Source organism: Escherichia sp. WS568, from assembly GCF_046486085.1.
Taxonomy (GTDB): domain Bacteria; phylum Pseudomonadota; class Gammaproteobacteria; order Enterobacterales; family Enterobacteriaceae; genus Escherichia; species Escherichia coli.
This window is the reverse complement of record NZ_JBJQMC010000021.1, coordinates 1-57,671: the sequence shown is the minus strand read 5'-3', so window position 1 is coordinate 57,671 and position 57,671 is coordinate 1. Positions and strand designations below refer to the sequence as shown.

Here is a 57,671-nt window from a genome sequence, read left to right as displayed (position 1 = left end):
CATGGTCGCCGTTTGTTGGCTTGTTCCTGGCGCGTATCTCGCGTGGGCGTACCATTCGCCAGTTCGTGCTGGGCACGTTGATTATTCCGTTTACCTTCACGCTGTTATGGCTCTCGGTGTTCGGCAATAGCGCGCTGTATGAAATCATCCACGGCGGCGCGGCATTTGCCGAGGAAGCGATGGTCCATCCGGAGCGCGGCTTCTACAGCCTGCTGGCGCAGTATCCGGCGTTTACCTTTAGCGCCTCCGTCGCCACCATTACTGGCCTGCTGTTTTATGTGACCTCGGCGGACTCCGGGGCGCTGGTGCTGGGGAATTTCACCTCGCAGCTTAAAGATATCAACAGCGACGCCCCCGGCTGGCTGCGCGTCTTCTGGTCGGTGGCGATTGGCCTGCTGACGCTCGGCATGCTGATGACCAACGGGATATCCGCGCTGCAAAACACCACGGTGATTATGGGCCTGCCGTTCAGCTTTGTGATCTTCTTCGTGATGGCGGGGTTGTATAAATCTCTGAAGGTAGAAGATTACCGCCGTGAAAGTGCCAACCGCGATACCGCACCGCGACCGCTGGGGCTTCAGGATCGCCTGAGCTGGAAAAAACGTCTCTCGCGCCTGATGAATTATCCGGGCACGCGTTACACTAAACAGATGATGGAGACGGTCTGTTACCCGGCAATGGAAGAAGTGGCGCAGGAGTTGCGGTTGCGCGGCGCGTACGTGGAGCTAAAAAGCCTGCCGCCGGAAGAGGGACAACAGTTGGGGCATCTGGATTTGTTGGTGCATATGGGCGAAGAGCAAAACTTTGTCTATCAGATTTGGCCGCAGCAATATTCGGTGCCGGGCTTTACCTACCGCGCACGTAGCGGTAAATCGACCTACTACCGGCTGGAAACCTTCCTGTTAGAAGGCAGCCAGGGCAACGACCTGATGGACTACAGCAAAGAGCAGGTGATCACCGATATTCTTGACCAGTACGAGCGGCATCTTAACTTTATCCATCTCCATCGTGAAGCGCCGGGCCATAGCGTGATGTTCCCGGACGCGTGATTGTTTTTGCATAAAACCGCGCCATGTCTGCATATGGCGCGGTTTCTCTTACCTCTTGATACGTTATATCTGTACAGTTAAGCCCTTAGTATCGATTGATGATTGCCAGGCAACAGATAATAAAAAAGAAAAGAACTATTGAAGCCCAAAACCTACGTTTGGACTGTTGTGAATGTTCAATAAGCTTAGTCTTATTTAATGTAAATATTGGTGCTAATTTGAAATGACGCTTTATTCATGGGGAACGCGTAGCGCAAATCAACTAAAATCAATGTAACCGTTTGTTGTTTAAGGTTTAATTGTCTGTGTCTGATATTTTATTGATTGTTTTAAATATTGTTTTTATTGTCATTGTTATAATGTTGGCTATCTATTGCTGAATGGATTCAGTCTTAAAAAGCAGGTTGTTAAGGGATAGGCATAGAGTAATGACGTGTATGCATAACCAACATCTTTACTCATTATGTCATTGAATGTTGACGCTATGTGTTTATGAGGTTGAGGTATTTTCAGTTGATCTGGATTGTTAAATTCATATAATGCGCCTTTACTCATGAATGGGCGTCAATACGTAGTGGGAAATTATAAATATCGAAATAGTCCAACTACTTCTTTATTACCAAAAATGAGTATCTGAATTTTAATATTGCATTCTTGCGTGATTATCTCCTGAGTTTGACTTGTGATTACCTTTTTAAGGTATTTAGCGTAACTGTTTTTGAGCGAGCATCAGAGGTAAAGATAATCTTCTTGATAGTGATGTGGGATGTTATACGTATGGCATCGCTAATGTTTATGGTTACCCCTTATGTGTGCTCAGGAATCCACAGGTAATCACTCATACTGAACAGCGATAAAAGATAAAAGGTGTGTTCATGAATTCATGTGATTTTCGTGTTTTTCTGCAAGAGTTCGGTACAACGGTTCATTTGTCATTGCCTGGTAGCGTATCCGAGAAAGAACGACTGCTACTCAAGCTGCTGATGCAGGGAATGTCTGTAACAGAAATATCACAGTACAGAAATCGCAGTGCAAAGACCATTTCACATCAAAAGAAACAGCTCTTTGAGAAACTGGGGATTCAGAGCGATATTACTTTCTGGCGGGATATTTTCTTTCAGTACAATCCGGAGATCATATCCGCCACGGGTAATAATAGTCACAAATATATTAATGATAATCACTATCACCATATCGTCACGCCTGAAGCCATCAGTCTGGCGTTGGAAAACCATGAATTTAAACCGTGGATCCAACCGGTTTTCTGCGCGCAGACTGGGGTACTGACGGGCTGTGAGGTGCTTGTCCGCTGGGAACATCCACAAACGGGAATTATCCCACCGGATCAGTTTATTCCTCTGGCGGAGTCATCTGGTCTTATCGTCATAATGACTCGCCAGTTGATGAAACAGACTGCGGATATTCTGATGCCGGTAAAACATTTGCTGCCGGACAATTTCCATATTGGCATCAACGTCTCGGCGGGTTGTTTTTTGGCCGCAGGATTTGAAAAAGAGTGTCTGAACCTGGTTAAGAAATTAGGTAACGATAAAATCAAACTGGTTCTTGAGCTGACGGAACGTAACCCTATTCCGGTAACGCCAGAAGCCAGAGCGATATTTGACAGCCTTCATCAGCACAACATTACCTTTGCGCTGGATGACTTTGGTACGGGTTATGCGACCTATCGTTACTTGCAGGCGTTCCCGGTCGATTTTATTAAGATCGATAAGTCATTTGTGCAAATGGCGAGCGTGGACGAAATATCCGGTCATATTGTGGACAATATTGTCGAACTGGCGCGTAAGCCTGGTCTGAGTATCGTGGCGGAAGGGGTAGAAACCCAGGAGCAGGCGGATTTAATGATCGGCAAAGGAGTTCACTTTTTGCAGGGCTATTTGTACTCTCCGCCAGTACCGGGTAATAAATTTATCTCTGAATGGGTAATGAAAGCAGGTGGTTGATGTAAACCGCTATTCACAGCGCATCGGGAGGTTGGCAGCGATTAATTCTCCCGATGCAGTAAATCCTGATAGATCCCCGTTAATATGCCATTTGGCGCAAATTGCTTTTTAATCCACTGCGTCACCTGACCCGTAGCAGAATGCTGAGTTGCGAGTAACATGCGTGAATCCTGGCGCGGATTATGGATTTGTCGGGTAACCAGCAGGGATTGCGCCATCGCCTCACGGACCATGTAATCCGGCAAAAAACCAATTCCTTCACCTAAAATCTGGCACTGACATTTGGTGTTGAAATCTGGCACCAGAATCGACTCCTGCCCATGCAGCAACCAGCCCACTTTTTTATTAATCGTATGCGCGGTGTCTTCCACCATGATATTAGGATAGAGACGCAGCTGGCTTTCGGCGATGGGTTCCGGCACAAAGGCTAACGGGTGATCCGGGGCGATAGCAAAAGCCCAGCGAATCGCGCCAATCTCCGTGTAATCAATGCCGCCGCCGTCCAGCAGTGTGTCGGGCGCGCCGATAGCAATATTCGCCTGATTATTAATAATCGCATCCCAGACGCCGTTATACACTTCGGTCGTCACGGTAATCTGGCAGGTTGGAAACTGCTTTTTCAGTACCTGTAATAAGCGTGCGGTGTGTTTGGGCGTATAAAGCAGTTGGTTAATACAAATGCGCACCCGTGCTTCTATACCCTGCGAAATAGTATCGATGCTGCGTTTGATGGCGTGAAAATCATTCAGCAGGTCGGTAGCTTTGCGGAAAAAATAACGCCCGGACTCCGTTAACTCAATGCTTCGGGTACTGCGAGTGAACAGCACCACATCCAGCCCTGTTTCCATTCGCTTGATGGTGTAGCTAATGGCGGAAGTGGTTAAACCCAACTCTTCTGCTGCTTTACTGAAACTGCCAAAACGCGCAGCGGTAGTAAATGCCAACAGATTCTCTTCGGTAAAAATTGAGTTCATTAAACCATTCCCGCCATTATCGAATATGAATTTCTCCAGCCATGACTGTAGAGGTATCGGTTAAAGATAGATAATCATTTTTGAATAACTTTTAATACCCGTCGCGTTTAGTCGTCGCTTCGCTTAATTTTTGTCCGCCATATTCTGAAATTATCCCCACGCAGTTACCCGCCAGAAAACCCAGTAACGTCACCGTCCAGTTCATCCCGCTGGCAAAAAATAGCGTCATGCCGAGAAAGCCTCCGGGAATAAAAGACAATAAACCGAAACGTCCTTGCCAGACCACCACCGCCGAGAAGGGTACAGTCATAATCACGCTCGCCCAGAACGTGGACAATCCACTCACCGAGGCCAGCCAACCGGCAGCCAGCGCGGCGAAAAACGCCCACACCATCCCGGAATAATTAACCGCCAGGCTTCTGATAAACCCCGATTTACCGCCGCCTGCGGCATAAAAACTGCAAAAGGCGACGAAGCCAATGGTTCCTAATAATTCCCATCCCTGAGAGAGCCCGACATGTGAAGACACTAACTGCCAAAGCCCTGCACAAATACCGACGGTGACACCCGTTGCCGTGAGTCCGTTCATCTTGTTCCCCTCTGGTTAGACATGGACGAAAGCTACTCTTACATGTGCAGACTATAGAGAAATAAAACCTGATTGAGTGAAAGGGTATCGGGTCAAAGAAACAAATATTGCATTACCGCACACTGCGAAAAGATTGTTGAACATCATTCAACAAAAAGGCGAAATACGGCGAATTAAATTTAAGCGGGTTCTTTTATCAGATTATCGTTGCTATTCTCAATTCATCGAAAACAGCCACAAAAACCAGGGGAATGTGAATGACTATAAAAAATCTACCTGCCGACTATTTATTGGCTGCGCAACAGGGTGATATCGATAAAGTAAAAACCTGCCTTGCGCTGGGTGTCGATATTAATACCTGCGATCGTCAGGGGAAAACGGCAATTACGCTGGCAAGTTTATATCAGCAATATGCTTGCGTTCAGGCATTAATTGACGCCGGAGCGGATATTAATAAGCAAGATCAGATATGTTCAAATCCTTTTTTAATTAGCTGCCTGACCGGCGATTTAACCCTGTTACGGATTATTTTACCGGCTAAACCCGATCTTAATTGCGTAACCCGTTTTGGCGGTGTCGGCCTGACGCCTGCCTGTGAAAAAGGCCATTTAAGTATTGTAAAAGAGCTTTTGGCGCATACGGAGATTAACGTTAACCAGACCAACCATGTTGGCTGGACGCCGCTACTGGAAGCAATTGTGCTTAATGATGGCGGGATTAAACAGCAGGCGATTGTCCAGTTATTGCTGGAACACGGTGCCAGCCCGCACATGACGGATAAATATGGCAAAACGCCGCTGGAACTGGCGCGGGAACGAGGCTTTGAAGAGATTGCGCAGTTACTGATTGCCGCAGGCGCATAAACCGGGAGGCTTGCTATCAACACACCAGAAAGACGGTGTGTGTGGGCGCTAACTGCGGATGCGGATTTTCTGGCGCAGCGGGGGCAAGGACAGGTTGAACAGCTCTTTGCCAGAGCGGTAAATATCGCACTCCCGGCTCGCCAGCAGTTGCTAACGCTGCTTTGTGAAGAGTACGACAATGCGCCAAACAGTTGTCGGTTGGCACTCACTCACTTTGATGGTCTGTTCCGGCATGGTGATAAGGTTCAGTTTGACGATCAAGGCATTACGGTTGGTCAACATCTTCATATAGAGATGAGTCGTTGTCGGCTTTGGCTGTCCCCAACCTTGCAAATGACCGCTGTGAATTTTCACTTTATCGCCTGGCAACAGTGGCACGACATAATTCATCAGCACCTGGGGGAAAATGAAACCCTGTTTAATTATCGCGGCGATAGTCCGTTTTATCAGGCGTTAAATAAAGAATTACATATTAAACGACGGGCAGTTATTCAGGCCGTAAACGATAAACAAAATATCGCCTCAGCAGTCGCCAGTATGATGGGCTTAGGGATTGGCCTTACGCCATCAGCCGACGATTATTTAACAGGTCTGGCGCTTGTTTTATTTATTTCCGGACATCCGGCGGAAAAATACAAAGAGGAATTTTATCTCGGTCTGCAACGCGGCAGAAATAATACCACGTTATTAAGTGCCATAACGCTGGAAGCCGCATTACAACAACGCTGCCGGGAAAATATTCATCGTTTTATTCATAACATTATTTATGACATCCCTGGGAACGCAACTCAGGCAATAGAAAAAATTAAACATATTGGCTCCAGTTCCGGCTGCGACATGCTGTATGGCATGGCCGATGGTTGTGCGCTGAGCCAAACCTACGGAGGGAATTATGTCAGTTAAAATAGTCATTAAACCGAATACCTATTTTGATTCTGTCTCGCTGATGTCTATCTCCACACGTGCAAATAAACTCGACGGCGTCGAGCAGGCATTTGTGGCGATGGCGACCGAAATGAACAAAGGCGTGCTGAAGAATTTAGGGCTGCTGACGCCGGAGCTGGAGCAGGCGAAAAACGGCGACCTGATGATTGTCATCAACGGCAAAGCGGGCGCAGACAACGAGCAGTTGCTGGTGGAGATTGAAGAACTGTTCAACACCAAAGCGCAAAGCGGCTCGCACGAGGCGCGTTACGCCACTATTGCCAGCGCCAAAAAGCATATCCCGGAAAGTAACCTGGCAGTGATTTCGGTCAACGGTCTGTTTGCCGCTCGCGAAGCGCGTCAGGCGCTGCAAAATGATCTTAACGTGATGCTGTTTTCCGATAACGTCTCGGTTGAAGATGAACTGGCGCTCAAACAGTTGGCCCATGAAAAAGGGCTGCTGCTGATGGGGCCAGACTGCGGCACGGCGATTATCAACGGCGCGGCGCTCTGCTTTGGTAACGCCGTGCGTCGCGGCAACATCGGTATTGTTGGCGCATCCGGCACCGGTAGCCAGGAACTGAGCGTCCGTATCCATGAATTTGGCGGCGGCGTTTCGCAACTGATTGGCACCGGTGGGCGCGACCTGAGCGAGAAAATCGGCGGCCTGATGATGTTCGACGCCATCGGGATGCTGGAAAACGATCCGCAAACTGAAATCATTGTGCTTATCTCCAAACCGCCTGCGCCTGCGGTGGCCCGCAAAGTGCTGGAACGCGCACGTGCCTGCCGCAAGCCGGTGGTGGTCTGCTTCCTCGGTCGTGGCGAAACGCCAGTGGATGAGCAAGGGCTACAGTTTGCTCGCGGCAGCAAAGAGGCGGCGCTGAAAGCGGTAATGCTCTCCGGCGTGAAACAGGAACATCTCGATCTGCATACCCTGAACCAGCCATTGATTGCTGACGTGCGCGCTCGCCTGAAGCCGCAACAGAAATACATTCGTGGCCTGTTCTGCGGAGGTACGCTGTGTGACGAAACCATGTTCGCGGTGATGGAAAAACACGGCGATGTCTACAGCAACATCCAGCCCGATCCTGAATTCCGCCTGAAAGATATCAACCGCAGCGTCAAACATACCTTCCTCGACTTTGGCGATGACGATTTTACCAACGGCAAGCCGCATCCAATGATTGACCCCACCAACCGTATCAGCCGCTTGATCGAAGAGGCGCGCGATCCAGAAGTGGCGTTGATCGTGATGGATTTTGTGCTCGGGTTTGGATCGCATGAAGATCCGGTCGGTTCCACCATCGAGGCGATCAAAGAGGCGAAAGCGATCGCCGCTGCCGAAGGACGTGAGTTGATCATTCTCGCCTATGTGCTGGGTACCGATCTTGATACGCCATCATTAGAACAACAAAGCCAGATGCTGCTTGATGCCGGAGTGATTCTGGCGAGCAGCAGCACCAATACCGGATTGCTGGCGCGTGAATTTATCTGCAAAGGGGAGGAAGCCTGATGAGCCAGTCACTGTTTAGCCAACCATTGAACGTTATTAACGTCGGCATCGCCATGTTTAGCGATGACCTGAAAAAGCAGCATGTAGAAGTGACTCAACTCGACTGGACGCCGCCGGGGCAGGGCAATATGCAGGTGGTGCAGGCGCTGGATAACATTGCTGATTCGCCGCTGGCAGACAAAATCGCCGCCGCGAATCAGCAGGCGCCGGAGCGCATTATTCAGTCACATCCGGTGCTGATTGGTTTTGATCAGGCGATTAACGTGGTGCCGGGCATGACGCCGAAAACCATTCTTCACGCCGGGCCGCCGGTCACCTGGGAAAAAATGTGCGGCGCGATGAAAGGCGCGGTCACCGGAGCGCTGGTGTTTGAAGGACTGGCGAAAGATCTCGACGAGGCGGCTGAACTGGCGGCTTCCGGTGAGATCACTTTCTCGCCGTGCCACGAACATGACTGTGTGGGATCGATGGCGGGTGTTACCTCGGCCTCGATGTTTATGCACATCGTGAAAAACAAAACCTATGGCAACATCGCTTATACCAACATGAGCGAGCAGATGGCGAAGATTTTGCGTATGGGCGCTAACGACCAGAGCGTGATCGACCGCCTCAACTGGATGCGCGATGTGCAGGGACCCATGCTGCGCGACGCGATGAAAATTATCGGCGAAATCGATCTGCGCTTAATGCTGGCGCAGGCGCTGCATATGGGCGATGAGTGCCATAACCGCAATAACGCCGGGACGACGCTGCTGATTCAGGCGCTGACGCCGGGGATTATTCAGGCGGGCTACTCCGTCGAGCAACAGCGCGAAGTGTTTGAGTTTGTCGCCAGCAGTGACTACTTCTCCGGCCCGACGTGGATGGCGATGTGTAAAGCGGCGATGGATGCGGCGCACGGCATCGAATACAGCACTGTGGTGACCACCATGGCGCGTAACGGCGTCGAGTTCGGTCTGCGGGTCAGCGGATTACCGGGGCAATGGTTTACCGGTCCGGCGCAGCAGGTGATCGGCCCGATGTTTGCCGGTTATAAGCCGGAAGATTCGGGGCTGGATATCGGCGACAGCGCCATCACCGAAACCTACGGCATTGGCGGATTTGCTATGGCGACCGCGCCTGCAATCGTCGCGCTGGTGGGCGGTACGGTGGAAGAGGCTATCGATTTCTCCCGTCAGATGCGCGAAATCACTCTCGGCGAAAACCCCAACGTCACCATTCCGCTGCTCGGTTTTATGGGCGTGCCGTCGGCAATCGACATCACCCGCGTGGGTAGCAGCGGCATTCTGCCGGTGATCAACACCGCCATTGCCCATAAAGATGCGGGCGTCGGCATGATTGGCGCGGGCATTGTGCATCCACCATTCGCCTGCTTCGAAAAAGCCATTCTTGGCTGGTGCGAACGTTACGGCGTCTGACCTGCAAACGCACCTTACGATACCTTCTCCCTTTTGGGGAGAAGGGCAACCTCACTCTCATAACCCCATCACCCTCTGTAGCGGACATAACAACATGAAAGAACTTGTGGTCGTTGCCATTGGTGGCAACAGCATTATCAAAGATAACGCCAGCCAGTCGATTGAGCATCAGGCGGAGGCGGTGAAGGCCGTCGCCGATACGGTGCTGGAAATGCTGGCTTCCGATTACGACATTGTGCTGACCCACGGCAACGGACCGCAGGTCGGTTTAGATTTACGCCGCGCGGAGATTGCCCACGAGTGCGAAGGGCTGCCCTTAACGCCGCTGGCGAACTGTGTGGCGGATACGCAAGGCGGCATTGGCTATCTGATCCAGCAGGCGCTGAATAACCGGCTGGCGCGTCACGGCGAGAAAAAAGCCGTCACCGTGGTGACTCAGGTGGAAGTGGATAAAAACGATCCGGGGTTTGCCCATCCCACCAAGCCCATCGGCGCATTCTTTAGTGAAAGCCAGCGTGACGAACTACAAAAGGCAAACCCTGACTGGCGTTTTGTTGAAGATGCCGGACGGGGCTATCGCCGCGTGGTCGCCTCGCCGGAACCGAAACGTATTGTCGAAGCACCTGCCATTAAGGCGCTGATCCAACAAGGTTTTGTGGTGATTGGCGCGGGCGGCGGTGGAATTCCGGTAGTGCGTACTGAAGCGGGGGATTACCAAAGCGTGGACGCGGTTATCGACAAAGATCTCTCTACCGCGCTATTGGCCCGTGAAATTCACGCCGACATTCTGGTGATCACCACTGGCGTGGAAAAAGTGTGTATTCACTTTGGCAAACCGCAGCAGCAGGTGCTGGATCGGGTGGATATTGCCACCATGACCCGCTATATGCAGGAAGGGCATTTCCCACCCGGCAGCATGTTGCCAAAAATCATCGCCAGCCTGACGTTCCTGGAGCAGGGCGGTAAAGAAGTGATTATCACCACGCCGGAATGCCTGCCTGCGGCGCTACGCGGCGAAACGGGCACCCATATTATTAAAACCTAAGGACGTAAGATGAAAGAAAACAATAGCCGCCGTGAATTTCTGAGCCAGAGCGGTAAGATGGTTACCGCCGCCGCGCTGTTTGGTACCTCAGTGCCGCTCGCCCATGCGGGGGTAGCTGGCACCCTAAACTGCGAAGCGAACAACACCATGAAAATCACTGACCCGCATTACTATCTCGATAACGTGCTGCTGGAAACCGGTTTTGACTACGAAAATGGCGTGGCGGTACAGACCCGCACGGCGCGCCAGACCGTGGAGATTCAGGACGGTAAAATTGTTGCCCTGCGCGAGAACAAGCAGCATCCGGACGCCACGCTACCGCACTATGACGCTGGCGGTAAGCTGATGCTGCCCACCACCCGCGACATGCATATTCATCTCGACAAAACCTTCTACGGCGGGCCGTGGCGCTCGCTCAATCGTCCGGCAGGCACCACTATCCAGGACATGATCAAACTCGAGCAGAAAATGCTGCCGGAACTGCAACCGTACACGCAGGAACGGGTGGAAAAACTGATCGATTTATTGCAGTCGAAAGGCACCACCATTGCCCGCAGCCATTGCAATATCGAACCGGTTTCCGGCCTGAAAAATCTGCAAAATTTGCAGGCGGTGCTGGCGCGACGTCAGGCGGGCTTCGAGTGTGAAATTGTCGCCTTCCCGCAGCACGGTTTGCTGCTGTCGAAATCGGAAGCCTTAATGCGCGAAGCGATGCAGGCGGGGGCGCATTACGTCGGCGGGCTGGACCCGACCAGTGTTGATGGCGCGATGGAAAAATCCCTCGACACCATGTTCCAGATTGCGCTGGACTACGACAAAGGCGTCGATATTCACCTGCACGAAACCACTCCGTCGGGCGTGGCAGCCATCAATTATATGGTTGAAACGGTAGAGAAAACGCCACAGCTGAAGGGCAAGCTGACCATCAGTCACGCCTTTGCGTTGGCAACGCTCAACGAACAACAGGTAGATGAACTGGCGCACCGGATGGCGGCGCAGCAAATTTCTATCGCCTCGACGGTGCCGATTGACACGCTGCATATGCCGCTCAAACAGTTGCACGACAAAGGCGTAAAAGTCATGACCGGCACCGACAGCGTTATCGACCACTGGTCTCCCTACGGCCTGGGCGACATGCTGGAAAAAGCCAATCTCTACGCGCAGCTCTATATTCGTCCTAACGAACAGAATTTGTCCCGTTCGCTGTTTTTAGCCACTGGCGATGTATTGCCGCTCAACGAAAAAGGCGAGCGCGTGTGGCCCAAAGCGCAGGATGACGCCAGCTTTGTGCTGGTGGACGCCTCCTGTTCCGCCGAGGCGGTGGCGCGTATCTCGCCGAGAACCGCAACGTTCCATAAAGGGCAACTGGTGTGGGGGAGTGTGGCAGGTTGATACGAACTTGATATATCTGCAACGGTGAACAGTAAGAGATTTAAGCCCCAGGGAGTGGGGCGGCCTGAGTATGAGTGTGTCGGCAGAAATGGACATTATCTTTGAAGAATATGCCCTTATTGACGTTGTGTAGATAACTATTTGTCTACGTGAAAATATCATCAGTTTTGCCGATTTTTGTCTTTTACGGATAGCAAATATCACACTTATAGGCGCTCGCCTTATGGGGAACGTTGCTGCTCTGTTTCATTCAGGCTCGCGGCATGTTGGGGCTGGATCGGGTGGTTTAAATATTGGCTATATTCAATGGACGCGTTTTGCCGCGATGACATATCAGGCATCGCCAAATACACATAGCTAATCAGGAGTAAACACAATGAAGATCAAAGCTGTTGGTGCATATTCCGCTAAACAACCGCTGGAACCGATGGATATCACCCGGCGTGAACCGGGACCGCATGATGTCAAAATCGAAATCGCTTACTGTGGCGTCTGCCATTCCGATATCCACCAGGTCCGTTCCGAGTGGGCGGGGACGGTTTACCCCTGTGTGCCGGGTCATGAAATTGTGGGGCGTGTGGTAGCCGTTGGTGATCAGGTAGAAAAACATGCGCCGGGCGATCTGGTCGGTGTCGGCTGCATTGTCGACAGTTGTAAACATTGCGAAGAGTGTGAAGACGGGCTGGAAAACTACTGTGATCACATGACCGGCACCTATAACTCGCCGACGCCGGACGAACCGGGCCATACTCTGGGCGGCTACTCACAACAGATCGTCGTTCATGAGCGATATGTTCTGCGTATTCGTCACCCGCAAGAGCAGCTGGCGGCGGTGGCACCTTTGTTGTGTGCAGGGATCACCACGTATTCGCCGCTACGTCACTGGCAGGCCGGGCCGGGAAAAAAAGTGGGCGTGGTCGGCATCGGCGGTCTGGGACATATGGGGATTAAGCTGGCCCACGCGATGGGGGCGCATGTGGTGGCATTTACCACTTCTGAGGCAAAACGCGAAGCGGCAAAAGCCCTGGGGGCCGATGAAGTTGTTAACTCACGCAATGCCGATGAGATGGCGGCTCATCTCAAGAGTTTCGATTTCATTTTGAATACAGTAGCTGCGCCACATAATCTCGACGATTTTACCACCTTGCTGAAGCGTGATGGCACCATGACGCTGGTTGGTGCGCCTGCGACACCGCATAAATCACCGGAAGTTTTCAACCTGATCATGAAACGCCGTGCGATAGCCGGCTCTATGATTGGCGGCATTCCAGAAACACAGGAGATGCTCGATTTTTGCGCCGAACATGACATCGTGGCTGATATAGAGATGATTCGGGCCGATCAAATTAATGAAGCCTATGAGCGAATGCTGCGAGGTGATGTGAAATATCGTTTTGTTATCGATAATCGCACACTAACAGACTGAAACAATTAATAAATATCCTGTGGTTTAACATATTAACTTCGCTCTCCACTTAACTTTTTAGTTAAGGAGAGCGAAATAATATCAAAGTAGCAGTAAAACCTATAACGTAAATTCAAATTGTTAAATTAACTCCCTCCAGTACACAATACTTCACACGTTAGTTATGAGCGATTTCTGATAGTGCCTGGTTTAATCAGGGCTTTATTATCTGCGACGTTTATTTTTATTTAAGAGAGATCGCGATGATATCATTAAAAGCTCCGCACAATAATTTGATGCCATATACGCAACAAAGCATACTTAATACTGTTAAAAACAATCAGTTATCAGAGGATATCAAAAGCTCCCTGGTCTCCTGTGTCGATATATTCAAGGTTTTGATTAAACAATATTATGATTATCCTTATGATTGTCGTGATGATTTAGTCGATGACGACAAACTCATTCATCTCATGGCTGCCGTACGAGACTGTGAGTGGTCAGACGATAACGCACTCACCATAAATGTGCAGTTTAATGATTTCCCTGGGTTTTATGACTGGATGGATTACCCTGATCACCCGGTTAAGTTTGTTTTTCGCATACTTGAAAATCAAAAAGGGACAGTTTGGGTATATGACCAGGATGATGCGTTTCTTGATATTAAAGCAAATGTGCAGGCTGGACGCTTTACCGGGCTTAAGAAATTAGAGCAGTTTATCGATTCAGTGCGAACAGATTGCAAATGTATTCTTCTTGAACACCATATGCCTTTGCTGAGACTTTTCCCTAAAGGGAAAGAGTGTATGCATGTGGAAAAATGGCTTCGCGAAATGTCGTCTATCCCGGAGACCGACGCGCCCATTAAGCAGGCGCTTGCGCATGGATTATTATTACACTTAAAAAATATCTACCCTGTTTTTCCTGAATCACTGGTGAGGTTATTGCTCTCTGTTCTGGACGTAAAAACATACAGAGATGATGCGCGATTAAATGAATGGATATCTAATAGAGTGCAGGAGTTAGGTGACAGATATTATCCTGTAAATAAGCACGTTAAAATCCGCTACACTCTTTAGTTCAGAAAGGGTTCCACCTGCGAGTTGTTATTCCACCAGAGAGTGAATCGCAAAGCAGGTGATCATTTCATCTGTATATCCGTATGCCAAATGGCATTCCACCGCCTTTTTCGCCGATATTTTGTTGTGATCGGCGACGCTTCGCTTAAAAAAGCATCAGCAGTGGTTTCGCAGCTATACGGTGTATAAAAAAATGATCTCATGCAGATGTTTTGTGAATGTGTGGGTTGACATTCATATGAAAAAAATCATAATTCCATCATGTTTGTGTGGGGGCTTTTCTGTATCTTACGCATCGCACTCAAGCCTGACAGAAAATATGCTGTAAGGCTCATATCAAAAACCGCCATTAGCTCATCAGGAAGAGCAGACGACAACCAGGATTGTTGTATGGTACGGGGTTCGAGGCCTCGATGGCGGTCCAACTTTTCATAACTCTTCTGAATCAGATCCCCTTATTATCATCCCTGCAAAGTGAAACATTGCCATTGTTTGGCTATTCAGGACGGGTCAGAGCAATGAAAAAAGCCCACACAGGGGAGAGTGGGCTGAAATGGGAAGCTAAAGACTCAAGTAAACTTATCGGAAATAAGGACCACGCATTACGGGGGCTATCATCGCCGATGGTCGGGATCCGGCAAATCAGGTTGATTACGTAGAGAGTAAATTATCTGCTCACCGCTGCGTCACCCCTTCGTAAATCAGGCGTAGCGCGAATACACCAATAATTGCACCAATAATCCGACTGGCAACGCGTTGCATACGCCCATAAGCACGACGCACTGCGGGCAAAGAAAACGCCTGACTAAGAAAGACTCGCCAGATAATTGATGCGAGCACAATCCCCGCCCAGGCCATTAAACGTGCCCATGTTGGTGTTTCGGCATTTAATGTTACTGAGAAAATACTGATAAAAAATAACACGGTTTGCGGGTTAGAGAGATCGGTAATTAATCCGCGGCGAAAAAAGACATACCAGGGGGCGTTAATCGGTTGTTGTAGTGTGCTCATTTGCGGTGTTGACTGGCGGCGCATGCTGCACCACGCAAACCATAAGAGATAAGCGCCGCCGACGATTCTGATAAGCGAAAAAATCTCCTCACACTGCGTAATTAGCGTTGCAAGACCAAACAAACCCAACCCGGAATAAAATGCATCGCCCAGCGCCACGCCCAGCCCGGTCAGCACCCCTGCGCGTCGACCGGAAGCCAGGCTGGTTTGTACTACCACAAAGAGATTGGCTCCCGGATTAAAAAAAGTAATCACGAACAGTCCTACGGTCAGGTAAACGGCGTGCAAAGGATCCATAGTGATTTCATCCATAAATAAGTGAAGTAACTTCATCATATTTCTACCAAAAATAATCGGGTGCGAGAGAGATCACAAAGTGTCTTATTTCCGGTTACTGGCGTTTATGCCCTGACTGAACTAATTATTAATCAACCCAATAATGTGGGTGGGTGATAGTGTGATAACAACTCTGGAGCCGTAATATGAAAATAATCTCTAAAATGTTAGTCGGTGCGTTAGCGTTTGCCGTTACCAATGTCTATGCCGCAGAATTAATGACCAAAGCGGAATTTGAAAAGGTTGCATCGCAATATGAAAAAATAGGTGATATTTCAACCAGTAATGAAATGTCGACCGCAGATGCGAAAGAAGATTTGATCAAAAAAGCCGATGAAAAAGGGGCTGATGTGTTGGTACTGACCTCCGGTCAAACTGACAATAAGATCCACGGCACGGCAAATATTTATAAGAAGAAGTAATTCTGAATCCTATGTAAACATCCCCGATGCGTAAGTTTATCGGTGATCATCATCTATTGAAATTTATGCCGGATAAAGCGTTCGCGCTGCATTCGGCAGTTCAGCTTTTCAGCCGCCGCCAGAACGTCGTCCGGCTGATACCTAAATAATTCGCCGCTGCTGTTTTATCGCCATTAAATTTCTCCAGTGCCTGTTGTGGTGTCAGTAAGCGTGGAGCGGGAGTTTTCGCCGACTCGCGCGCCAGTTCCGGCAGTAGCAGCTGCAAAAATTGCGGCGTTAAATCCGGCGTCGGTTCCACACTTAAAAACAGCGCCAGTCGCTCCATCATATTGCGCAGTTCACGAATATTGCCCGGCCAGTCGTAGTGCACCAGCACGGTTTCGCTTGCCTGTAACCCCTGGCGTAATGCGGCAGAAAACGGGGCGGAGAGCGCCGCCAGAGACACTTTCAAAAAGCTTTCCGCCAGCGGCAGAATATCCGTCACCCGCTCGCGCAGTGGTGGCAATTGCAGACGCAAAATACTCAGCCGATAAAACAGATCACGGCGAAACTCCCCTTGCCGCATATCTTCTTCCAGATTGCAGTGAGTGGCGCTAATGACTCGCACATCCACCGGAACAGGCTGATGCCCGCCGACGCGGGTGACCTCTTTTTCTTCCAGCACCCGTAACAGGCGAGTCTGCAAAGGTAGCGGCATTTCGCCAATCTCATCCAGAAACAGCGTACCGCCGTGGGCAATTTCGAACAGCCCGGCGCGACCTCCACGTCGCGAGCCGGTAAACGCTCCTTCCTCATAGCCAAACAGCTCCGCTTCCAGCAGAGATTCAGCAATCGCCCCGCAGTTGACGGCAACAAACGGATGCGACTTTTTGCCCTGTCGCGCATCGTGGCGGGCAAAATATTCCCGATGAATCGCCTGGGCCGCCAGCTCTTTGCCCGTCCCCGTTTCCCCCTCAATCAACACCGCCGCACTGGAGCGGGCATACAGCAAAATAGTCTGCCGTACCTGTTCCATCTGTGGTGATTGACCGAGCATATCGCCCAGCACGTAACGAGTACGCAGGGCGTTGCGGGTGGCATCGTGAGTGTTATGGCGTAACGACATGCGCGTCATATCCAGCGCATCGCTGAATGCCTGGCGTACGGTGGCGGCGGAATAGATAAAAATTCCGGTCATTCCGGCTTCTTCTGCCAGATCGGTAATCAGCCCCGCGCCGACCACCGCTTCGGTGCCGTTAGCTTTCAGCTCGTTAATCTGCCCGCGCGCGTCTTCTTCGGTAATGTAGCTACGTTGGTCGAGGCGCAAATTAAAGGTTTTTTGAAACGCCACCAGTGCCGGAATAGTTTCCTGATAAGTGACAACGCCGATAGAAGAGGTGAGTTTTCCGGCTTTTGCCAGTGCCTGTAATACATCGTAGCCGCTCGGTTTAATCAAAATAACTGGCACTGACAGGCGGCTTTTCAGGTACGCGCCGTTAGAGCCAGCAGCGATGATGGCATCGCAGCGTTCGTTTGCCAGTTTCTTGCGGATGTAGGTCACCGCTTTTTCAAAGCCAAGCTGAATAGGGGTGATATTCGCCAGGTGATCAAACTCGAGGCTGATATCGCGAAACAGCTCGAACAGGCGCGTCACCGATACTGTCCAGATAACCGGTTTGTCGTCATTCAGCCGTGGTGGATGTGCCATAGCGCACCGCAAAGTTAAGAAACCGAATATTGGGTTTAGTCTTGTTTCATAATTGTTGCAATGAAACGCGGTGAAACATTGCCTGAAACGTTAACTGAAACGCATATTTGCGGATTACTTCATGACTTTATCTTTAACTCATTGAAATTAAATGTTTAATTTTATTAAGGCAATTGTGGCACACTCATTGCTTTGTCTTTATCAACGCAAATAACAAGTTGATAACAAAGGATGGGCTATGTCTCTACACTCTCCAGGTAAAGCGTTTCGCGCTGCACTTAGCAAAGAAACCCCGTTGCAAATTGTTGGCACCATCAACGCTAACCATGCGCTGCTGGCGCAGCGTGCCGGATATCAGGCGATTTATCTCTCCGGCGGTGGCGTGGCGGCAGGATCGCTGGGGCTGCCCGATCTCGGTATTTCTACTCTTGATGATGTGCTGACTGACATTCGCCGTATTACCGACGTTTGTTCGCTGCCGCTGCTGGTGGATGCGGATATCGGTTTTGGTTCTTCGGCCTTTAACGTGGCGCGCACCGTGAAATCGATGATTAAAGCCGGTGCGGCAGGATTGCATATTGAAGATCAGGTTGGTGCGAAACGCTGCGGTCATCGTCCGAACAAAGCGATCGTCTCGAAAGAGGAGATGGTGGATCGGATCCGCGCGGCGGTGGATGCGAAAACCGATCCTGATTTTGTGATCATGGCGCGCACCGATGCGCTGGCGGTAGAGGGGCTGGACGCCGCGATCGAGCGCGCGCAGGCCTATGTTGAAGCGGGTGCCGAGATGTTGTTCCCGGAGGCGATTACCGAACTCGCCATGTACCGCCAGTTTGCTGATGCGGTGCAGGTGCCAATCCTCGCCAACATTACCGAATTTGGCGCAACACCGCTGTTTACCACCGACGAATTACGCAGCGCCCATGTCGCAATGGCGCTGTACCCACTTTCAGCGTTCCGTGCCATGAACCGCGCCGCCGAACATGTCTACAACGTCCTGCGTCAGGAAGGCACGCAGAAAAGCGTCATCGACACCATGCAGACCCGCAACGAGCTGTACGAAAGCATCAACTACTACCAGTACGAAGAGAAGCTCGACGACCTGTTTGCCCGTAACCAGGCGAAATAAAACACAACGAAAAATATCTCGACCCTACAAATGACGAGGACAACATGAGCGACACAACGATCCTGCAAAACAGTACCCATGTCATTAAACCGAAAAAATCGGTGGCGCTTTCTGGCGTTCCGGCGGGCAATACAGCGCTCTGCACCGTGGGTAAAAGCGGCAATGATTTGCATTACCGCGGCTACGACATTCTTGATCTGGCGGAACATTGCGAATTTGAAGAAGTAGCGCATCTGCTGATCCACGGCAAACTGCCGACCCGTGACGAACTCGCCGCCTACAAAACGAAACTGAAAGCCCTGCGCGGTTTACCGGCTAACGTGCGTACCGTGCTGGAAGCCTTACCGGCGGCGTCACACCCGATGGATGTTATGCGCACCGGCGTTTCCGCGCTCGGCTGCACGCTGCCAGAAAAAGAGGGGCATACCGTCTCCGGCGCGCGTGATATTGCCGACAAACTGTTGGCGTCGCTGAGCTCGATTCTTCTCTACTGGTATCACTACAGCCACAACGGCGAACGCATCCAGCCGGAAACCGATGACGATTCTATAGGCGGTCATTTCCTGCATCTGCTGCATGGTGAAAAGCCGTCGCAAAGCTGGGAAAAGGCGATGCATATTTCGCTGGTGCTGTACGCCGAACACGAGTTTAACGCCTCCACCTTTACCAGCCGGGTGATTGCGGGCACCGGCTCTGACATGTATTCAGCGATTATCGGCGCGATTGGCGCACTGCGCGGGCCGAAACACGGCGGGGCGAATGAAGTGTCGCTGGAGATCCAGCAACGTTACGAAACGCCGGACGAAGCCGAAGCCGATATCCGCAAGCGCGTGGAAAACAAAGAAGTGGTGATTGGTTTTGGACATCCGGTTTATACCATCGCTGACCCGCGTCATCAGGTGATCAAACGCGTGGCGAAGCAGCTCTCGCAGGAAGGCGGCTCGCTGAAGATGTACAACATCGCCGATCGCCTGGAAACGGTGATGTGGGAGAGCAAAAAGATGTTCCCCAATCTCGACTGGTTCTCCGCTGTTTCCTACAAAATGATGGGCGTTCCCACCGAGATGTTCACACCACTGTTTGTTATCGCCCGCGTCACCGGCTGGGCGGCGCACATTATCGAACAACGTCAGGACAACAAAATTATCCGTCCTTCCGCCAATTATGTTGGACCGGAAGACCGCCAGTTTGTCGCGCTGGATAAGCGCCAGTAAACCTCTACGAATAACAATAAGGAAACGTACCCAATGTCAGCTCAAATCAACAACATCCGCCCGGAATTTGATCGTGAAATCGTTGATATCGTCGATTACGTGATGAACTACGAAATCAGCTCCAGAGTAGCCTACGACACTGCACATTACTGCCTGCTCGACACGCTCGGCTGCGGTCTTGAAGCTCTCGAATACCCAGCCTGTAAAAAACTGCTGGGGCCAATTGTCCCCGGCACCGTCGTACCTAACGGCGTGCGCGTCCCCGGAACTCAGTTCCAGCTCGACCCCGTCCAGGCGGCATTTAACATCGGCGCGATGATCCGTTGGCTCGATTTCAACGATACCTGGCTGGCGGCGGAGTGGGGCCATCCTTCCGACAACCTCGGCGGCATTCTGGCAACGGCGGACTGGCTTTCGCGCAACGCGGTCGCCAGCGGCAAAGCGCCGTTGACCATGAAACAGGTGCTGACCGCAATGATTAAAGCCCATGAAATTCAGGGCTGCATCGCGCTGGAAAACTCCTTTAATCGCGTCGGCCTTGACCACGTTCTGTTAGTGAAAGTGGCTTCCACCGCCGTGGTCGCCGAAATGCTTGGCCTGACCCGTGATGAAATCCTCAACGCTGTTTCGCTGGCGTGGGTGGACGGTCAGTCGCTGCGCACCTATCGCCATGCGCCGAACACCGGCACGCGTAAATCCTGGGCGGCGGGCGATGCCACGTCCCGCGCGGTACGTCTGGCACTGATGGCGAAAACGGGCGAAATGGGCTACCCGTCAGCCCTGACTGCGCCTGTGTGGGGTTTCTACGACGTCTCCTTTAAAGGTGAATCGTTCCGCTTCCAGCGCCCGTACGGTTCTTACGTCATGGAGAATGTGCTGTTCAAAATCTCCTTCCCGGCGGAGTTCCACTCCCAGACGGCAGTTGAAGCGGCGATGACGCTCTATGAACAGATGCAGGCAGCAGGCAAAACGGCGGCGGATATCGAAAAAGTGACCATTCGCACCCACGAAGCCTGTATTCGCATCATCGACAAAAAAGGGCCGCTCAATAACCCGGCTGACCGCGACCACTGCATTCAGTACATGGTGGCGATCCCGCTGCTGTTCGGGCGCTTAACGGCGGCAGATTACGAGGACAACGTTGCGCAAGATAAACGCATCGACGCCCTGCGCGAGAAGATCAATTGCTTTGAAGATCCGGCGTTTACCGCTGACTACCACGACCCGGAAAAACGCGCCATCGCCAATGCCATAACCCTTGAGTTCACCGACGGCACGCGCTTTGAAGAAGAGGTGGTGGAGTACCCAATTGGTCATGCTCGCCGCCGTCAGGATGGAATTCCGAAGCTGGTCGATAAATTCAAAATCAATCTCGCGCGCCAGTTCCCGACTCGCCAACAGCAGCGCATTCTGGAGGTTTCTCTCGACAGAGCTCGCCTGGAACAGATGCCGGTCAATGAGTATCTCGACCTGTACGTCATTTAAGCAAACAGCGGTAAGGCGTAAGTTCAACAGGAGAGCATTATGTCTTTTAGCGAATTTTATCAGCGTTCGATTAACGAACCGGAGAAGTTCTGGGCCGAGCAGGCCCGGCGTATTGACTGGCAGACGCCCTTTACGCAAACGCTTGATCACAGCAATCCGCCGTTTGCCCGTTGGTTTTGTGAAGGCCGAACCAACTTGTGTCACAACGCTATCGACCGCTGGCTGGAGAAACAGCCAGAGGCGCTGGCGCTGATTGCCGTCTCTTCGGAAACAGAAGAAGAGCGCACCTTTACCTTTCGTCAGCTGCATGACGAAGTGAACGCAGTGGCGTCAATGCTGCGCTCACTGGGCGTACGGCGTGGCGATCGGGTGCTGGTGTATATGCCGATGATTGCCGAAGCGCATATTACTCTGCTGGCCTGCGCGCGCATTGGCGCTATTCACTCGGTGGTGTTTGGTGGATTTGCCTCGCACAGCGTGGCGGCGCGAATTGATGATGCTAAACCGGTGCTGATTGTCTCGGCTGATGCCGGAGCGCGCGGTGGCAAAATTATTCCGTATAAAAAATTGCTCGACGATGCGATAAGCCAGGCGCATCATCAGCCGCGCCACGTTTTACTGGTGGATCGCGGGCTGGCGAAAATGGCGCGCGTTACCGGACGGGATGTCGATTTCGCGTCATTGCGCCATCAACACATCGGCGCGCGGGTACCGGTGGCGTGGCTGGAATCCAACGAAACCTCCTGCATTCTCTACACCTCCGGCACGACCGGCAAACCTAAAGGCGTGCAACGTGACGTTGGCGGATATGCGGTGGCGCTGGCGACCTCGATGGACACCATTTTTGGCGGCAAAGCGGGCGGTGTGTTCTTCTGTGCGTCGGATATCGGCTGGGTGGTGGGGCATTCGTATATCGTCTACGCGCCGCTGCTGGCGGGGATGGCGACTATCGTTTACGAAGGATTACCGACCTGGCCGGACTGCGGCGTGTGGTGGAAAATCGTCGAGAAATATCAGGTTAGTCGGATGTTCTCAGCGCCGACCGCCATTCGCGTGCTGAAAAAATTCCCTACCGCTGAAATTCGCAAACACGATCTCTCGTCGCTGGAAGTGCTCTATCTGGCTGGAGAACCGCTGGACGAGCCGACCGCCAGTTGGGTGAGCAATACGCTGGATGTGCCGGTCATCGACAACTACTGGCAGACCGAATCCGGCTGGCCGATTATGGCGATTGCTCGCGGTCTGGACGACAGGCCGACGCGTCTGGGAAGCCCCGGCGTGCCGATGTATGGCTATAACGTGCAGTTGCTTAATGAAGTCACCGGCGAACCGTGTGGCGTCAATGAGAAAGGGATGCTGGTGGTGGAGGGGCCATTGCCGCCAGGCTGTATTCAGACCATCTGGGGCGACGACGACCGCTTTGTGAAGACGTACTGGTCGCTGTTTTCCCGTCCGGTGTACGCCACTTTTGACTGGGGCATCCGCGATGCTGACGGCTATCACTTTATCCTGGGGCGTACTGATGATGTGATTAACGTTGCCGGGCATCGGCTGGGGACGCGCGAGATTGAAGAGAGTATCTCCAGTCATCCGGGCGTTGCCGAAGTGGCGGTGGTTGGGGTGAAAGATGCGCTGAAAGGGCAGGTGGCGGTGGCGTTTGTCATTCCGAAAGAGAGCGACAGTCTGGAAGATCGTGAGGTGGCGCATTCGCAAGAGAAGGCGATTATGGCGCTGGTGGACAGCCAGATTGGCAACTTTGGCCGCCCGGCGCACGTCTGGTTTGTCTCGCAATTGCCGAAAACGCGATCCGGAAAAATGCTGCGCCGCACGATCCAGGCGATTTGCGAAGGACGCGATCCTGGGGATCTGACGACCATTGATGATCCTGCGTCGTTGGATCAGATCCGCCAGGCGATGGAAGAGTAGGTTATTGTCGGATGCGTCGCCTGGCGCATCCGACACCATGCGCCGATGCCTGATGCGACGCTTACCGCGTCTTATTATGCCTACCCACTGTTTTTACACCGATAATTTTTCCCCCACCTTTTTGCACTCATTCATATAAAAAATATATTCCCCTACGAAAACGATTGCTTTTTATCTTCAGATGAATAGAATGCGGCGGATTTTTTGGGTTTCAAACAGCAAAAAGGGGGAATTTCGTGTCGCAAGATAACAACTTTAGCCAGGGGCCAGTCCCGCAGTCGGCGCGGAAAGGGGTATTGGCATTGACGTTCGTCATGCTGGGATTAACCTTCTTTTCCGCCAGTATGTGGACCGGCGGCACTCTCGGAACCGGTCTTAGCTATCATGATTTCTTCCTCGCAGTCCTCATCGGTAATCTTCTCCTCGGTATTTACACTTCATTTCTTGGTTACATTGGCGCAAAAACCGGCCTGACCACTCATCTTCTTGCTCGCTTCTCTTTTGGTGTTAAAGGCTCATGGCTGCCTTCACTGCTACTGGGCGGAACTCAGGTTGGCTGGTTTGGCGTTGGCGTGGCGATGTTTGCTATTCCGGTGGGCAAGGCAACTGGGCTGGATATTAATTTGCTGATTGCCGTTTCCGGTTTACTGATGACCGTAACCGTCTTCTTTGGCATTTCGGCGCTGACGGTTCTTTCGGTGATTGCAGTTCCGGCTATCGCCTGTCTTGGCGGTTATTCCGTGTGGTTGGCCGTTAACGGCATGGGCGGCCTGGACGCATTAAAAGCGGTCGTTCCCGCACAACCGTTAGATTTCAATGTCGCGCTGGCGCTGGTTGTGGGGTCATTTATCAGTGCGGGCACGCTCACCGCTGACTTTGTCCGGTTTGGTCGTAATGCCAAACTGGCGGTGCTGGTGGCGATGGTGGCCTTTTTCCTCGGCAACTCGTTGATGTTTATTTTCGGTGCAGCGGGCGCGGCGGCACTGGGGATGGCGGATATCTCTGATGTGATGATTGCTCAGGGTCTGCTGCTGCCTGCGATTGTGGTGCTGGGGCTGAATATCTGGACCACCAACGATAACGCGCTCTATGCGTCGGGCTTAGGTTTCGCCAACATTACCGGGATGTCGAGCAAAACCCTTTCGGTAATCAACGGTATTATCGGTACGGTCTGCGCATTATGGCTGTATAACAATTTTGTCGGCTGGCTGACCTTCCTTTCGGCAGCTATTCCTCCGGTAGGGGGCGTGATCATCGCTGACTATCTGATGAACCGTCGCCGCTATGAGCACTTTGCGACCACGCGTATGATGAGTGTCAATTGGGTGGCGATTCTGGCGGTCGCCTTGGGGATTGCCGCAGGCCACTGGTTACCGGGAATTGTTCCGGTCAACGCGGTATTAGGTGGCGCGCTGAGCTATCTGATCCTTAACCCGATTTTGAATCGTAAAACGACAGCAGCAATGACGCATGTGGAGGCTAACAGTGTCGAATAACGCTTTACAAACAATTATTAACGCCCGGTTACCTGGCAAAGAGGGGCTGTGGCAGATTTATCTGCAGGACGGAAAAATCAGCGCCATTGATGCGCAATCCGGCGTGATGCCCATAACTGAAAACAGCCTGGATGCCGAACAAGGTTTAGTTATACCGCCGTTTGTGGAGCCGCATATTCACCTGGACACCACGCAAACCGCCGGACAACCGAACTGGAATCAGTCCGGCACGCTGTTTGAAGGCATTGAACGCTGGGCCGAGCGCAAAGCGTTATTAACCCATGACGATGTGAAACAACGCGCCTGGCAAACGCTGAAATGGCAGATTGCCAACGGCATTCAGCATGTGCGTACCCATGTCGATGTCTCCGACGCAACGCTGACTGCGTTGAAAGCGATGCTGGAAGTGAAACAGGAAGTTGCGCCGTGGATTGATCTGCAAATCGTCGCCTTCCCGCAGGAAGGGATTTTGTCGTATCCCAACGGTGAAGCGTTGCTGGAAGAGGCGTTACGCTTAGGGGCAGACGTAGTGGGGGCGATTCCGCATTTTGAATTTACCCGTGAATATGGCGTGGAGTCGCTGCATAAAACCTTCGCCCTGGCGCAAAAATACGACCGTCTCATCGATGTTCACTGTGATGAGATTGATGACGAACAGTCGCGCTTTGTTGAAACCGTTGCCGCCCTGGCGCACCGTGAAGGCATGGGCGCGCGAGTCACCGCCAGCCACACTACGGCAATGCACTCCTATAACGGGGCGTATACCTCGCGCCTGTTCCGCTTGCTGAAAATGTCCGGTATTAACTTTGTCGCCAACCCGCTGGTCAATATTCATCTGCAAGGGCGTTTCGATACGTATCCAAAACGTCGCGGCATCACGCGCGTTAAAGAGATGCTGGAGTCCGGCATTAACGTCTGCTTTGGTCACGATGATGTCTTCGATCCGTGGTATCCGCTGGGAACGGCGAATATGCTGCAAGTGCTGCATATGGGGCTGCATGTTTGCCAGCTGATGGGCTACGGGCAGATTAACGATGGCCTGAATTTAATCACCCACCACAGTGCCAGGACGTTGAATTTGCAGGATTACGGCATTGCCGCCGGAAAAAGCGCTAACCTGATTATCCTACCGGCTGAAAATGGGTTTGACGCGCTGCGCCGTCAGGTTCCGGTACGCTATTCGGTACGTGGTGGTAAGGTGATTGCCAGCACGAAACCGGCACAAACCACCGTGTATCTGGAGCAGCCGGAAGCCATCGATTACAAACGGTGATCGGCTGGGCTGTGTGTTGACAAAGCGAGCGTAGTTTATGCCGGATGCGGCGTGAACGCCTTATCCGGCCTACGTAGAGCACTGAACTCGTAGGCCTGATAAGCGTAGCGCATCAGGCAATTGTGTCAGTGGTTACCGCGATTCATTTCCGCCAACAACCGCGCATTTATCCAACGCCATGTGTAAAAATGCCTTCGCGGCGGCTGTCTGCCAGCTATTTTTCCGCCGCAACAAAACCGCCGTTCTCTCCAGTAACGGTGGGGCAAGAGAAATCGCTTTAAGCCCGTCATGTTGTGTGGCAATCGCTGCTGGCAACAATGTGGAAAGGGAAGTGCGGCGAATCAGCTCCAGAACCGCGCTAATTGAGTTCGCCTCAATGACCACCTGTGGATGTAGCCCCGCTTTCTCGCAGTAGTGGTCAATTTGCTCTCTGGTGGCAAATTCCGCGCTGAGCAGGACCAGTTTTTCATCATGCAAGCGACTCAACGCCACCTGTTCACAGGCAGCCAGCGGATGATGTTGCGCCACGACTAACGCTAAACTTTCTGTCAGTAAAGGAATTGCCTCCAGCTCCGGCGAATGCGCAGGCGCGAAGGCAATCCCAACGTCCAGCTCGTCGCGACAAAGCAGATCTTCGATTTTCTCCTGCGACATTTCCTGTAGCTGGAGCGTGATGCCGGGGTAGCGCGCATAGAAATCCGCCATTAAAGGGCCGATAAAGTAGCTTGTAAAGGTGGGAGTGACGGCGATACGCAGCGATCCTCGCGTCAGATCGGCAACATCATGAATCGCCCGTTTACCCGCCCCCAGTTCCTGTAACGCCCGGCTGGCGTACTGTCGCCAGACTTCTCCCGCATCAGTGAGACGAATCGTTCGCCCGCTACGGTCAAACAGCGGCACGCCTAAACTCTCCTCTAACTGGCGAATCTGCTGGGAAAGCGCAGGCTGGGAGACGTGCAACGCACTGGCGGCACGGGTAAAGCTGCCATGTTCAGCCACGGCAAGAAAATAATTGATATGTCGAGAGAGCATTCGCCAACCTATAAGTAAATCCAATAGAACTCATCATAAATGAGACTTTTACCTTATGACAATCGGCGAGTAGTCTGCCTCTCATTCCAGAGACAGACAGAGGTTAACGGTGAAAGAGATTATTGATGGATTCCTTAAATTCCAGCGCGAGGCATTTCCGAAGCGGGAAGCCTTGTTTAAACAGCTGGCGACACAGCAAAGCCCGCGCACACTTTTTATCTCCTGCTCCGACAGCCGTCTGGTCCCTGAGCTGGTGACGCAACGTGAGCCTGGCGATCTGTTCGTTATTCGCAACGCGGGCAATATCGTCCCTTCCTACGGGCCGGAACCCGGTGGCGTTTCTGCTTCGGTGGAGTACGCCGTCGCTGCGCTTCGGGTATCTGACATTGTGATTTGCGGTCATTCCAACTGTGGCGCGATGACCGCCATTGCCAGCTGTCAGTGCATGGACCATATGCCTGCCGTCTCCCACTGGCTGCGTTATGCCGATTCAGCCCGCGTCGTTAATGAGGCGCGCCCGCATCCCGATTTACCGTCAAAAGCTGCGGCGATGGTACGTGAAAACGTCATTGCTCAGTTGGCTAATTTGCAAACTCATCCATCGGTGCGCCTGGCGCTCGAAGAGGGGCGGATCGCCCTGCACGGCTGGGTCTACGACATTGCAAGCGGCAGCATCGCAGCTTTTGACGGCGCAACCCGCCAGTTTGTGCCACTGGCCGCTAATCCTCGCGTTTGTGCCATACCGCTACGCCAACCGACCGCAGCGTAACCTTATTTTTAAACCATCAGGAGATCCACCATGATTCAGTCGCAAATTAACCGCAATATTCGTCTTGATCTTGCCGATGCCATTTTGCTCAGCAAAGCTAAAAAAGATCTCTCATTTGCCGAGATTGCCGACGGCACCGGTCTGGCAGAAGCCTTTGTAACCGCGGCTTTGCTGGGGCAGCAGGCGCTTCCTGCCGACGCCGCCCGCCTGGTCGGGGCGAAGCTGGATCTCGACGAAGACGCCATTCTACTGTTGCAGATGATTCCACTGCGTGGCTGCATTGATGACCGTATTCCAACCGACCCAACGATGTATCGTTTCTATGAAATGTTGCAGGTGTACGGCACAACCCTGAAAGCGTTGGTTCATGAGAAGTTTGGCGATGGCATTATCAGCGCGATTAACTTCAAACTCGACGTTAAGAAAGTGGCGGACCCGGAAGGTGGCGAACGTGCGGTCATCACCTTAGATGGTAAATATCTGCCGACCAAACCGTTCTGACAGCCATGCGTAACCATCAAAAGACGTTCACGATGCTGCTGGTTCTGGTGCTGATTGGTCTTAATATGCGACCACTGCTCACCTCCGTCGGGCCACTGCTACCGCAATTGCGCCAGGCAAGCGGAATGAGCTTTAGCGTGGCTGCCCTGTTGACCGCTCTGCCGGTGGTTACCATGGGCGGGCTGGCGCTGGCCGGAAGCTGGCTTCATCAGCATGTCAGCGAACGTCGCAGCGTCGCCATCAGTTTGTTACTGATTGCCGTCGGTGCATTGATGCGTGAGCTTTACCCCCAAAGTGCGCTGTTGCTTAGCAGCGCACTGCTTGGTGGAGTGGGGATCGGCATCATTCAGGCAGTGATGCCTTCGGTAATTAAGCGGCGGTTTCAGCACCGTACGCCACTGGTGATGGGGCTGTGGTCCGCGGCTCTGATGGGCGGCGGTGGACTTGGTGCCGCCATTACGCCCTGGTTAGTTCAACATAGCGAAACCTGGTATCAAACACTCGCCTGGTGGGCGCTGCCTGCCGTTGTTGCGCTCTTTGCCTGGTGGTGGCAAAGCGCCCGCGAGGTCGCCTCTTCTCACAAGACAACAACCACTCCGGTTCGCGTGGTATTCACTCCCCGCGCGTGGACGCTGGGTGTTTACTTCGGTCTGATTAACGGTGGTTACGCCAGCCTGATTGCCTGGTTACCCGCTTTCTATATTGAGATTGGTGCCAGCGCGCAGTACAGCGGTTCCTTGCTGGCGTTGATGACGCTTGGGCAAGCTGCGGGGGCATTGCTGATGCCTGCTATGGCTCGCCATCAGGATCGGCGCAAACTTTTGATGCTGGCGCTGGCGTTACAACTGGTGGGTTTCTGCGGCTTTATCTGGCTGCCGCTGCAATTGCCGGTCTTCTGGGCGATGGTGTGTGGTTTAGGTCTGGGCGGCGCATTTCCGCTCTGTTTGCTGCTGGCGCTCGATCACTCTGCGCAACCCGCTATTGCTGGCAAACTGGTGGCGTTTATGCAGGGGATCGGTTTTATCATCGCCGGGCTTGCCCCGTGGTTTTCTGGTGTGCTGCGTAGTATCAGCGGCAATTACCTGATGGACTGGGCGTTTCATGTGCTGTGCGTCGTTGGGCTGATGATCATAACCCTGCGTTTTGCACCAGCACGTTTTCCGCAGCTGTGGGTCAAAGAGGCATGATGCGATGCTTGTTTCGCCAGATAATGGAAGAGTGAATTATTGTCGGATGTGCCCAATGGCGCATCCGACATTTATTTCAGTGCTTATTTAAACTGAAGGTTCAACTTTATAATCTTTGTAATAATAGTGCTTATCCCGCTCGTTTATTTCGCGAATAACCCGGCAAGGAACGCCAGCAGCCACGACGTTTGGTGGAATGTCTTTTATGACGACACTACCCGCGCCAATAACAGAATTATCCCCGATGGTGACGCCTGGATTAATGACCACATGACTTCCGATCCAGACGTTATTGCCAATCGTTATCGGAAAAGAGTACATCTCACCGTTTTTTCTCAATTCATGGTGTACAGGGTGTCCCGTAACGGAAAGAGTAACATTGGGTGCAATCAATACGTTATCACCGATCGTTACCGTGTAGTCGTCTACAATGGTTAAATTGAAATTTGCATAAAAATTGCGGCCTATATGGATGTTGGAACCGTAAGAGAAATAGACGGGTGGTTCTATCCAGGCGTTTTCCCCTACCGTGGCAAACATTTCTTTAATCAGGCTTTCTCTTTTTTCAACTTCTGATGGATGCGAGTGATTAAACTCATACATTAACGTTTTCCCACGAAGTCTTTTTTCCGGTAAGCCTTCGCACATATCGGTAAATAGCTTGCCTGCTTTTATTCTTTCGGTCATTGGCATGTTCATTGCGATCATTCCGTCCTGATATGTTGGTCGGATAAGGCGCTCGCGCCGCATCCGACATTGATTGCTTAAGCGACTTCATTCACCTGACGACGCAGTAGAGAAAGCGGACCGGGGCCGCTAAGCGTGAACACGGAAATTAAGGTGAAGCCCAACGCCACCAGACCCAGCACCAGATAAGCGCCCTGGAAACCGATGCTTTCATACATATTGCCCGCCAGTACAGACATAAAAATCATCGCCAGTTGCTTAAAGAAGCAGAAACAGACCAGATAAATCGTCGCTGAAAAACGCACTTCAAACTGGCTGGTAATATATTTAAAGCAGCCCACCAGCAGGAACGGTACTTCAAACATATGCAGCGTTTTCAGAATAACCACTTCCAGCGCTGAGGTGGCGAACGATGAGCCAATAATACGTACAGACATAATAGTGCCAGCCAGCAGTAGGGCGTTTTTCCCACCGATGCGATTAATGATCAGTGGCGCAAAGAACATAATCGAGGCGTTAAGTAATTCGCCCATTGTCGTTACGTAGCCAAATACCCGCGTACCCTGTTCACCGGTAGCAAAGAACGAAGTAAAGAAATTAGCAAACTGTTGGTCAAAAACATCGTAGGTGCAGGAAACGCCAATAACATACAGTGACAAAAACCACAGTTTTGGCTGTCTGAACAGTTCCAGCGCCAGCTTAAGGCTAAATGCCGAATGGTTGGCACCTACCGCATTGGCAACCGTGGCGGAAGAGGGTGCATCCGTTTTGGCGAAAAAGAGTAAAACGGCGAGGATGAGTGCACAGCCAGAACCCAGCCAGAAAACAAACTGATTATTGATGGTGAACATGATACCGACAATCGAGGCACACAGCGCCCAGCCAACACAGCCAAACATCCGCGCGCGACCAAATTCGAAATTACTGCGACGGCTGACTTTCTCGATAAATGCCTCTACTGCTGGCGCACCGGCGTTAAAACAAAAGCCAAGATAAATACCACCAACAATCGATCCTACTAAAATGTTGTATTGTAACAGTGGCCCGAAGATAAAAATAAAGAACGGCGCAAACATCACTAACATGCCGGTAATAATCCACAGCAGGTATTTGCGCAGCCCGAGTTTGTCAGAAAGCAGACCAAACAGCGGTTGGAATAATAGCGAGAACAGAGAAATAGCAGCAAAAATAATACCCGTATCACTTTTGCTGATATGGTTGATGTCATGTAGCCAAATCGGGAAAAATGGGAAGTAGGCTCCCATGATAAAAAAGTAAAAGAAAAAGAATAAACCGAACATCCAAAAGTTTGTGTTTTTTAAATAGTACATAATGGATTTCCTTACGCGAAATACGGGCAGACATGGCCTGCCCGGTTATTATTATTTTTGACACCAGACCAACTGGTAATGGTAGCGACCGGCGCTCAGCTGGAATTCCGCCGACACTGACGGGCTCCAGGAGTCGTCGCCACCAATCCCCATATGGAAACCGTCGATATTCAGCCATGTGCCTTCTTCCGCGTGCAGCAGATGGCGATGGCTGGTTTCCATCAGTTGTTGTTGGCTGTAGCGACTGATATTGAACTGGAAGTCGCCGCGCCACTGGTGTGGGCCATAATTCAATTCGCGCGTCCCGCAGCGCAGACCGTTTTCGCTCGGGAAGACGTAAGGGGTATACATGTCTGACAATGGCAGATCCCAGCGGTCAAAACAGGCCGCAGTAAGGCGGTCGGGATAGTTTTCTTGCGGCCCTAATCCGAGCCAGTTTACCCGCTCTGCGACCTGCGCCAGCTGGCAGGTCAGGCCAATCCGCGCCGGATGCGGTGTATCGCTCGCCACTTCAACATCAACGGTAATCGCCATTTGACCACTACCATCAATCCGGTAGGTTTTCCGGCTGATAAATAAGGTTTTCCCCTGATGCTGCCACGCGTGAGCGGTCGTAATCAGCACCGCGTCGGCAAGTATATCTGCCGTGCACTGCAACAACGCCACTTCGGCCTGGTAATGGCCCGCCGCCTTCCAGCGTTCGACCCAGGCGTTAGGGTCAATGCGGGTCGCTTCACTTACGCCAATGTCGTTATCCAGCGGTGCGCGGATGAACTGATCGCGCAGCGGCGTCAGCAGTTGTTTTTCATCGCCAATCCACATCTGTGAAAGAAAGCCTGACTGGCGGTTAAATTGCCAACGCTTATTACCCAGCTCGATGCAAAAATCCATTTCGCTGGTGGTCAGTTGCGGGATGGCGTGGGGCGCGGAGGGGAGTGCCACACTGAGGTTTTCCGCCAGACGCCACTGCTGCCAGGCGCTAATGTGTCCGGCTTCTGACCATGCGGTCGCGTTCGGTTGCACTACGTGTACCGTAAGCCAGAGTTGTCCGGTGCTTTCCGGCTGCGGTAGTTCAGGCAGTTCAATCAACTGTTTATCTTGTGGAGCAACATCCAGAGGCATTTCACCGCTTGCCAGCGGCTTGCCATCCAGTGCCACCGACCAGTGCAGGAGCTCGTTATCGCTATGACGGAACAGGTATTCGCTGGTCACTTCGATGGTTCGCCCGGATAAACGGAACTGGAAAAACTGCTGCTGGTGTTTTGCTTCCGTCAGCGCCGGATGCGGCGTGCGGTCGGCAAATACCAGACCGTTCATGCAGAACTGGCGATCGTTCGGCGTATCGCCAAAATCACCGCCGTAAGCCGACCACGGGTTGCCGTTTTCATCATATTTAATCAGCGACTGATCCACCCAGTCCCAGACGAAGCCGCCCTGTAAACGGGGGTACTGACGAAATGCCTGCCAGTATTTAGCGAAGCCGCCAAGACTGTTACCCATCGCGTGGGCATATTCGCAAAGGATCAGCGGGCGCAGTTCTCCAGGCAGCGAAAGCCATTTTTTGATGGACCATTTCGGCACAGCCGGGAAGGGCTGGTCTTCATCCACGCGCGCGTACATCGGGCAAATAATATCGGTGGCCGTGGTGTCGGCTCCGCCGCCTTCATACTGCACCGGGCGGGAAGGATCGACAGATTTGATCCAGCGATACAGCGCGTCGTGATTAGCGCCGTGGCCTGATTCATTCCCCAGCGACCAGATGATCACACTCGGGTGATTACGATCGCGCTGCACCATTCGCGTTACGCGTTCGCTCATCGCTGGTAGCCAGCGCGGATCATCGGTCAGACGATTCATTGGCACCATGCCGTGGGTTTCAATATTGGCTTCATCCACCACATACAGGCCGTAGCGGTCGCACAACGTGTACCACAGCGGATGATTCGGATAATGCGAACAGCGCACGGCGTTAAAGTTGTTCTGCTTCATCAGCAGGATATCCTGCACCATCGTCTGCTCATCCATGACCTGACCATGCAGAGGATGATGCTCGTGACGGTTAACGCCGCGAATCAGCACCGGCTTGCCGTTCAGCAGCAGGAGACCATTTTCAATCCGCACTTCGCGGAAACCGACATCGCAGGCTTCTGCTTCAATCAGCGTGCCGTCGGCGGTGTGCAGTTCAACCACCGCACGATAGAGATTCGGGATTTCGGCGCTCCACAGCGCCGGGTTTTCGACGTTCAGACGTAGCGTGACGCGATCGGCATAACCACCACGCTCATCGATAATTTCACCGCCGAAAGGCGTGGTGCCGCTGGCGACCTGCGTTTCACCCTGCCACAAAGAAACCGTCACCCGCAGCTCATCGCGCAGTTCGCCGCACATCTGAACTTCTGCCTCCAGTACCGCGCGGCTGAAATCATCATTAAAGCGAGTGGCAACATGGAAATCGCTGATTTGTGTGGTCGGTTTGTGCAGCAACGAGACGTCACGGAAAATGCCGCTCATCCGCCACATATCCTGATCTTCCAGATAACTGCCGTCACTCCAGCGCAGCACCATCACCGCGAGGCGGTTTTTTCCGGCGCGTAAAAATGCGCTCAGGTCAAATTCAGACGGCAAACGGCTGTCCTGGCCGTAACCGACCCAGCGCCCGTTGCACCACAGATGAAACGCCGAGTTAACACCATCAAAAATAATTCGCGTCTGGCCTTTCTGTAGCCAGCATTCATCAATATTAAATGTGAGCGAGTAACAACCCGTCGGATTCTCCGCGGGAACAAAAGGCGGATTGACCGTAATGGGATAGGTCACGTTGGTGTAGATGGGCGCATCGTAACCGTGCATCTGCCAGTTTGAGGGGACGACGACAGTATCGGCGTCAGGAAGATCGCAATCCAGCCAGCTTTCCGGCACCGCTTCTGGTGCCGGAAACCAGGCAAAGCGCCATTCGCCATTCAGGCTGCGCAACTGTTGGGAAGGGCGATCGGTGCGGGCCTCTTCGCTATTTCGCCAGCTGGCGAAATGGGGATGTGCCGCAAGGCGATTAAGTTGGGTAACGCCAGGGTTTTCCCAGTCACGACGTTGTAATACGACGGCCAGTGAATCCGTAATCATAGTCATAGCTGTATCCTGTGTGAAATTGTTATCCGCTCACAATTTCACACAACATACGAGCCGGACGCATAGAGTGTAAAGCCTGGGGTGCCTAATGAGTGAGCTGACTCACATTAATTGCGTTGCGCTCACTGCCCGCTTTCCAGTCGGGAAACTTGTCGTGCCAGCTGCATTAAAGAATCTGCCAACGCGCGGGGAGAGGCGGTTTGCGTATTGGGCGGAAGGGTGGTTTTTCTTTTCACCAGTGAGACGGGCAACAGCTGATTGCCCTTCACCGCCTGGCCCTGAGAGAGTTGCAGCAAGCGGTCCACGCTGGTTTGCCCCAGCAGGCGAAAATCCTGTTTGATGGTGGTTAACGGCGGGATATAACACGAGCTGTCTTCGGTATCGTCGTATCCCACTACCGAGACATCCGCACCAACGCGCAGCCCGGACTCGGTAATGGCGCGCATTGCGCCCAGCGCCATCTGATCGTTGGCAACCAGCATCGCAGTAGGAACGATGTCCTCATTCAGCATTTGCATGGTTTGTTGAAAACCGGACATGGCACTCCAGTCGCCTTCCCGTTCCGCTATCGGCTGAATTTGATTGCGAGTGAGATATTTATGCCAGCCCGCCAGACGCAGACGTGCCGAGACAGAACTTAATGGACCCGCTAACAGCGCGATTTGCTGGTGACCCAATGCGACCAGATGCTCCACGCCCAGTCGCGTACCGTCTTCATGGGAGAAAATAATACTGTTGATGGGTGTCTGGTCAGAGACATCAAGAAATAAAGCCGGAACATTAGCGCAGGCAGCTTCCACAGCAATGGCATCCTGGTCATCCAGCGGATAGTTAATGATCAGCCCACTGACGCGTTGCGCGAGGAGATTGTGTACCGCCGCTTTACAGGCTTCGACGCCGCTTCGTTCTACCATCGACACCACCACGCTGGCACCCAGTTGATCGGCGCGAGATTTAATCGCGGCGACAATTTGCGACGGCGCGTGCAGGGCCAGACTGGAGGTGGCAACGCCAATCAGCAACGACTGTTTGCCTGCCAGTTGTTGTGCCACGCGGTTGGGAATGTAATTCAGCTCCGCCATCGCCGCTTCCACTTTTTCCCGCGTTTTCGCAGAAACGTGGCTGGCCTGGTTCACCACGCGGGAAACGGTCTGATAAGAGACACCGGCATACTCTGCGACATCGTATAGCGTTACTGGTTTCACATTCACCACCCTGAATTGACTCTCTTCCGGGCGCTATCATGCCATACCACGAAAGGTTTTGCGCCATTCGATGGTGTCAGCGTAAATGCACGCCGCTTCGCCTTCCCGCTACCAGAATAGCCTGCGATTCAACCCCTTCTTCGATCTGTTTTGCCACCCGTTGCAGCGCCGGAAGATGCTTTTCCGCTGCCTGTTCGATGGTCATTGCGCTCGCCATATACACCAGATTCAGACAGCCAATCACCCGTTGTTCACTGCGCAGCGGTACGGCGATAGAGGCGATCTTCTCCTCCTGATCCCAGCCGCGGTAGTTCTGTCCGTACCCCTCTTTGCGCGCGCGCGCCAGAATGGCTTCCAGCTTTAACGGTTCTCGTGCCAGTTGATAGTCATCACCGGGGCGGGAGGCTAACATCTCGATTAATTCCTTGCGTTCTTGTTCCGGGCAAAAGGCCAGCCAGGTCAGGCCCGAGGCGGTTTTCAGAAGCGGTAACCGTCGCCCGACCATTGCCCGGTGAAAGGATAATCGGCTGAAACGATGGGTGGTTTCGCGTACCACCATTGCATCAACATCCAGCGTGGACACATCTGTCGGCCATACCACTTCGCGCAACAGATCGCCCAGCAGTGGGGCAGCCAGTGCAGAAATCCACTGTTCGTCACGAAATCCTTCGCTTAATTGCCGCACTTTGATGGTCAAACGGAAACTATCATCGGAGGGACTACGCCGGACATATCCCTCTTCCTGCAGCGTCTCCAGCAGTCGCCGCACAGTGGTGCGATGCAGGCCGCTGAGTTCCGCCAGCAGCCCGACGCTGGCACCGCCGTCAAGTTTATTTAACATATTTAATAACATTAGACCGCGGGTTAAGCCGCGCACGGTTTTGTATTCCGTCTGCTCATTGTTCTGCATATTAATTGACATTTATATAGTTAAAACAACGTTGTGCACCTGGTGCACATTCGGGCATGTTTTGATTGTAGCCGAAAACACCCTTCCTATACTGAGCGCACAATAAAAAATCATTTACATGTTTTTAACAAAACAAGTTGCGCTGTACTGTGCGCGCAACGGCATTTTGTCCGAGTCGTGAGGTACTGAAATGGCAATACAACACCCTGACATCCAGCCTGCTGTTAACCATAGCGTTCAGGTGGCGATCGCTGGTGCCGGTCCGGTCGGGCTGATGATGGCGAACTATCTCGGCCAGATGGGCATTGACGTGCTGGTGGTGGAGAAACTCGATAAGTTGATCGACTACCCGCGTGCGATTGGTATTGATGACGAGGCGCTGCGCACCATGCAGTCGGTTGGCCTGGTCGATAATGTTCTGCCGCACACTACGCCGTGGCACGCGATGCGTTTTCTCACCCCAAAAGGTCGCTGTTTTGCTGATATTCAGCCAATGACCGATGAATTTGGCTGGCCGCGCCGTAACGCCTTTATTCAGCCTCAGGTCGATGCGGTGATGCTGGAAGGATTGTCGCGTTTTCCGAATGTGCGCTGCCTGTTTTCCCGCGAGCTGGAGGCCTTCAGCCAGCAAGATGACGAAGTGACCTTGCACCTAAAAACGGAAGAAGGGCAGCGGGAAACGGTCAAAGCCCAGTGGCTGGTGGCCTGTGATGGTGGGGCAAGTTTTGTCCGTCGCACCCTGAATGTGCCGTTTGAAGGTAAAACTGCGCCAAATCAGTGGATTGTGGTAGATATCGCCAACGATCCGTTAAGTACGCCGCATATCTATTTGTGTTGTGATCCGGTGCGCCCGTATGTTTCTGCCGCGCTGCCTCATGCGGTACGTCGCTTTGAATTTATGGTGATGCCGGGAGAAACCGAAGAACAGCTGCGTGAGCCGCAAAATATGCGCAAGCTGTTAAGCAAAGTGCTGCCTAATCCGGACAATGTTGAATTGATTCGCCAGCGTGTCTACACCCACAACGCGCGACTGGCGCAACGTTTTCGTATTGATCGCGTACTGCTGGCGGGCGATGCCGCGCACATCATGCCGGTGTGGCAGGGGCAGGGCTATAACAGTGGTATGCGCGACGCCTTTAACCTCGCATGGAAACTGGCGTTGGTTATCCAGGGGAAAGCCCGCGATGCGCTGCTCGATACCTATCAACAAGAACGTCGCGATCACGCCAAAGCGATGATTGACCTGTCCGTGACGGCGGGCAACGTGCTGGCTCCGCCGAAACGCTGGCAGGGTACGTTACGTGACGGCGTTTCCTGGCTGTTGAATTATCTGCCGCCAGTAAAACGCTACTTCCTCGAAATGCGCTTCAAGCCGATGCCGCAATATTACGGCGGTGCGCTGGTGCGTGAGGGCGAAGCGAAGCACTCTCCGGTCGGCAAGATGTTTATTCAGCCGAAAGTCACGCTGGAAAACGGCGACGTGACGCTGCTCGATAACGCGATCGGCGCGAACTTCGCGGTAATTGGCTGGGGATGCAATCCACTGTGGGGGATGAGCGACGAGCAAATCCAGCAGTGGCGCGCGTTGGGCACACGCTTCATTCAGGTGGTGCCGGAAGTGCAAATTCATACCGCACAGGATAACCACGACGGCGTACTACGCGTGGGCGATACGCAAGGTCGCCTGCGTAGCTGGTTCGCGCAACACAATGCTTCGCTGGTGGTGATGCGCCCGGATCGCTTTGTTGCCGCCACCGCCATTCCGCAAACCCTGGGCAAGACCCTGAATAAACTGGCGTCGGTGATGACGCTGACCCGCCCTGATGCCGACGTTTCTGTCGAAAAGGTAGCCTGATATGCACGCTTATCTTCACTGTCTTTCCCACTCGCCGCTGGTGGGATATGTCGACCCGGCGCAAGAGGTACTCGATGAGGTCAATGGCGTGATTGCCAGCGCCCGCGAGCGTATTGCGGCTTTCTCCCCTGAACTGGTGGTGCTGTTTGCGCCAGATCACTACAACGGCTTTTTCTATGACGTGATGCCACCGTTCTGTTTAGGCGTTGGAGCGACGGCAATTGGTGATTTCGGCAGTGCGGCAGGAGAGCTGCCCGTGCCTGTGGAGCTGGCGGAGGCCTGTGCGCATGCCGTCATGAAGAGCGGGATCGATCTTGCCGTTTCTTACTGTATGCAGGTGGACCACGGGTTCGCCCAGCCGCTGGAGTTCCTGCTCGGTGGGCTGGATAAGGTGCCAGTACTGCCGGTGTTCATCAACGGTGTCGCCACGCCGCTGCCCGGTTTCCAGCGTACCCGCATGTTGGGGGAAGCCATTGGACGTTTCACCAGTACTCTCAATAAACGCGTGCTGTTCCTGGGGTCCGGTGGGCTTTCCCATCAGCCGCCGGTGCCCGAACTGGCGAAAGCCGATGCCCATATGCGCGACCGTCTGTTGGGGAGCGGGAAAGATTTACCCGCCAGTGAGCGCGAATTGCGTCAGCAACGGGTGATTAGCGCCGCTGAGAAGTTTGTTGAGGATCAGAGAACGCTGCATCCGCTCAACCCGATTTGGGATAACCAGTTCATGACTTTGCTGGAGCAGGGACGCATACAGGAACTGGATGCCGTCAGTAACGAAGAGCTTTCCGCCATTGCCGGAAAGTCGACACATGAAATCAAAACCTGGGTCGCCGCTTTTGCCGCTATTTCTGCGTTTGGCAACTGGCGTAGCGAAGGGCGTTATTACCGCCCAATCCCGGAGTGGATTGCCGGATTTGGCTCGTTAAGCGCCAGAACAGAGAACTGAATATGCAGGAGAAGATGATGAGTTATCAGCCACAAACCGAAGCCGCCACCAGCCGTTTTCTGAATGTAGAAGAAGCGGGTAAAACGCTGCGCATCCATTTTAATGACTGCGGACAAGGCGACGAAACTGTTGTCCTGCTGCATGGTTCCGGCCCGGGTGCTACTGGCTGGGCGAACTTCAGCCGCAATATCGATCCGCTGGTAGAGGCGGGCTATCGGGTGATCCTGCTGGATTGTCCGGGTTGGGGCAAGAGCGATTCGATCGTTAATAGTGGTTCGCGATCGGATCTTAATGCACGAATCCTGAAAAGCGTGGTGGATCAACTGGATATCGCCAAAATCCACCTGCTGGGCAACTCGATGGGTGGCCATAGTTCTGTGGCGTTCACCCTTAACTGGCCGGAGCGCGTCGGCAAACTGGTGCTGATGGGCGGCGGTACGGGCGGCATGAGTTTGTTTACGCCGATGCCAACCGAAGGTATTAAGCGACTGAATCAGCTTTATCGTCAGCCGACTATCGAAAACCTGAAGCTGATGATGGATATCTTCGTTTTTGATACCAGCGATTTGACCGACGCCCTGTTTGAAGCGCGTCTGAATAATATGCTGTCGCGCCGCGATCACCTGGAAAACTTCGTTAAGAGCCTGGAAGCCAATCCGAAACAGTTCCCGGATTTTGGCCCACGGCTGGCGGAAATCAAAGCGCAAACCCTGATTGTCTGGGGGCGCAACGACCGCTTTGTGCCGATGGATGCGGGTCTGCGTCTGCTGTCCGGCATTGCCGGTTCTGAACTGCATATCTTCCGCGACTGTGGTCACTGGGCGCAGTGGGAACATGCCGACGCTTTCAATCAACTGGTGCTGAATTTCCTCGCACGCCCTTAAGGAACGGTCATGACGAAGCATACTCTTGAGCAACTGGCGGCGGATTTACGCCGCGCCGCAGAGCAGGGCGAAGCGATTGCGCCGCTGCGCGATCTGATTGGTATCGATAACGCTGAAGCGGCCTACGCCATTCAGCACATCAATGTGCAACATGACGTCGCGCAGGGGCGTCGCGTGGTGGGGCGTAAAGTGGGGCTGACGCATCCGAAAGTGCAGCAACAACTGGGCGTTGATCAACCGGATTTCGGGACATTATTTGCCGACATGTGTTATGGCGATAATGAAACCATTCCTTTTTCCCGTGTTCTGCAACCCCGCATTGAAGCGGAGATCGCACTGGTGTTGAACCGCGATCTACCCGCAACCGATATCACCTTCGACGAATTGTATAACGCCATTGAATGGGTACTTCCGGCGCTGGAGGTGGTGGGGAGCCGCATTCGCGACTGGTCGATTCAGTTTGTCGATACCGTGGCAGATAACGCTTCCTGCGGGGTGTATGTCATCGGCGGTCCGGCGCAACGCCCGGCGGGGTTAGACCTGAAAAACTGCGCCATGAAGATGACGCGTAATAACGAAGAGGTTTCCAGCGGGCGCGGCAGCGAATGCCTGGGACATCCGCTTAATGCCGCCGTCTGGCTGGCACGCAAAATGGCCAGTCTGGGTGAACCGCTGCGCGCCGGAGATATCATCCTTACCGGGGCATTAGGTCCGATGGTGGCGGTGAATGCGGGCGATCGTTTTGAAGCCCATATCGAAGGCATAGGTTCAGTTGCTGCGACATTTTCAAGCGCAGCCCCAAAAGGAAGTCTGTCATGAGTAAGCGTAAAGTCGCCATTATCGGTTCAGGCAACATTGGCACCGATCTGATGATTAAAATTTTGCGTCACGGTCAGCATCTGGAGATGGCGGTGATGGTCGGCATTGATCCTCAGTCCGACGGTCTGGCGCGTGCCAGACGTATGGGCGTCGCCACCACCCATGAAGGGGTGATCGGGCTGATGAACATGCCTGAATTTGCTGATATCGACATTGTATTTGATGCGACCAGCGCGGGCGCGCATGTGAAAAACGATGCCGCTTTGCGCGAAGCGAAACCGGATATTCGCTTAATTGACCTGACGCCTGCTGCCATCGGCCCTTACTGCGTGCCGGTCGTTAATCTCGAGGCGAATGTCGATCAATTGAACGTCAACATGGTCACCTGCGGCGGCCAGGCCACCATTCCAATGGTGGCGGCAGTTTCACGCGTGGCGCGTGTTCATTACGCCGAAATTATCGCTTCTATCGCCAGCAAATCTGCCGGACCTGGCACGCGTGCCAATATCGATGAATTTACGGAAACCACTTCCCGAGCCATTGAAGTGGTGGGCGGCGCGGCAAAAGGGAAGGCAATTATCGTGCTTAACCCAGCAGAGCCACCGTTGATGATGCGTGACACGGTGTATGTATTGAGCGACGAAGCTTCACAAGATGATATCGAAGCCTCAATCAATGAAATGGCTGAGGCGGTGCAGGCTTACGTACCGGGATATCGCCTGAAACAGCGCGTGCAGTTTGAAGTTATCCCGCAGGATAAACCGGTTAATTTGCCGGGCGTGGGGCAGTTCTCCGGGCTGAAAACGGCTGTCTGGCTGGAAGTCGAAGGCGCAGCACATTATCTGCCTGCCTATGCGGGCAACCTCGACATTATGACTTCCAGTGCGCTGGCGACAGCGGAAAAAATGGCCCAGTCACTGGCGCGCAAGGCAGGAGAAGCGGCATGAACGATAAAAAACTTTATATCTCGGACGTCACGTTGCGTGATGGTATGCACGCCATTCGTCATCAGTATTCATTGGAAAACGTTCGCCAGGTTGCCAAAGCACTGGACGATGCCCGCGTGGATTCGATTGAAGTGGCCCACGGCGACGGTTTGCAAGGTTCCAGCTTTAACTATGGTTTCGGCGCACATAGCGACCTTGAATGGATTGAAGCGGCGGCGGATGTGGTGAAGCACGCCAAAATCGCGACGTTGTTGCTGCCTGGAATCGGCACTATTCACGATCTGAAAAATGCCTGGCAGGCTGGCGCGCGGGTGGTTCGTGTGGCTACGCACTGTACCGAAGCTGATGTTTCCGCCCAGCATATTCAGTATGCCCGCGAGCTCGGAATGGACACCGTTGGCTTTCTGATGATGAGCCATATGACCACGCCGGAGAATCTCGCAAAGCAGGCAAAGCTGATGGAAGGCTACGGTGCGACCTGTATTTATGTGGTGGATTCTGGCGGTGCGATGAACATGAGCGATATCCGTGACCGTTTCCGCGCCCTGAAAGCAGTGCTGAAACCAGAAACGCAAACCGGCATACACGCTCACCATAACCTGAGTCTTGGCGTGGCGAACTCTATCGCGGCGGTGGAAGAGGGCTGCGACCGAATCGATGCCAGTCTCGCGGGAATGGGCGCGGGCGCAGGTAACGCGCCGCTGGAAGTGTTTATTGCCGCCGCGGATAAACTGGGTTGGCAGCATGGGACCGATCTCTATGCGTTAATGGATGCCGCTGACGACCTGGTGCGTCCGTTGCAGGATCGTCCGGTACGAGTCGATCGCGAAACGCTGGCGCTGGGATACGCCGGTGTTTACTCCAGCTTCCTGCGTCACTGTGAAACGGCGGCGGCGCGTTATGGCTTAAGCGCGGTGGATATTCTCGTTGAGTTGGGCAAACGCCGGATGGTTGGCGGCCAGGAGGATATGATCGTCGACGTGGCGCTGGATCTGCGCAACAACAAATAATGATGACTGCCGAGAACGTGCATTTTGTATGCCCATCCCAGCACGACTGCCGGATGCGGCGTAAACGTCTTGTCCGGCCTATATTTCGCCCGTAGGCAGTCATTAAATGGTTCTGATTACGCGGCTGGCAATGTATCAGCCGCGACTCACCTGCACTCGCAACGAGGTTCATCTTATGTCGACTCGTACCCCTTCATCATCTTCATCCCGCCTGATGCTGACCATCGGGCTTTGTTTTTTGGTCGCTCTGATGGAAGGGCTGGATCTTCAGGCGGCTGGCATTGCGGCGGGTGGCATCGCCCAGGCTTTTGCACTCGATAAAATGCAAATGGGCTGGATATTCAGCGCCGGAATACTCGGTTTGCTACCCGGCGCGCTGGTTGGCGGGATGCTGGCGGACCGTTATGGTCGCAAGCGCATTTTGATTGGCTCAGTTGCGCTGTTTGGTTTGTTCTCACTGGCAACGGCGATTGCCTGGGATTTCCCCTCACTGGTCTTTGCGCGGCTGATGACCGGTGTCGGGCTGGGGGCGGCGTTGCCGAATCTGATCGCCCTGACGTCTGAAGCCGCGGGTCCACGTTTTCGTGGGACGGCAGTGAGCCTGATGTATTGCGGTGTTCCCATTGGCGCGGCGCTGGCGGCGACACTGGGTTTCGCGGGGGCAAACTTAGCATGGCAAACGGTGTTTTGGGTAGGTGGTGTGGTGCCGTTGATTCTGGTGCCGCTGTTAATGCGCTGGCTGCCGGAGTCGGCGGTTTTCGCTGGCGAAAAACAGGCCGCGCCACCACTGCGTGCGTTATTTGCGCCAGAAACGGCTACCGCGACGCTGCTGCTGTGGTTGTGTTATTTCTTCACTCTGCTGGTGGTCTACATGTTGATCAACTGGCTACCGCTGCTTTTGGTGGAGCAAGGATTCCAGCCATCGCAGGCGGCAGGGGTGATGTTTGCACTGCAAATGGGGGCGGCAAGCGGGACGTTAATGTTGGGCGCATTGATGGATAAGCTGCGTCCAGTAACCATGTCGCTACTGATTTATAGCGGCATGTTAGCTTCGCTGCTGGCGCTGGGAACGGTGTCGTCATTTAACGGTATGTTGCTGGCGGGATTCGTCGCGGGGTTGTTTGCGACAGGTGGGCAAAGCGTTTTGTATGCCCTGGCACCGTTGTTTTACAGTTCGCAGATCCGCGCAACAGGTGTGGGAACAGCCGTGGCGGTAGGGCGTCTGGGGGCTATGAGCGGTCCGTTACTGGCCGGGAAAATGCTGGCATTAGGCACTGGCACGGTTGGCGTAATGGCCGCTTCTGCGCCGGGTATTCTTGTTGCCGGCCTGGCAGTGTTTATTTTGATGAGCCGGAGATCACGAATGCAGCCGTGTGCAGATGCCTGACGCGCCTTATTAAGCAGGGGCGAAAGGGACTTCCCCCCAATACACCTACGGCGTTTACAGGTATACTCGCTAAAAATTATTCAGCGGGTTTGGAAACAAAGATGGCAAAACTTACCTTACAAGAGCAGTTGCTCAAAGCAGGATTAGTCACCAGCAAAAAAGCGGCGAAGGTCGAGAGAACGGCGAAAAAATCGCGCGTTCAGGCGCGTGAAGCTCGGGCGGCGGTAGAAGAAAATAAAAAGGCACAGCTTGAGCGTGATAAACAGCTTAGCGAACAACAAAAACAAGCGGCGTTGGCGAAAGAATATAAAGCCCAGGTGAAGCAGCTCATTGAAATGAACCGAATTACCATTGCCAATGGCGATATTGGTTTTAACTTCACTGACGGCAATCTGATTAAGAAGATTTTTGTCGATAAGCTCACGCAAACGCAGTTGATTAATGGTCGTCTGGCGATTGCCCGCTTGTTGGTCGATAACAATAGTGAGGGTGAATACGCCATTATTCCCGCCAGCGTTGCCGATAAAATTGCTCAGCGTGATGCCAGCAGTATTGCGTTGCACAGCGCGCTCAGCGCCGAAGAGCAGGATGAAGACGATCCGTATGCTGACTTCAAAGTGCCTGATGATTTGATGTGGTAAACATAGATAAATCGTGTGCAGATGCCTGATGCGACGCTTTGCGAGTCTTATCATGCCTACGGTTTCCAGGCGAAATGTAGGCGGATAAGGCGTTCACGCCGCATCCGGCAGTCGTGCACTATTATTAACGCATATTCAGTTTATTGGCGTGGTACGCAATATGCTCGCCAATAAAACTGGAGACAAAATAATAGCTGTGATCATAACCCTCGTGATAACGGATTAACGTCTTGATATTCATCTCCTGGCAGATCTTTTCAAGATTTGGAGTCCGCAGCTGTTCTGCGTAAAAATCATCACTCAACCCCTGATCAACCATGATTTCCGCAACGCGTTGACCTTGTGAAATAAGGCTCACCGGATCGTAATCCAACCAGGCCTCTTTATTTTCACCAAGATATGCGGCAAAGGCTTGCTGTCCCCACGGTACTTGCGATGGGGAGACAATGGGCGAAAATGCCGAGACGCTGACATATTCATCTGGATTACGTAACGCCAGCACCAGCGCGCCCAGTCCGCCCATAGAATGACCTGAGATAGACTTTCTGGTCGTTGCCGGAAAATGTTGCATCACTAAATCCGGCAGCTCGTTGTGGATATAATCATACATTTTGTAATGTTCATTCCACGGCGCTTGCGTTGCGTTCAGGTAAAACCCGGCACCTTGCCCGAGATCGTAACGGTCGGCATCTGCGACATGACTGCCTCGCGGACTGGTGTCCGGCGCAACAACAATAATGTTGTGCTCAGCCGCGTAACGCTGCATCCCCGATTTAGTAATGAAATTCTGCTCGTTGCAGGTCAGGCCCGAAAGCCAGTACAGCACCGGTAATTTTTCATTCCCGGCTTTTGGTGGGAGATAGACGCCGACATTCATTTCACATTTCAGTGATTGGGAATAATGCCGATACACATTTTGCCAGCCGCCAAAGCTGGCATGTTTTTCAATGAGTTCCATCAGTCATTATCTCACGGTTAATCCCCCGGACGGCTGCCCGGGGAGAGTATTAAGAACCCCGTCTGAACTGGACGGGTAAACCTGCGGGAAATCAGTAACGAATTACGGTTCGAATGGATTTGCCTTCATGCATCAGGTCAAAGGCGTCATTAATTTCATCCAGGCTCATGGTATGCGTGACAAACGGTTCCAGATCGATATCGCCTTTCATCGCATCTTCAACCATACCCGGTAACTGGGAACGACCTTTCACGCCGCCAAACGCGGAACCTTTCCATACGCGACCGGTGACCAACTGGAATGGACGGGTGGAGATTTCCTGACCAGAACCAGCTACCCCGATGATCACCGACTGACCCCAGCCGCGGTGCGCACTTTCCAGCGCCGCACGCATCACGTTGACGTTACCGATGCATTCAAAGGTATGGTCGATACCCCATTTGTTGATATCCAGCAGGACATCTTTAATCGGTTTGTCGTAGTCATTCGGGTTAATGCAGTCGGTAGCACCGAAGCGACGCGCCAGATCGAATTTCTTCGGGTTCGTATCGATAGCGATAATCCGTCCCGCTTTCGCCTGACGCGCGCCCTGAACCACTGCCAGACCAATCGCGCCAAGACCAAATACGGCAACAGAATCATCTGGCTGGACTTTAGCCGTGTTGTGTACCGCGCCAATACCGGTGGTCACGCCACAGCCCAGCAGGCAGACGTGTTCGTGGTTTGCCTCTGGATTAATTTTGGCCAGAGACACTTCCGCGACCACGGTGTATTCACTGAATGTAGAGCATCCCATGTAGTGATAAAGCGGCTGCCCGTTGTAAGAAAAACGGGTGGTGCCGTCTGGCATCAGGCCTTTACCCTGGGTTTCGCGAACCGCAACACAGAGGTTGGTTTTGCCGGAACGACAGAACTCACACTCGCCGCACTCTGCGGTGTAAAGCGGGATCACATGGTCGCCAGGTTTGACGCTGGTTACGCCTTCACCGACTTCAACCACAACGCCGGCCCCTTCGTGACCGAGAACTACCGGGAATACACCTTCCGGGTCATCGCCGGAGAGGGTAAATGCGTCGGTATGGCAAACGCCGGTATGGGTGACTTTAATCAGCACTTCACCTTTTTTCGGTGGTGCAACGTCAATTTCAACGATTTCCAGCGGTTTACCGGGAGCAAATGCAACGGCAGCACGTGATTTCATCTCTCGCTCTTCCTCAATATGGTAATAGATTCAGCTATTTAAGATAGGCACGAACCAGTTCAATAGTGTCGTCAACGGATTGGCTGACTTCGCGGCTGTAGCAGTCATTTCGGTCAAACGTTTCCCGGATATGGCTTTCAAGCACTTCTGCCATCAGCCCGTTAGCCGCGCCCCGAACGGCAGCGATCTGTTGGAGTATGGCACGGCATTCGGCATCACCCTCCAGCGACCGTTCCAGAGCATCAATTTGCCCCCGAATACGACGAACTCGAGTAAGGACCTTTTTCTTCTCTTCCGGAGTACTGGGCATTTCGCACCTCATCATCTGCACGCAATATACTATAGGGGGGTATGCTATATGTCAATGCATACCCCCCTATAGTATATAACACTGGAGAATAAAATTTATCCGGTGAATGTAGTCGGATAACAAAAAGGAAAGAGGGGCCTAATCGACAGGGAAGGCCGCCCCGGATAGCGGGCGGCAGAAGCAATCAGAATTTCCAGGTCAGATGGGCTGCAAGTTGCAGACCGTTATAATCATCGGTTGGGGTGTCGTACCACACTTTACCTGCCGTCAGCCCGAGATTAAGTTGCTCAGTCAGCGGTTGAATACGTTGCAGACTGACGCTCTTCATGCTGCCGTAGCGTGTTTCTGGCGTCCAGTCATAGGTGTAAGCGCCTGTTCCGCGGCTTAGCCATAGTTGCGTATAACCAGTGCCGCGCGGGTCATTCAGACGCACGGAAATCATATTGCTGTAACTACCACCTGCATCGCTGGAGTCATAATGGGTATAGCGGTAGCTGGAGATCACCGGGCCAGTATAGAGGGATACGCCGCCTTGCCAGGCATCGACTTCGACATCATCGTAATATTTAGTGTAGCGATAACCGGTCGTGAAAAGCGTTTTTGGCAACAGTGCCAGGTTAATATCCTGACGAAAATCCTGGCGGGCAAAGACCGGCGTATTATCCGCAAAGGCAATACCCGTTCGGGTTGTCAGCCAGTTATTCCATTTATACCAGACCGCACCCTGACCGCGAGTGGCATTGAAATGTTCAGTTTCATAATCACGACGCCCCTGGGAAAGATTAAAAAGCAGCGTTGCGTTTTCAACTTTCGCCACCAGTTCAGCATACGCTAAATTACGATTGCCATGATCGCCAGAATAATCGGTAAAATCGTAGCCCGCGGTAATGGAAGTTAACCCGGCATAAGCGGGCAATGTGCTAAAAATGGCCGCCGCTAATAACGTCCGTTTTATCATTTTAATCTCCTGTACGGATAAGTTCTTGTCGGAGTGAATAAGTTCCGGTAGGTAAATTACGTTCTACAATCACGCGCGGGCCAAGTTGCGTGTTCGGGGAAATAATTCGCCCAGGCAAAATAATAACTTGTACGCCAAGGCGTGAACGCTGTCCGATATAACAACCTAATTTATCGCATCCGGTAGCGATAATTCCCTCTGGAGTTCGAACAGACACGGGCTGTTCATCCAGACGATGATTACTGGTACGTACTTGTGCGCCCAAATATGCCTGGTTTGCGACTACCGAGTCGGCAATAAAACATTGCGGACCAATCGTTGCTTCCGCTTCAATAACCGCATTTTTAATTTCGGTGGCGAAACCAATTTTTACGCCATTGCTGATTATTGTGCCAGGACGAATAAACGCATAATTACCTATCAGGCAGTTTGCGCCAATCACTACCGGACCCTGAATAACGGCACCGTGACAAATATGGGTATTCGCGCCGATAACAACTTCACCTGCAGTTTCATCAATAATTACCTGGTCTGCAATCTGAATATTTTTCTCTTTAACATTAAGCTTCAGAAAGTTTTTCAGTTCCTGTGACAGAAGGTTGGGAATAAGCGGTTGACGCTTCCACCAGTGCGGAATAGCGGGTGGGTTTGTCGCGCTGAGGTTCGCGTCCAGTAAAAAAGGCAATAAGTCCATAAATAATCCAGATGGCATAAGCTAATAATACATACACAACGGAAAGCGGCGCTAAAGGCACCAACAACCAGCAACGATGAAACCAGGCGCTAAAAGCACCAATAACACAAACTACGCCGACCCAGATAAGCGGAAACATTGCCAACACCACACTATGCGGCCCGGTGGTGATGAATTCATTAAACCAGGTAGTGAGATAAATCCCAACGCCATAAAGCACAACCAACAGCATAGGAAATATACTGAAGATACCGAAGCGGCTAAATAAAAGTCTTTTATGCAGGCGCATACAGACCGCGTAGCCCACAATCCAACGCCGCCAGCGACGCCATTCCTCACGCGGGCTGTTGCATTCCTGTGGGTATACGATGCAGCGATTCGCCTGCCGAATACGATAGCCGTTTGCCACCAATGTCCAGGTGAGATCAAGGTCTTCGACTTTAGTACGATCAGAGAAACCGAACTTACGCAATACATCAGTACGGAACATCCCGCAGGCACCGCTGATAATAAACGGTGCGCCGCCCAGGAGCTGCTGTAGCGTGCGCTTCATAACAATCATCGGCAACTTTACGGTCGCGCGGATGTGCGGTAACAGACCCGCGCCTTTCAACGCAGTAGAGGGAATGCCGCCTACGGCATCAGCACCGCGCTCTATTTCTGCCAGCATATAGCCCATTCCGTCTTGATCGGGCGGAACATAGGTGTCGGCATCACTTAAAAAAACCTGGTCGCAGGTGGCGTAATTGAGGCCATTCATCAGCGCACCACCTTTACCGGTATTTTTTTGCGTGACGGCAATAAAGCGGTCGCCCCATTTGCGTTTGACTTCCGCCATGACCGCTTCGGTATTGTCCGTGGAGCCGTCGTTAACGCAAATTACCCGGCAAAAATAAGGGTTACGCAGCAGATTATCCAGTGACTGCGCCAGACACGGGCCTTCGTTATAAGCAGGTATAATGGCGTCAATACAGCCTTTTTTTTGGCTGGGCTTACGCCTTAACGTACTCAGGAACCATAGCAATATTGCTACGGCCATACAGATAAATATCCAGGTTTTCATGCAATTTGCTCAAAGAATCATTTTATGAATTACAAAGCCTTCACCCAGATCGCTATTGACCTGTTGCCCGCGAAATTGTGCAACTGCACGCAGGCGATCATGACGCATATAATCGCGTCGTTCCTGGCTTTTATGTTTTTTTAATGCAGCAAGTTTGACTGTGAAATATTCTTCTTTAACGGATTCAAAAACCTGAGGCATAAATGAAAGCCAGGTACTTGGGGTTTCGTAGCCGAGAATTTGTGGAATAGTTCGGCAGGCAACCATTGAGGCTTGATAGACTGCAAGATGATCCTGATGGCGGTCAGCATCATGCATGGTATATACCCGCATGATTTCAACATCAGAAGGAATTTGATTTTTAATGATGTCTTCCAGGGCGGAAATCATATCATTGAGCTGTAAATGAGCGCGGGTGTCAGCAAAATTAAGATGAATAGTTTGGTGGCACCCTAATATCTTTAGGGCGTTGCGCGATTCTTCATGGCGATCGATTATTCCATCTGTGCCAGAGTTGCCGGTAGTCATCACCACGGCTGCGATATAAATTCCTTTTTGCGCAAGACGAGCAAGCGATGCGCCACAGCCTAATTCTATATCGTCAGGATGTGCGCCAATAGCAAGGATACCCTTTCTTTTATTTGCCGAAGAAAGGAGGGCTGAATCTAAAACCTTATCCACTTAATGACACTCCATTTTATTTATTATACTACAAGCACAACGATGCACTCAGAGACGTAATCTCTGGCGCAGCCAGATGTTAATTTATAAATGTTAAATGTTGCTAATAACTGAAAAGCAAGGGCTTTCAGACCCGGAGGTTCGACTGGGTAATGTTTTTATGCAATTCATATGTTAAGTGTTTGTATGTTTGGTATGTATAGTTATTTTGTTTTATACATTGTATTTAGATGTGATTTAGTTTGTCAATTAATTGCATTTAAAAAATATGTTCTGTGAACAAGTATTGTTTATATACATTATGTGAATGTAATATGCGAGTGATTGAGAATGATACAGTGATATATACAATGCGAATATAATAGTTTTATTATATGTATTGATATTGATAGAAATAATGAAGTAATAAATCTCGTAATGTGGTTGTTTATGCATCACTAAAATGAAGTGTAGTAATTTTCCCAATTGTTAGAACGGAGTAATTGCATATTTAATCTTTCCTTTGCCGTTTTTTTGCTAAGAATAAAATCATCTGTGCGATAACGACTAATTCTTTTAATGAATGTTTTTATTCCTGAATACTGCTCCCATAACAAGACAGGGGAGCAGACAATCATGGCAATTTCATCGCGTAACACACTTCTTGCCGCACTGGCATTCATCGCTTTTCAGGCGCAGGCGGTGAACGTCACCGTGGCGTATCAAACCTCCGCCGAACCGGCGAAAGTGGCTCAGGCCGACAACACCTTTGCTAAAGAAAGCGGAGCAACCGTGGACTGGCGTAAGTTTGACAGCGGAGCCAGCATCGTGCGGGCGCTGGCTTCAGGCGACGTGCAAATCGGCAACCTCGGTTCCAGCCCGTTAGCGGTTGCAACCAGCCAACAGGTGCCGATTGAAGTCTTCTTGCTGGCGTCAAAACTGGGTAACTCCGAAGCGCTGGTGGTAAAGAAAACTATCAGCAAACCGGAAGATCTGATTGGCAAGCGCATCGCCGTACCGTTTATCTCCACCACCCACTACAGCCTGCTGGCGGCGCTGAAACACTGGGGTATTAAACCCGGGCAAGTGGAGATTGTGAACCTGCAGCCGCCCGCGATTATCGCTGCATGGCAGCGGGGAGACATTGATGGTGCTTATGTCTGGGCACCGGCGGTTAACGCCCTGGAAAAAGACGGCAAGGTGCTGACCGATTCTGAACAGGTCGGGCAGTGGGGTGCGCCGACGCTGGATGTCTGGGTAGTGCGCAAAGATTTTGCCGAGAAACATCCTGAGGTCGTGAAAGCGTTCGCTAAAAGCGCCATCGATGCTCAGCAACCGTACATTGCTAACCCAGACGCGTGGCTGAAACAGCCGGAAAACATCAGCAAACTGGCGCGGTTAAGCGGCGTGCCTGAAGGTGACGTTCCGGGGCTGGTGAAGGGGAATACCTATCTGACGCCGCAGCAACAAACGGCAGAACTGACCGGACCGGTGAATAAAGCGATCATCGATACCGCGCAGTTTTTGAAAGATCAGGGTAAAGTCCCTGCCGTGGCGAATGATTACAGCCAGTACGTGACCTCGCGCTTCGTGCAATAAAAGGAGGCAGCAGATGCTGCAAATCTCTCATCTTTACGCCGATTATGGCGGCAAACCGGCACTGGAAGATATCAACCTGACGCTGGAAAGCGGCGAGCTTCTGGTGGTTCTGGGACCGTCTGGCTGCGGCAAAACCACCTTGCTGAATCTGATTGCCGGTTTTGTGCCTTATCAGCATGGCAGCATTCAACTGGCGGGTAAGCGTATTGAGGGACCGGGAGCAGAGCGTGGCGTAGTTTTTCAGAATGAAGGGCTACTACCGTGGCGCAATGTACAGGACAACGTGGCATTCGGCCTGCAACTGGCAGGCGTAGAGAAAATGCAGCGACTGGAAATCGCGCACCAGATGCTGAAAAAAGTCGGCCTGGAAGGGGCGGAAAAACGCTACATCTGGCAGCTTTCCGGCGGTCAACGTCAGCGGGTGGGGATTACCCGCGCGCTGGCGGCGAATCCCCAGCTGTTATTACTCGACGAACCGTTTGGCGCGCTGGACGCCTTCACCCGCGATCAGATGCAAACCCTGCTGCTGAAACTCTGGCAGGAGACGGGCAAGCAGGTGCTGTTGATTACCCACGATATAGAAGAAGCGGTGTTTATGGCGACTGAACTGGTTCTGCTTTCATCCGGCCCTGGCCGCGTGCTGGAGCGGCTGCCGCTCAACTTTGCTCGCCGCTTTGTTGCCGGGGAACCGAGCCGCAGCATCAAGTCCGATCCACAATTCATCGCCATGCGCGAATATGTTTTAAGCCGCGTATTTGAGCAACGGGAGGCATTCTCATGAGTGTGCTCATTAATGAAAAACTGCATTCGCATCGGCTGAAATGGCGCTGGCCGCTCTCGCGTCAGGTGACCTTAAGCATTGGTACGTTAGCGGTTTTGCTCACTGTATGGTGGGCAGTCGCGGCGCTGCAACTGATTAGCCCGCTGTTTTTGCCGCCACCGCAACAGGTACTGGCAAAACTGCTCACCATTGCCGGACCGCAGGGATTTATGGACGCCACGCTGTGGCAGCATCTGGCAGCCAGCCTGACGCGCATTTTGCTGGCGCTACTCGCGGCGGTGTTGATCGGCATTCCGGTCGGGATCGCCATGGGACTAAGCCCGACGGTGCGCGGCATTCTGGATCCGATAATCGAGCTTTATCGTCCGGTGCCGCCGCTGGCTTATTTGCCGCTGATGGTGATCTGGTTTGGTATTGGTGAAACTTCGAAGATCTTACTGATCTATTTAGCGATTTTTGCCCCGGTAGCGATGTCGGCGCTGGCGGGGGTGAAAAGCGCGCAGCAGGTTCGCATTCGTGCCGCCCAGTCGCTGGGTGCCAGCCGTGCGCAGGTGCTGTGGTTTGTCATTTTGCCCGGCGCGCTGCCGGAAATCCTCACCGGATTACGCATTGGTCTGGGTGTGGGCTGGTCTACGCTGGTAGCGGCGGAGCTGATTGCCGCGACGCGCGGTTTAGGATTTATGGTTCAGTCAGCGGGTGAATTTCTCGCGACTGACGTGGTGCTGGCGGGGATCGCGGTGATTGCGATTATCGCCTTTCTTTTAGAACTGGGTTTGCGCGCGTTACAGCGCCGTCTGACGCCCTGGCATGGAGAAGTACAATGAGTGAACGTCTGAGCATTACCCCGCTGGGGCCGTATATCGGCGCACAAATTTCGGGTGCCGACCTGACGCGCCCGTTAAGCGATAATCAGTTTGAACAGCTTTACCATGCGGTGCTACGCCATCAGGTGGTGTTTCTGCGCGATCAAGCTATTACGCCGCAGCAGCAACGCGCGCTGGCCCAGCGTTTTGGCGAACTGCATATTCACCCTGTTTACCCTCATGCCGAAGGGGTTGACGAGATCATCGTCCTGGATACCCATAACGATAATCCGCCAGATAACGACAACTGGCATACCGATGTGACATTTATTGAAACGCCACCCGCAGGGGCGATTCTGGCGGCAAAAGAGTTACCCTCGACCGGCGGCGATACGCTCTGGACCAGCGGTATTGCGGCCTATGAGGCGCTCTCTGTTCCCTTCCGCCAGCTGCTGAGCGGGCTGCGTGCGGAGCATGATTTCCGTAAATCGTTCCCGGAATACAAATACCGCAAAACCGAGGAGGAGCATCAACGCTGGCGCGAGGCGGTCGCGAAAAATCCGCCGTTGCTACATCCGGTGGTGCGAACGCATCCGGTGAGCGGTAAACAGGCGCTGTTTGTGAATGAAGGCTTTACTACGCGAATTGTTGATGTGAGCGAGAAAGAGAGCGAAGCCTTGTTAAGTTTTTTGTTTGCCCATATCACCAAACCGGAGTTTCAGGTGCGTTGGCGTTGGCAGCCAAATGATATCGCGATTTGGGATAACCGCGTGACTCAGCACTATGCCAATGCGGATTACCTGCCACAGCGGCGGATTATGCATCGGGCGACGATCCTTGGGGATAAACCGTTTTATCGGGCGGGGTAAGGGGGAAATGCCGGGTTGGATAACCCGGCATAATGATCATTAACGCAGAATCTTCTTCTCAGCCAAATCCAGCGCAAAGTAGCTGAAAATCAGATCCGCACCCGCACGCTTAATCGAACCTAAGCTTTCGAGCACAACTTTCTCTTCATCTATAGCACCCGCCAGCGCGGCGAACTTAATCATCGCATACTCACCGCTCACCTGATACGCGCCAATCGGCAATTCAGTACGTTCACGCAGCTCACGCACGATGTCGAGGTACGCTCCAGCAGGTTTAACCATCAGGCAGTCTGCGCCCTGGGCTTCATCCAGCAGTGACTCATGAATCGCCTCACGACGGTTCATTGGGTTCATCTGATAGCTTTTGCGGTCGCCTTTTAATGCGCTTCCGGCAGCTTCACGGAACGGGCCATAAAAGGAAGAGGCAAACTTGGTCGAATACGACATAATCGCCGTATCTTTAAAGCCCGCAGCGTCCAGCGCCTGGCGAATCGCTTGTACCTGGCCATCCATTGCGGCGGAAGGGGCGATGAAGTCTGCACCTGCAGCAGCTGCAACCACGGCCTGCTTGCCTAAATTTTCCAGGGTCGCGTCGTTGTCGACGCCATGCTCGCACAGCACACCGCAGTGACCGTGAGAAGTGTATTCACAGAAACAGGTGTCTGACATGACGATCATTTCTGGCACGGTCTGCTTGCAGATGCGCGACATACGCGCCACCAGACCATCTTCCCGCCAGGCATCGCTGCCGGTTTCATCGGTATGGTGAGAGATGCCGAAAGTCATCACGGAACGAATACCTGCGTTGGCGATACGTTCAATTTCGCGTGCCAGATGTTTCTCTGGAATGCGCATCACGCCTGGCATGGCTTCAACGGCTTTGTAGTCGTCAATTTCTTCTTCAACAAAGATCGGCAACACCAGGTCGTTAAGGCTAAGTGTTGTCTCTTCAAACATAGCGCGCAGCGCAGGAGATTTGCGCAGGCGACGAGGGCGTTGGATTAAGTCGGTCATGGTCTGCCTGATGTTTGTGGAATCGAGGGGCATAGTATACCTGAAGCAGGGTGGGGATGTTTTACGAAAGTTGTCGCGATGTTGACAAGAAGAGAATGAATGAGAGGTCAGGACATCTTTGTAATAGAAATAGCAATAAATTTATATTCATTGAAAATATTTTTAATTTTTATTTATAGCTATAGATTATTGTTTTTGGGGATTTGGTGACGTTTTCAAAAACGGAATGATTTAAAGTTCATTGGTTATTGATAGATTATTTGTCTGGTTTGTGTGTTTGATATTTTAAATGCATATGCTTTAAAAATGGAACTCCTGTTAACTTGTTGAAACATTAAGCTTTTATCAATTTTTTCTTTGTGTGTTCCTCCGTGCTTTATATATGTCCGTAACCGGACTTCGGGGAAAGAATAATTGAACCATTCCTCAATAACGCCGCATAATCGTTAGCGCGAAACATAATATGTTTTCTATGCATTGATAATTGATGGATCAACTTATTACGTCCCTGAGGAGGGATGACAAATGCACTCCTGGAAAAAGAAACTTGTAGTATCACAATTAGCATTGGCTTGCACTCTGGCTATCACCTCTCAGGCTAATGCAACTACTTATGACACCTGGACATATGTCGATAACGCGGCTACTGGTCTTAACTGGACCAATATGGATAATCCGGGCACTGTAGACGGTAACTATGTGAATTATAGTGGCTTTGTCTACTATAACAACACCAATGGCGACTTCGATCAGTCTTTTAACGGTGATACTGTTAACGGCACGATTTCTACATATTATCTGAACCACGACTACACTGATGGTACAAATGGCAATGCTAACCAGCTTGATATTGCTAATTCAGTAATTCACGGCTCAATCACTTCTATGCTGCCTGGTGGTGATCTCTGGCATAATAATGCTTATGATCAAAGCTATGGCTACATTCAGGCTGGTGATACAGTTATTGATACAACGTGGTATGACGGTGATGTATTCACTCTGAATATTGCTAACTCCACTATTGATGATGACTATGAAGCACTTTACTTTACTGATTACTACAAAGATGGCGATGTAACTAAATCTACTAACGGCACTTTTGACGTTAGCGAAGGCGTTGCTGTTAATCTTAATGTAGAAAGTAACATCAATATCTCCAATAACTCCCGTGTTGCAGGTATTGCGTTATCTCAAGGTAGTACTTACAACAATACTTACTGGATTTGCCCCTATATTTCCAGACACCTGTTATCACTTAACCCATTACTGGCCTGCTGCCGCAGATATTCCCGTGGCGAGCGATAACCCAGTGCACTATGCGGATGCC

The 57,671-nt window shown here is 52.2% G+C and carries 51 protein-coding genes and 2 pseudogenes (1 of these 53 running past the window's edge); 35 read left to right on the top strand and 18 right to left on the bottom strand.

Features of this window, described 5'->3' with window-relative positions; genetic code table 11:
• Positions 1–1,049: the 3' portion of a choline BCCT transporter BetT gene (betT, locus tag ACJHWR_RS19935; protein WP_000131029.1), read on the top strand. The gene continues 985 nt to the left of window position 1, outside the view; the window shows 1,049 of its 2,034 coding nt (coding positions 986–2,034); its start codon lies beyond the left edge, outside the window; its stop codon occupies positions 1,047–1,049.
• An 875-nt stretch (positions 1,050–1,924) separates the two neighbouring features.
• Positions 1,925–3,013 carry a DNA-binding transcriptional activator/c-di-GMP phosphodiesterase PdeL gene (pdeL, locus tag ACJHWR_RS19930; RefSeq protein WP_001305451.1) on the top strand — a complete coding sequence of 363 codons (1,089 nt, stop codon included), beginning with the start codon at positions 1,925–1,927 and terminating at the stop codon, positions 3,011–3,013.
• 41 nt (positions 3,014–3,054) lie between these two features.
• Here pdeL and ACJHWR_RS19925 read toward each other — a convergent pair whose 3' ends face one another.
• Both ACJHWR_RS19925 and ACJHWR_RS19920 read right to left on the bottom strand, forming a co-directional pair.
• The gene (locus tag ACJHWR_RS19925) at positions 3,055–3,987 is read right to left on the bottom strand and encodes a LysR substrate-binding domain-containing protein (protein ID WP_001084388.1); all 933 of its coding nucleotides are present in this window, start codon (positions 3,985–3,987) and stop codon (positions 3,055–3,057) included.
• A gap of 91 nt (positions 3,988–4,078) precedes the next feature.
• Positions 4,079–4,576, bottom strand: coding sequence for a DUF1097 domain-containing protein (locus tag ACJHWR_RS19920; protein ID WP_001013882.1), 498 nt, complete (start codon positions 4,574–4,576; stop codon positions 4,079–4,081).
• A 257-nt stretch (positions 4,577–4,833) separates the two neighbouring features.
• Between ACJHWR_RS19920 and ACJHWR_RS19915 the strand changes: the two genes are divergently transcribed.
• The 10 genes and pseudogenes from ACJHWR_RS19915 to yahM all read left to right on the top strand — a co-directional run bounded on the left by ACJHWR_RS19915 (position 4,834) and on the right by yahM (position 14,877).
• Positions 4,834–5,439, top strand: a complete 606-nt coding sequence (locus ACJHWR_RS19915; protein WP_000153102.1) for an ankyrin repeat domain-containing protein — start codon at positions 4,834–4,836, stop codon at positions 5,437–5,439.
• 39 nt (positions 5,440–5,478) lie between these two features.
• Positions 5,479–6,342, top strand: a complete 864-nt coding sequence (locus ACJHWR_RS19910) for a DUF2877 domain-containing protein (RefSeq protein WP_012311758.1) — start codon at positions 5,479–5,481, stop codon at positions 6,340–6,342.
• Positions 6,332–7,879: an acyl-CoA synthetase FdrA gene (gene fdrA / locus ACJHWR_RS19905; protein WP_000111792.1), complete on the top strand. Its 1,548-nt coding sequence runs from the start codon at positions 6,332–6,334 to the stop codon at positions 7,877–7,879. Before ACJHWR_RS19910 ends, fdrA begins: the two co-directional genes overlap by 11 nt.
• Positions 7,879–9,297 (top strand): DUF1116 domain-containing protein, encoded by a 1,419-nt coding sequence (locus tag ACJHWR_RS19900; protein WP_000083467.1) that lies wholly within the window; start codon positions 7,879–7,881, stop codon positions 9,295–9,297. Before fdrA ends, ACJHWR_RS19900 begins: the two co-directional genes overlap by 1 nt.
• A 94-nt stretch (positions 9,298–9,391) precedes the next feature.
• On the top strand, positions 9,392–10,342 hold the full coding sequence (locus ACJHWR_RS19895; RefSeq protein ID WP_410226712.1) for a carbamate kinase family protein: 951 nt from the start codon (positions 9,392–9,394) through the stop codon (positions 10,340–10,342).
• 9 nt (positions 10,343–10,351) lie between these two features.
• Positions 10,352–11,734, top strand: a complete 1,383-nt coding sequence (locus ACJHWR_RS19890) for an amidohydrolase family protein (RefSeq protein WP_000662436.1) — start codon at positions 10,352–10,354, stop codon at positions 11,732–11,734.
• Positions 11,735–11,949: 215 nt separating this feature from the next.
• Positions 11,950–12,024 (top strand): annotated as a pseudogene (locus tag ACJHWR_RS19885) (hypothetical protein); the annotation flags it as partial.
• Positions 12,025–12,110: 86 nt separating this feature from the next.
• Entirely contained in the window at positions 12,111–13,160 is a 1,050-nt protein-coding gene (yahK, locus tag ACJHWR_RS19880; protein WP_000692717.1) for an NADPH-dependent aldehyde reductase YahK, read from the top strand.
• 242 nt (positions 13,161–13,402) lie between these two features.
• Positions 13,403–14,218, top strand: a complete 816-nt coding sequence (yahL, locus tag ACJHWR_RS19875; RefSeq protein ID WP_001330069.1) for a protein YahL — start codon at positions 13,403–13,405, stop codon at positions 14,216–14,218.
• 413 nt (positions 14,219–14,631) lie between these two features.
• On the top strand, positions 14,632–14,877 hold the full coding sequence (yahM, locus tag ACJHWR_RS19870; RefSeq protein WP_000290600.1) for a protein YahM: 246 nt from the start codon (positions 14,632–14,634) through the stop codon (positions 14,875–14,877).
• 16 nt (positions 14,878–14,893) lie between these two features.
• On the opposite strand, the gene ACJHWR_RS19865 is transcribed toward yahM, so the two are convergent.
• Positions 14,894–15,565, bottom strand: a complete 672-nt coding sequence (locus ACJHWR_RS19865; protein WP_000976966.1) for a LysE family transporter — start codon at positions 15,563–15,565, stop codon at positions 14,894–14,896.
• Positions 15,566–15,711: 146 nt separating this feature from the next.
• On the opposite strand from ACJHWR_RS19865, the gene yahO reads away from it, so the two are divergent.
• Complete coding sequence (yahO, locus tag ACJHWR_RS19860) at positions 15,712–15,987, top strand: DUF1471 family periplasmic protein YahO (protein ID WP_000691951.1); 276 nt, start codon at positions 15,712–15,714, stop codon at positions 15,985–15,987.
• Positions 15,988–16,087: 100 nt separating this feature from the next.
• Here yahO and prpR read toward each other — a convergent pair whose 3' ends face one another.
• Positions 16,088–17,674: a propionate catabolism operon regulatory protein PrpR gene (prpR, locus tag ACJHWR_RS19855; RefSeq protein WP_000941047.1), complete on the bottom strand. Its 1,587-nt coding sequence runs from the start codon at positions 17,672–17,674 to the stop codon at positions 16,088–16,090.
• Positions 17,675–17,912: 238 nt separating this feature from the next.
• Here prpR and prpB point away from each other — a divergent pair, with 238 nt between their 5' ends.
• From prpB to codA, 6 genes are all read left to right on the top strand, one after another.
• On the top strand, positions 17,913–18,803 hold the full coding sequence (gene prpB, locus ACJHWR_RS19850; RefSeq protein ID WP_000052185.1) for a methylisocitrate lyase: 891 nt from the start codon (positions 17,913–17,915) through the stop codon (positions 18,801–18,803).
• Positions 18,804–18,847: 44 nt separating this feature from the next.
• Positions 18,848–20,017 (top strand): 2-methylcitrate synthase, encoded by a 1,170-nt coding sequence (prpC, locus tag ACJHWR_RS19845; RefSeq protein ID WP_001285905.1) that lies wholly within the window; start codon positions 18,848–18,850, stop codon positions 20,015–20,017.
• 33 nt (positions 20,018–20,050) lie between these two features.
• The gene (gene prpD / locus ACJHWR_RS19840) at positions 20,051–21,502 is read left to right on the top strand and encodes a 2-methylcitrate dehydratase (RefSeq protein ID WP_001275890.1); all 1,452 of its coding nucleotides are present in this window, start codon (positions 20,051–20,053) and stop codon (positions 21,500–21,502) included.
• Positions 21,503–21,541: 39 nt separating this feature from the next.
• Complete coding sequence (prpE, locus tag ACJHWR_RS19835) at positions 21,542–23,428, top strand: propionate--CoA ligase (protein ID WP_000010238.1); 1,887 nt, start codon at positions 21,542–21,544, stop codon at positions 23,426–23,428.
• A 236-nt stretch (positions 23,429–23,664) separates the two neighbouring features.
• Positions 23,665–24,924, top strand: coding sequence for a cytosine permease (gene codB, locus ACJHWR_RS19830; protein ID WP_000076233.1), 1,260 nt, complete (start codon positions 23,665–23,667; stop codon positions 24,922–24,924).
• Entirely contained in the window at positions 24,914–26,197 is a 1,284-nt protein-coding gene (codA, locus tag ACJHWR_RS19825; RefSeq protein WP_012311916.1) for a cytosine/isoguanine deaminase, read from the top strand. Before codB ends, codA begins: the two co-directional genes overlap by 11 nt.
• A 132-nt stretch (positions 26,198–26,329) precedes the next feature.
• Here codA and cynR read toward each other — a convergent pair whose 3' ends face one another.
• Complete coding sequence (cynR, locus tag ACJHWR_RS19820) at positions 26,330–27,229, bottom strand: transcriptional regulator CynR (protein ID WP_000952478.1); 900 nt, start codon at positions 27,227–27,229, stop codon at positions 26,330–26,332.
• A 109-nt stretch (positions 27,230–27,338) separates the two neighbouring features.
• Here cynR and cynT point away from each other — a divergent pair, with 109 nt between their 5' ends.
• From cynT to cynX, 3 genes are read left to right on the top strand one after another with little or no spacing between them, the layout of a single operon-like run.
• Positions 27,339–27,998, top strand: a complete 660-nt coding sequence (gene cynT, locus ACJHWR_RS19815; RefSeq protein WP_000658640.1) for a carbonic anhydrase CynT — start codon at positions 27,339–27,341, stop codon at positions 27,996–27,998.
• A 30-nt stretch (positions 27,999–28,028) separates the two neighbouring features.
• Positions 28,029–28,499 (top strand): cyanase, encoded by a 471-nt coding sequence (gene cynS, locus ACJHWR_RS19810; protein WP_000616241.1) that lies wholly within the window; start codon positions 28,029–28,031, stop codon positions 28,497–28,499.
• Between the two features lie 5 nt (positions 28,500–28,504).
• Complete coding sequence (gene cynX, locus ACJHWR_RS19805) at positions 28,505–29,686, top strand: cyanate transporter CynX (protein WP_023141607.1); 1,182 nt, start codon at positions 28,505–28,507, stop codon at positions 29,684–29,686.
• An 87-nt stretch (positions 29,687–29,773) separates the two neighbouring features.
• On the opposite strand, the gene lacA is transcribed toward cynX, so the two are convergent.
• The 5 genes from lacA to ACJHWR_RS19780 all read right to left on the bottom strand — a co-directional run bounded on the left by lacA (position 29,774) and on the right by ACJHWR_RS19780 (position 36,945).
• Positions 29,774–30,385, bottom strand: a complete 612-nt coding sequence (gene lacA / locus ACJHWR_RS19800; protein WP_024175817.1) for a galactoside O-acetyltransferase — start codon at positions 30,383–30,385, stop codon at positions 29,774–29,776.
• Between the two features lie 65 nt (positions 30,386–30,450).
• On the bottom strand, positions 30,451–31,704 hold the full coding sequence (gene lacY, locus ACJHWR_RS19795; RefSeq protein WP_000291549.1) for a lactose permease: 1,254 nt from the start codon (positions 31,702–31,704) through the stop codon (positions 30,451–30,453).
• 51 nt (positions 31,705–31,755) lie between these two features.
• Positions 31,756–34,830, bottom strand: a complete 3,075-nt coding sequence (gene lacZ, locus ACJHWR_RS19790; protein ID WP_000177857.1) for a beta-galactosidase — start codon at positions 34,828–34,830, stop codon at positions 31,756–31,758.
• Between the two features lie 122 nt (positions 34,831–34,952).
• A complete protein-coding gene (lacI, locus tag ACJHWR_RS19785; protein WP_000805876.1) occupies positions 34,953–36,035 on the bottom strand; it encodes a DNA-binding transcriptional repressor LacI in 1,083 nt (360 codons plus the stop codon).
• A 76-nt stretch (positions 36,036–36,111) separates the two neighbouring features.
• On the bottom strand, positions 36,112–36,945 hold the full coding sequence (locus ACJHWR_RS19780; protein ID WP_001310207.1) for a DNA-binding transcriptional regulator: 834 nt from the start codon (positions 36,943–36,945) through the stop codon (positions 36,112–36,114).
• 190 nt (positions 36,946–37,135) lie between these two features.
• On the opposite strand from ACJHWR_RS19780, the gene ACJHWR_RS19775 reads away from it, so the two are divergent.
• The 8 genes from ACJHWR_RS19775 (at position 37,136) to ACJHWR_RS19740 (ending at position 45,434) form a co-directional block, all read left to right on the top strand.
• The gene (locus tag ACJHWR_RS19775; protein ID WP_001007420.1) at positions 37,136–38,800 is read left to right on the top strand and encodes a bifunctional 3-(3-hydroxy-phenyl)propionate/3-hydroxycinnamic acid hydroxylase; all 1,665 of its coding nucleotides are present in this window, start codon (positions 37,136–37,138) and stop codon (positions 38,798–38,800) included.
• Position 38,801: 1 nt separating this feature from the next.
• Complete coding sequence (mhpB, locus tag ACJHWR_RS19770) at positions 38,802–39,746, top strand: 2,3-dihydroxyphenylpropionate/2,3-dihydroxicinnamic acid 1,2-dioxygenase (RefSeq protein WP_000543457.1); 945 nt, start codon at positions 38,802–38,804, stop codon at positions 39,744–39,746.
• A gap of 17 nt (positions 39,747–39,763) precedes the next feature.
• Positions 39,764–40,630, top strand: a complete 867-nt coding sequence (gene mhpC, locus ACJHWR_RS19765; RefSeq protein ID WP_000121898.1) for a 2-hydroxy-6-oxonona-2,4-dienedioate hydrolase — start codon at positions 39,764–39,766, stop codon at positions 40,628–40,630.
• Between the two features lie 9 nt (positions 40,631–40,639).
• A complete protein-coding gene (gene mhpD / locus ACJHWR_RS19760) occupies positions 40,640–41,449 on the top strand; it encodes a 2-keto-4-pentenoate hydratase (protein ID WP_000160712.1) in 810 nt (269 codons plus the stop codon).
• Positions 41,446–42,396 carry an acetaldehyde dehydrogenase gene (mhpF, locus tag ACJHWR_RS19755; protein WP_000044314.1) on the top strand — a complete coding sequence of 317 codons (951 nt, stop codon included), beginning with the start codon at positions 41,446–41,448 and terminating at the stop codon, positions 42,394–42,396. Before mhpD ends, mhpF begins: the two co-directional genes overlap by 4 nt.
• On the top strand, positions 42,393–43,406 hold the full coding sequence (gene mhpE, locus ACJHWR_RS19750) for a 4-hydroxy-2-oxovalerate aldolase (protein WP_000998299.1): 1,014 nt from the start codon (positions 42,393–42,395) through the stop codon (positions 43,404–43,406). Before mhpF ends, mhpE begins: the two co-directional genes overlap by 4 nt.
• A 175-nt stretch (positions 43,407–43,581) precedes the next feature.
• Positions 43,582–44,793, top strand: coding sequence for a 3-(3-hydroxy-phenyl)propionate transporter MhpT (mhpT, locus tag ACJHWR_RS19745; protein WP_000107624.1), 1,212 nt, complete (start codon positions 43,582–43,584; stop codon positions 44,791–44,793).
• A 101-nt stretch (positions 44,794–44,894) separates the two neighbouring features.
• Positions 44,895–45,434: a DUF2058 domain-containing protein gene (locus tag ACJHWR_RS19740; RefSeq protein WP_001096709.1), complete on the top strand. Its 540-nt coding sequence runs from the start codon at positions 44,895–44,897 to the stop codon at positions 45,432–45,434.
• Positions 45,435–45,558: 124 nt separating this feature from the next.
• On the opposite strand, the gene fghA is transcribed toward ACJHWR_RS19740, so the two are convergent.
• The 7 genes from fghA to ACJHWR_RS19705 form a co-directional block, all read right to left on the bottom strand.
• Complete coding sequence (gene fghA, locus ACJHWR_RS19735) at positions 45,559–46,392, bottom strand: S-formylglutathione hydrolase (RefSeq protein ID WP_000419076.1); 834 nt, start codon at positions 46,390–46,392, stop codon at positions 45,559–45,561.
• Between the two features lie 91 nt (positions 46,393–46,483).
• Positions 46,484–47,593 (bottom strand): S-(hydroxymethyl)glutathione dehydrogenase, encoded by a 1,110-nt coding sequence (gene frmA, locus ACJHWR_RS19730; protein ID WP_000842092.1) that lies wholly within the window; start codon positions 47,591–47,593, stop codon positions 46,484–46,486.
• A 34-nt stretch (positions 47,594–47,627) separates the two neighbouring features.
• Complete coding sequence (gene frmR / locus ACJHWR_RS19725) at positions 47,628–47,903, bottom strand: formaldehyde-responsive transcriptional repressor FrmR (protein ID WP_001141271.1); 276 nt, start codon at positions 47,901–47,903, stop codon at positions 47,628–47,630.
• A gap of 184 nt (positions 47,904–48,087) precedes the next feature.
• On the bottom strand, positions 48,088–48,861 hold the full coding sequence (locus ACJHWR_RS19720) for a YaiO family outer membrane beta-barrel protein (protein WP_000596108.1): 774 nt from the start codon (positions 48,859–48,861) through the stop codon (positions 48,088–48,090).
• Position 48,862: 1 nt separating this feature from the next.
• Positions 48,863–49,444: an acetyltransferase gene (locus ACJHWR_RS19715; RefSeq protein ID WP_072157198.1), complete on the bottom strand. Its 582-nt coding sequence runs from the start codon at positions 49,442–49,444 to the stop codon at positions 48,863–48,865.
• Entirely contained in the window at positions 49,422–50,618 is a 1,197-nt protein-coding gene (locus ACJHWR_RS19710) for a glycosyltransferase (protein WP_000860421.1), read from the bottom strand. The genes ACJHWR_RS19715 and ACJHWR_RS19710 overlap by 23 nt, the downstream gene beginning before the upstream one ends.
• Before the next feature lie 9 nt (positions 50,619–50,627).
• Positions 50,628–51,299, bottom strand: a complete 672-nt coding sequence (locus ACJHWR_RS19705) for a PIG-L deacetylase family protein (RefSeq protein ID WP_000362029.1) — start codon at positions 51,297–51,299, stop codon at positions 50,628–50,630.
• A gap of 615 nt (positions 51,300–51,914) precedes the next feature.
• Here ACJHWR_RS19705 and tauA point away from each other — a divergent pair.
• The 4 genes from tauA to tauD are packed head-to-tail and all read left to right on the top strand — an operon-like array spanning position 51,915 to position 55,330.
• Positions 51,915–52,877 carry a taurine ABC transporter substrate-binding protein gene (gene tauA / locus ACJHWR_RS19700; protein WP_012311974.1) on the top strand — a complete coding sequence of 321 codons (963 nt, stop codon included), beginning with the start codon at positions 51,915–51,917 and terminating at the stop codon, positions 52,875–52,877.
• Positions 52,878–52,890: 13 nt separating this feature from the next.
• Positions 52,891–53,658 carry a taurine ABC transporter ATP-binding subunit gene (tauB, locus tag ACJHWR_RS19695; RefSeq protein WP_000939382.1) on the top strand — a complete coding sequence of 256 codons (768 nt, stop codon included), beginning with the start codon at positions 52,891–52,893 and terminating at the stop codon, positions 53,656–53,658.
• A complete protein-coding gene (gene tauC / locus ACJHWR_RS19690) occupies positions 53,655–54,482 on the top strand; it encodes a taurine ABC transporter permease TauC (RefSeq protein WP_000114579.1) in 828 nt (275 codons plus the stop codon). Before tauB ends, tauC begins: the two co-directional genes overlap by 4 nt.
• The gene (gene tauD, locus ACJHWR_RS19685; protein WP_000004027.1) at positions 54,479–55,330 is read left to right on the top strand and encodes a taurine dioxygenase; all 852 of its coding nucleotides are present in this window, start codon (positions 54,479–54,481) and stop codon (positions 55,328–55,330) included. The genes tauC and tauD overlap by 4 nt, the downstream gene beginning before the upstream one ends.
• 39 nt (positions 55,331–55,369) lie before the next feature.
• On the opposite strand, the gene hemB is transcribed toward tauD, so the two are convergent.
• Positions 55,370–56,344: a porphobilinogen synthase gene (gene hemB, locus ACJHWR_RS19680; protein WP_012311679.1), complete on the bottom strand. Its 975-nt coding sequence runs from the start codon at positions 56,342–56,344 to the stop codon at positions 55,370–55,372.
• Between the two features lie 525 nt (positions 56,345–56,869).
• Between hemB and ACJHWR_RS19675 the strand changes: the two are divergent.
• Positions 56,870–57,562: pseudogene (locus ACJHWR_RS19675) on the top strand (autotransporter outer membrane beta-barrel domain-containing protein); the annotation flags it as partial.
• Positions 57,563–57,671: the final 109 nt, after the last annotated feature.

Bases quoted from the DNA above. Each gene is read 5' to 3' on its own strand.
- pdeL (WP_001305451.1), top strand. From the start codon at position 1,925: ATGAATTCATGTGATTTTCGTGTTTTTCTGCAAGAGTTCGGTACAACG.
- ACJHWR_RS19925 (WP_001084388.1), bottom strand. From the start codon at position 3,987: ATGAACTCAATTTTTACCGAAGAGAATCTGTTGGCATTTACTACCGCT.
- ACJHWR_RS19920 (WP_001013882.1), bottom strand. From the start codon at position 4,576: ATGAACGGACTCACGGCAACGGGTGTCACCGTCGGTATTTGTGCAGGG.
- ACJHWR_RS19915 (WP_000153102.1), top strand. From the start codon at position 4,834: ATGACTATAAAAAATCTACCTGCCGACTATTTATTGGCTGCGCAACAG.
- fdrA (WP_000111792.1), top strand. From the start codon at position 6,332: ATGTCAGTTAAAATAGTCATTAAACCGAATACCTATTTTGATTCTGTC.
- ACJHWR_RS19900 (WP_000083467.1), top strand. From the start codon at position 7,879: ATGAGCCAGTCACTGTTTAGCCAACCATTGAACGTTATTAACGTCGGC.
- ACJHWR_RS19895 (WP_410226712.1), top strand. From the start codon at position 9,392: ATGAAAGAACTTGTGGTCGTTGCCATTGGTGGCAACAGCATTATCAAA.
- ACJHWR_RS19890 (WP_000662436.1), top strand. From the start codon at position 10,352: ATGAAAGAAAACAATAGCCGCCGTGAATTTCTGAGCCAGAGCGGTAAG.
- yahK (WP_000692717.1), top strand. From the start codon at position 12,111: ATGAAGATCAAAGCTGTTGGTGCATATTCCGCTAAACAACCGCTGGAA.
- yahL (WP_001330069.1), top strand. From the start codon at position 13,403: ATGATATCATTAAAAGCTCCGCACAATAATTTGATGCCATATACGCAA.
- yahM (WP_000290600.1), top strand. From the start codon at position 14,632: ATGGCGGTCCAACTTTTCATAACTCTTCTGAATCAGATCCCCTTATTA.
- ACJHWR_RS19865 (WP_000976966.1), bottom strand. From the start codon at position 15,565: ATGATGAAGTTACTTCACTTATTTATGGATGAAATCACTATGGATCCT.
- yahO (WP_000691951.1), top strand. From the start codon at position 15,712: ATGAAAATAATCTCTAAAATGTTAGTCGGTGCGTTAGCGTTTGCCGTT.
- prpR (WP_000941047.1), bottom strand. From the start codon at position 17,674: ATGGCACATCCACCACGGCTGAATGACGACAAACCGGTTATCTGGACA.
- prpB (WP_000052185.1), top strand. From the start codon at position 17,913: ATGTCTCTACACTCTCCAGGTAAAGCGTTTCGCGCTGCACTTAGCAAA.
- prpC (WP_001285905.1), top strand. From the start codon at position 18,848: ATGAGCGACACAACGATCCTGCAAAACAGTACCCATGTCATTAAACCG.
- prpD (WP_001275890.1), top strand. From the start codon at position 20,051: ATGTCAGCTCAAATCAACAACATCCGCCCGGAATTTGATCGTGAAATC.
- prpE (WP_000010238.1), top strand. From the start codon at position 21,542: ATGTCTTTTAGCGAATTTTATCAGCGTTCGATTAACGAACCGGAGAAG.
- cynR (WP_000952478.1), bottom strand. From the start codon at position 27,229: ATGCTCTCTCGACATATCAATTATTTTCTTGCCGTGGCTGAACATGGC.
- cynS (WP_000616241.1), top strand. From the start codon at position 28,029: ATGATTCAGTCGCAAATTAACCGCAATATTCGTCTTGATCTTGCCGAT.
- cynX (WP_023141607.1), top strand. From the start codon at position 28,505: ATGCGTAACCATCAAAAGACGTTCACGATGCTGCTGGTTCTGGTGCTG.
- lacA (WP_024175817.1), bottom strand. From the start codon at position 30,385: ATGAACATGCCAATGACCGAAAGAATAAAAGCAGGCAAGCTATTTACC.
- lacY (WP_000291549.1), bottom strand. From the start codon at position 31,704: ATGTACTATTTAAAAAACACAAACTTTTGGATGTTCGGTTTATTCTTT.
- lacZ (WP_000177857.1), bottom strand. From the start codon at position 34,830: ATGACTATGATTACGGATTCACTGGCCGTCGTATTACAACGTCGTGAC.
- ACJHWR_RS19780 (WP_001310207.1), bottom strand. From the start codon at position 36,945: ATGCAGAACAATGAGCAGACGGAATACAAAACCGTGCGCGGCTTAACC.
- ACJHWR_RS19775 (WP_001007420.1), top strand. From the start codon at position 37,136: ATGGCAATACAACACCCTGACATCCAGCCTGCTGTTAACCATAGCGTT.
- mhpB (WP_000543457.1), top strand. From the start codon at position 38,802: ATGCACGCTTATCTTCACTGTCTTTCCCACTCGCCGCTGGTGGGATAT.
- mhpC (WP_000121898.1), top strand. From the start codon at position 39,764: ATGAGTTATCAGCCACAAACCGAAGCCGCCACCAGCCGTTTTCTGAAT.
- mhpD (WP_000160712.1), top strand. From the start codon at position 40,640: ATGACGAAGCATACTCTTGAGCAACTGGCGGCGGATTTACGCCGCGCC.
- mhpF (WP_000044314.1), top strand. From the start codon at position 41,446: ATGAGTAAGCGTAAAGTCGCCATTATCGGTTCAGGCAACATTGGCACC.
- mhpE (WP_000998299.1), top strand. From the start codon at position 42,393: ATGAACGATAAAAAACTTTATATCTCGGACGTCACGTTGCGTGATGGT.
- mhpT (WP_000107624.1), top strand. From the start codon at position 43,582: ATGTCGACTCGTACCCCTTCATCATCTTCATCCCGCCTGATGCTGACC.
- ACJHWR_RS19740 (WP_001096709.1), top strand. From the start codon at position 44,895: ATGGCAAAACTTACCTTACAAGAGCAGTTGCTCAAAGCAGGATTAGTC.
- fghA (WP_000419076.1), bottom strand. From the start codon at position 46,392: ATGGAACTCATTGAAAAACATGCCAGCTTTGGCGGCTGGCAAAATGTG.
- frmA (WP_000842092.1), bottom strand. From the start codon at position 47,593: ATGAAATCACGTGCTGCCGTTGCATTTGCTCCCGGTAAACCGCTGGAA.
- frmR (WP_001141271.1), bottom strand. From the start codon at position 47,903: ATGCCCAGTACTCCGGAAGAGAAGAAAAAGGTCCTTACTCGAGTTCGT.
- ACJHWR_RS19720 (WP_000596108.1), bottom strand. From the start codon at position 48,861: ATGATAAAACGGACGTTATTAGCGGCGGCCATTTTTAGCACATTGCCC.
- ACJHWR_RS19710 (WP_000860421.1), bottom strand. From the start codon at position 50,618: ATGAAAACCTGGATATTTATCTGTATGGCCGTAGCAATATTGCTATGG.
- tauA (WP_012311974.1), top strand. From the start codon at position 51,915: ATGGCAATTTCATCGCGTAACACACTTCTTGCCGCACTGGCATTCATC.
- tauB (WP_000939382.1), top strand. From the start codon at position 52,891: ATGCTGCAAATCTCTCATCTTTACGCCGATTATGGCGGCAAACCGGCA.
- tauC (WP_000114579.1), top strand. From the start codon at position 53,655: ATGAGTGTGCTCATTAATGAAAAACTGCATTCGCATCGGCTGAAATGG.
- tauD (WP_000004027.1), top strand. From the start codon at position 54,479: ATGAGTGAACGTCTGAGCATTACCCCGCTGGGGCCGTATATCGGCGCA.
- hemB (WP_012311679.1), bottom strand. From the start codon at position 56,344: ATGACCGACTTAATCCAACGCCCTCGTCGCCTGCGCAAATCTCCTGCG.